This is a genomic window from Pseudomonas sp. SZ40 (assembly GCF_052958135.1).
This window is the reverse complement of record NZ_JBQWIF010000014.1, coordinates 57,672-115,224: the sequence shown is the minus strand read 5'-3', so window position 1 is coordinate 115,224 and position 57,553 is coordinate 57,672. Positions and strand designations below refer to the sequence as shown.

Here is a 57,553-nt window from a genome sequence, read left to right as displayed (position 1 = left end):
CTGCTGTTCGTGCGCAACGTCGGCCACCTGATGACCAACCCGGCGGTACTCGACGCCAGCGGTAACGAGCTGCCGGAAGGCATTCTCGATGCGCTGTGCACCAGCCTGGCCGCGCTGCACAACCTCAACGGCAACAGCAGCCGCGCCAACACCCGCACCGGCTCGGTGTACATCGTCAAACCGAAGATGCACGGTCCCGAGGAAGTGGCGTTCACCAGCGAGCTGTTCGCCCGTGTCGAACAGGTGCTGGGCCTGCCGCGCAACACCCTGAAGGTCGGCATCATGGACGAGGAGCGCCGCACCACCGTCAACCTCAAGGCTTGCATCGCCGCTGCCAGCGAACGCGTGGTGTTCATCAACACGGGTTTCCTCGACCGTACCGGCGACGAAATCCACACGTCGATGGAAGCCGGCGCCGTGGTGCGCAAGGCCGCCATGAAAAGCGAGAAGTGGATCAGCGCCTACGAGAACAACAACGTCGACGTGGGCCTGGCCACAGGCCTGCAGGGCCGCGCACAGATCGGCAAGGGCATGTGGGCCATGCCCGACCTGATGGCCGCGATGCTCGAACAGAAGATCGGCCATCCGCTGGCCGGCGCCAACACCGCCTGGGTGCCGTCACCAACCGCGGCCACCCTGCACGCCCTGCACTACCACAAGGTCGACGTATTCGCCCGTCAGGCCGAACTGGCCAAGCGCACACCGGCCTCGCTGGACGAAATCCTCAGCATCCCGCTGGCGCCCAGCACCGACTGGAGCGCCGAGGACATCCGCAACGAACTGGACAACAACGCCCAGGGCATTCTCGGCTACGTGGTGCGCTGGATCGACCAGGGCGTCGGTTGCTCCAAGGTGCCGGACATCAACGATGTCGGCCTGATGGAAGACCGTGCCACCCTGCGCATCTCCAGCCAGTTGCTGGCCAACTGGCTACGCCATGGCGTGGTCAGTGAACAGCAGGTGCTGGAGAGCCTCAAGCGCATGGCCCCGGTGGTCGACCGGCAGAACGCGGGCGACCCGCTGTATCGCCCGATGGCGCCGGATTTCGACGGTAACATCGCCTTCCAGGCGGCGCTGGAGCTGGTGTTGGAGGGCACGAAACAACCTAACGGTTATACCGAACCGGTGCTGCACCGCCGCCGCCGCGAGCTGAAAGCCAGCCAGGCGCGCTAAACGTCCGCGCAAAAGGAAACCGCCGAAAGGCGGTTTTCCTTTTCCAAACCGGAATCGTACAAGTGGCGGGTTACGGCGCCCTATGGAGCCGCGCAAGACCCGTAGGGTGGGTCGGGCCGCGCAGGTTAGCGACGCACTGCCTATAAATTTCAAACACCGAAAATCTCCAAGCGTCGCGTAACCCACCAAGCAATCGTCGGCATTGCGCCAATGCCGGGTATCCGCATCACCCAGCTGGCTGCACGGCAACCCGACGCTGCTGCCAGCGATAGGCGGAGAAACGCTTCGGTGCTTCGTACAACCAGTTGATGCCCAGCGCCTGGAGAATCTTCGCCGCGATGATCGGCAGCACTACGCCCGCCACGCAGCCGGCGACGATATGCAGGGTGTCGTCGTTGATGCCCAGAAACTTGCTCAGGATCACTCGCATGCCACTGCCGGCGAGGATATGCATGAGGAAGATCGGCATCGACAGCGCGCCCAGGGTCAGCACCCAGTCCAGCGGGCGACGCGCCAGCACCATGCACAGGCTGACGCTGAACAGAATGCCGATGAAGGCCACGACCAGCGATGCCGCACCACGATCCGCATAGGTCAGGCCAAGCGGACCGTGGAACAGATACTGCACCACGATGAACGCCAGGCCGCTACCCAGGGCGAATGCCGAGGCGCGTGCCTCGATGCCATCACGGATCTGGTTGAACCAGACCCCAAGGGCGAAGAACACGAAATTCTGCGCCAGGAACACCAGCGCGGCGACCCGCGGCGTCCACTGTTGCAGCAGGTAGAACAGCGCACTGAGCACCAGCAGCGGCAGGAACGCCCTTGTCGAGAAACTGCGATAGAGCAGGATGGCCAGGCAGAACGCGGCGAACAGCGCGTACAGGAACCAGAACTGCGCGCGCGGTGACCACAGCAGCGCCAGCACTTCGCCCATCCCGACGCCCCCATTGGTATAGCGGGCCAGCACCACTTCGATGCTGCCTTGCAGCAACGACCAGAGCACGAAGGGATAGAAGATGGTGTCGATCTTGTTGCAGAACAGGCCACCACTGCCGCGATTGTTCAGCGAGTGCCAGAAGAACAGCCCGGACAGAAAGAAGAACAGCGGCATGTGGAAGGTGTAGATGACGCTGTCCACCAGCCAGTGGAAATCCACGTTCTCGGTAATGATGCCGCCGTTGAGCAAACCGCGCACCACATGGCCATAGACCACCAGGAGGATGCCGATTGCCTTGGCATAATCCACCCACAGATTGCGGTTTGTCATGTTTGCATCCTTGAGATGAGGTCTTACGAGGGGAACGGTGACGGCAGCATTGAGTGCCGCCCCGCTAATCAGAGCGCGAACGGGAACCTCAGGTTCCCGGACCGATACTGGTGCAGTTGCCGCCCCCCAGGTACTTCTGCAATACCGCCCATTGCGGCCGGTCCACGCCCTTGACCGGTTCGATCGACAACTTGTGCTTGCCCCACGAGGGCCCCGCCGCCCAATAGGTGAACGGGATGCAGTGTTTCTGCAGGTAGGCAAGGGTCTGATCCAGGGCCTTGAGGCCGCTCTCGTCGTCGGCCGGCACGCCGAACTCGCCTATATGGCCCTTCTTGTTGTGCTTGATCAGCCAGTTGACGAAGGGTTCGATGCGCTTGACGCCAATCTGCGGATCCAGATTGGGCGCCAGGGCCTGCTTGTAACTGCCGCTGCTGTCGGGGTCGATGTACATGTGCGCCGAATAGACGATGTTGTTCGCCGGATCCTTCAGGTCCAGCAAGGCATCGTTGAGCTTCGGCCACTGCGTTGCCGACGAATATTGCGCACCCTCGACGTACACCGCGTTCTTCGAATCGTACTTGCGCACCCCGTCGATGCCGGCCTGGGCCACTTCCGGCCAGAACTTGTTGGCCGCGCCGTAGGGCTCGTTCATCAGGTCGTAGGAATACACCGCCGGGTTGTTGCCCCAACGTGCGGCGATGCGTTCCATCAGGTTCTTGTAGGCGGAGATCGGTACATCGTCGGTGCCGATCACCTTGTCGTAGTAACGCCCGTAGTTGTGCACGTCGAGCATCACCTCGATGCCGCTCTGGTGGGCTTCGGTAAGGGTCTTGTCGATCAGCTTGGCGTAGCTTTCGTCGAACTCGCCATTGGCCTTGGGCTGCAGGCGCTCCCACTGAATGGAGAAGCGCACCCAGCTGATGCCCTTCTGCTGCCATTTGGTGTAATAACCGGACGGCGGGAAGAAGAAGTTGGTGCCGTGCTTGCCGGGAATGTGCGAACTGGCGAATGCCGCGCCAGCCACGTTGATGCCGATAAGCTCGATGGGCTTCTGCTGCGCGCTGGCGCTGCAACTCAGGATGATGCCAAGGCCGAGGGCCAGGGTTCGGCCAAGATGGTTGCCGCTCATGGTGCTCTCCTCTGTCTCCGGAATTGAACGAAGCGCTCCGGATTAAAAATGCGTCTCAGACAAAATGCGTCCCAGACAAACAGGACGCCAAATGACCGCAGAGGTTCACGACCGGCCGCGCTAATCTCGTGACAATCGATAAAACGCAGGCCGCCGACAGACCCTAGACTTACGTCCTATGTCGAATCCGGGCCCAGGTCGCCACCATGTCGCCACAAGAACGAAAGGAACAGCGAGCGATGAAACCAGCGGACGATTTCGCCCTGGCCGGCAAGACCGCGGTGCAGCAGAACATCCACGGCACCATGGAGTTTCTGCAGAAGTTTCCACCGTTCAACCAGATGGATACCGCCCACCTCGCCTATCTGGTCGAACACTGCCAACTGCGCTTCTATGGCGAGGATGACACCATCATCCACCCGGACGATGGCCCGGTGCAGCACCTCTACATCGTCAAGCAGGGCCGCGTTCATGGCCAGCGCCCGCACTCGGCGCGGCGCGGCACGGAAACCACCTTCGAGATCACCAGCGGCGAGTGCTTTCCCATGGCCGCGCTGATCGGTGAACGGGCCACGCGCACCGCTCACCTGGCCGCCGAGGACACCTTCTGCCTGCTGCTCGACAAAACCGCCTTCGCCCGTCTGTTCGCGCAGTCCACGCCACTGCGCGATTTCGCCCTGCGCGGCGTCAGCAGCCTGCTCGATCAGGTCAACCAGCAGGTGCAGATGCGCGCGGTGGAAACCCTCGGCTCGCAGTATTCGCTGGATACCCGCCTGGGCGAGCTGGCCATGCGCCAACCGATCGCCTGCGCACCGGACCTGCCCTTGCGCGATGCTGTGCGGCTGATGCACGAAGGGCAGGTCGGCAGCATCGTCATCGTCGATCCCGGGCTGCGCCCACAGGGCATCTTCACCCTGCGTGACCTGCGCCGTGCGGTGGCGGACGGCAGTTCGCTGGAGCTGCCGATCGACAGCCTGATGACCCAGTCGCCCTTCCACCTGCCGCCGAGCGCCAGCGCCTTCGATGCCGCCATCGCCATGACCGAGCGGCATATCGCCCACGTCTGCCTGGTGGAACAGGGCAAACTCTGCGGCGTGGTTTCCGAGCGCGACCTGTTTTCCCTGCAGCGCGTCGACTTGGTGCACCTGGCCCGCACCATTCGCCACGCCGGGCGGGTGGAAACCCTCGCCGCCCTGCGTGAAGACATCCGCCAGCTGGTCGACCGCATGCTCGCCCACGGTGCCAGCGCCAGCCAGATCACCCATATCGTCACCCTGCTCAATGACCACACCGTGTGCCGGGTGATCGAGCTGACCATCGAAGACCTGGGCGACCCGGGCGTTGCGTTCACTTGGTTGTGTTTCGGCAGCGAGGGGCGTCGCGAACAGACCCTGCATACCGACCAGGACAACGGCATTCTCTTCGAGGCAGCGGACGGCGCGGAGGCCGCAGCGATCCGCGGCCGCCTGCTGCCACTGGCCATGGAGATCAATCAACGCCTGGCACGATGCGGCTTCAGCCTGTGCAAGGGCGACATCATGGCCGGCAACCCGCAACTGTGCCTGTCGCGCCAGGAGTGGTCGCGCCGCTTCGCTGGCTTCGTGCGCGATGCGTCCCCGGAAAACCTGCTGGCCTCGACCATCTACTTCGACCTGCGCACCGTGTGGGGCGACGCCAGCGGTTGCGAAAAACTGCGCGACGAGCTGCTCGGGCAGATCGCCGACAACCGCCTGTTCCAGCGCCTGATGGCCGAGAACGCCCTGCGACAACGGCCACCCGTTGGGCGCTTTCGGGATTTCGTGGTGGCCCGTCGCGGCGCCGAGAAAGACACCCTGGATCTCAAGTCCCAGGGCCTGACGCCCTTCGTCGACGGCGCCCGACTGCTGGCCCTGGCCAATGGCATCAAGGCCTGCAATACCCAGCAGCGCCTGCGCGAACTGATCGACCGAGCCATCATCGACCCACTGGATGGCGCGGCCTACGAAGAGGCCTATCACTTCATCCAGCAGACGCGCCTGCAGCAGCATCAACTGCAGGCGCGTCAGGCCCAGCCGTATTCCAACCGCCTCGACCCGGACAGTCTCAACCACCTGGATCGGCGCATCCTCCGTGAATCCTTTCGTCAGGCCCAGCGCCTGCAAAGCAGCCTGGCGCTACGCTACCAGTTATGAATGCACTTACCTGGCTGACCCGCCGCCATACGACCCTGCCCCCTGAACAGCAACGCCGTCGCGATGCATTGCCAGCCCCAGCCGTGCCGGATGAAACACCGCTGACGCAGCGACGCCTGGTGGTGCTCGACCTGGAAACCAGTGGGCTGGACATGAAGCGTGACCAGGTGCTGTCGATCGGTGCAGTGGTCATCGACAACGGTGCCATCCAGCTTGGCCAGCAATTCGAATGCACCCTGCACCGCGACGATCATCGGGTCAGCGCCAGTGTGCTGATCCACGGCCTGGCACCCAGCGCCATTGCCGCCGGCATCGAGCCGGGTGAAGCGCTGCTGGCATTCATGGAGTTTCTCGGCGACAGCCCGCTGCTGGCCTTTCACGCCGGTTTCGACCAGCGCATGCTCGCCCGCGCCCTGAAAGAGACCCTGAACCTGCGCCTGCGCCACCCCTTCTTCGACGTCGCCGAGCTGGCACCCCTGCTCTGCCCCGAGGCGGAAATCCGCAAGGGCGGTCTGGATGACTGGACACGGCATTTCGGCCTGCAGGTGCAGCAACGTCACCACGCCAGCGCCGATGCCCTGGTGACCGCCGAGTTGGCACTGATCCTGTTCAGCCGGGCCCGCAAGCAGCAGATCGCCAGCCTAAAGACTCTGGATCAGCGCCTCGCCGGCTGGCGCAGACGACAGCAGGCACCCTCGTTGTAATCGCTCCTCGCCACCTGTCGCCGCGGCTGCAGAGATTGAAGGCAGGCTCCTGCCAGGGACCGCGCGCCGGCTTCGCAAGAGCGGCAGATCAGCTGCCGCGGCGAGCATAAGCCGCGAGGATGGTGCGCTCGGATTGCACCAGATAGGCATCCAGCGCCTTGGCGGCTTCGTCTGGCCGCCCCGCTTCCAGTCGTTCGAGAATCGCGGCGTTCATGTCGATGTAGGGCGCGTGGAGAAATTCGGGGTCGTTGAGCAGGCCGAATACCAGCCGCAGCTCGGCGGACAGGTGCGCGTAAAAGGTGTTGAGCCGCTGGCTGTCGGCAAGCTCGACGATGGCCGCATGGAAGGCCATGTTGGCCGTGCCGACTGCGCCCCAGTCCGGCACCTCGGCGCTGCGCTGGGCGGCGCTTACCGCCTCGCGCATGCGTTTCACCGCCGGATGCTTGGGATACGCCTGCACCAGCGCCTGGCACTCGACGAATCGCCGTGCCCGGTAGATCTCGATGATCGAGGCCATATCGGGCACCGACACGAATACACCGCGGTTGGGCTCATGCTTGAGCAGCCCCTCCTGAGTCAGCACGCGAAAGGCCTCGCGCAGCGTATTGCGGGAAATATCCAGGCTTTCGCTCAGCGCCGCCTCGGAAAGCCGCTGCCCCGGTACCAGCTCACCATCGACCAGCTTGCGACGAATCTCCGCCGTCACGGTTTCCCCGAGGGTTCGCGGGTTGTCAGGCATGTCTTTGTTCATCACCGATCCACCGAGCAATAGCCGGGCCCTGCGCAAACGAACGAGAGCCGAAGAGGCTCGATGGTCTCCGAGCGAGGCGCTTCAGGCAAGGGGCAAGGTTGTCACCTCACGCACCATGCTGAATCATCACTGGGTAACGAGGTAACAAAACGGTGCAAATAGATCATCAATACAAATAAGATTGTTGAACAATAAATGCGTCTAGAATCAACAACGAGAACGCATTTCTGGTGATGTGGCATGGTGATTGCCTTACACCCTGCACACGTAACCCAGTCCTCAGGAGTGTTCCATGCAGGCCCAGACCACCGGCGACTTCGCCCGCTCACGTCGTTCCTCCCTGATAGCGGCCATCTTCCTGATGGCGACCTCGGCCATCGGCCCTGGCTTCATCACCCAGACTGCTACCTTCACGGCGAACATGGGTGCAGCGTTCGCGTTCGGCATCCTGGCCTCGATCCTCATCGACTTCGTGGTGCAGCTGAACGTCTGGCGCATCGTCACCCTGACCCGCATGCGCGCATCGGATATCGCCAACGCGGCGATTCCCGGCAGTGGTTACCTGCTGGCCGTGCTGGTGATCTTCGGCGGGCTGGTCTTCAATATCGGCAACATCGCGGGCTCGGGTCTGGGCCTCAACGCACTGATGGGCCTGGATACCAAATGGGGCGGCGCACTCAGTGCCCTGGTGGGCATCGGCATCTTCATGTCGCACCGCGCCGGCATCGCCGTGGACCGGATCATGGTGGTGCTGGGGGTGATGATGATCGCCCTGACCCTTTTCGTGACCTTCGCTTCCAACCCGCCGCTCGGTGAAGCACTGCGCCAGACGGTATGGCCGGACGAAATCAACTTCGCGACCATCACCACCATCGTCGGCGGCACGGTCGGCGGCTACATCACCTACGCAGGCGCCCACCGCCTGCTGGATCGCGGCACGGTCGGCGTGGAGAACATCAACGAGGTGTCCAAGGCAGCACTGAGCGGCATCATGGTCACCGGGGTGATGCGCTACATCCTGTTCCTGGCCATTCTCGGTGTCGTCGCCAGTGGCGTGGTCATCGACACCTCGGGCCAGGGTGCCAACCCGGCCGGGCAAGCCTTCCAGGCCGCGGCGGGCGAATTCGGGCTGCGTGCCTTCGGCCTGATCCTCTGGGCAGCGGGCATCACCAGCGTGATCGGTGCGGCCTACACCTCGATGTCCTTCATCACGGTCTTCAACAAATCCATCAGCGAGCGCGGCCGCAACCTGGCGACCGTGGTATTCATCGCCATTTCCCTGGGCGTTTACCTGCTGCTCGGCACACCACCGGCAGCCCTGCTGATCTTCGCGGGTGGTTTCAATGGCCTGATCCTGCCGATCGGCCTGACCATCTTCATCTACGTGGGCTGGTGCCGCTCCGACCTCATGGAGGGCTACCACTACCCCCGCTGGTTGCTGGTGCTCGGCGCGCTGACCTGCGCATTGACCTGGTACATGGCGGCCAAATCGGTCGTCCCGATCTTCGCTTTCCTCAATGTGGCCTGACTCAAGGAGACCCGACATGCCGAACATCGACCTCAACAGCGACTTGGGCGAAAGCTTTGGCCAGTGGCGCATGGGCGACGATGCCGCAATGCTCGACATCGTGACCAGCGCCAACGTCGCCTGCGGTTTTCACGCTGGCGACCCGGCCGGCATCCTGCACACCCTCAAAGCCGCCACGGCCAAGGGAGTGACCATCGGCGCCCACGTGGCCTATCCGGACCTGGTCGGCTTCGGCCGCCGCAACATGGACGTGGCCAGCGACGAACTGACCGCCGACGTGATCTACCAGATCGGCGCACTGCAGGCGCTGGCCCATGCCGCCGGCACGTCGGTACGCTACGTGAAGCCCCATGGTGCGCTGTACAACACCATTGCCCATGACCAGCGCCAGGCCCTGGCGGTGATCGAGGCGATACGCGTCGTCGACCCCAGCCTGGTGCTGGTCGCCCTGGCCGGTTCCAGCCTGGTCGATCTGGCTCGGGGCGAAGGCCTGACCTGCGTTGCCGAAGCTTTCGCCGACCGTGCCTACACCCCGCAAGGCACCCTGGTGTCACGCCGTGAGCCGGGCGCCGTGCTGCACGATGCCGAGAACGTCGCGCAGCGCATGCTGCGTCTGGTCGAAGACGGCACGGTAGAAGCCATCGACGGCAGCGTCACGCGGATCGAGGCCGATTCCATCTGCGTGCATGGCGACAGCCCCGGCGCCATTCAGATGGCCCTCGAGGTCCGCCAGTTGCTGGAGAAGTCCGGCGTGACCCTGCAATCCTTTGCCGGAGCCGCCCGATGAACGCCCTGCAACGCGCTCAACAGGCCGCCATCGCCGCCGCACGCGAAGCCCGCGCCGGGTATCGTAATGGCCTGATCGCGCCCTCCGCCGGTATCGCTCCCGGCATGACCCAGGCCAACCTGATCGCCCTGCCCCGCGACTGGGCCTACGACTTCCTGCTCTACGCCCAGCGCAACCCAAAGGCCTGCCCGGTGCTGGACGTCAGCGACGCCGGCAGCCCGCGCACCGTACTGGCCGAAGGCGCCGACCTGCGTACCGACATTCCGCTGTACCGCATCTGGCGCGACGGCAAGCTGGCCGAAGAGGTCAGCGATGCGAGCGCAGCCTGGGCGGAGCACCCGGACCTGGTGGCTTTTTTGATCGGCTGCAGCTTCACCTTCGAAACCGGCCTGCAGGAAGCCGGCATCGAAGTACGGCATATCGCCGATGGCTGCAACGTACCGATGTACCGCACCAACCGCGCCTGCCGCCCCGCAGGCCGTCTGCACGGTGAGATGGTGGTGTCGATGCGGCCGATCCCGGCGGATCGCGTCGCCGAAGCGGCCGGCATTTCCGGGCGCTACCCCTCGGTGCATGGCGCCCCGGTGCATATCGGCGAGCCACAACGCCTGGGTATCGCCGACCTGCAGAAACCGGATTTCGGCGACCCTGTGCGTATCGACGCAGGTGAGATACCCGTGTTCTGGGCCTGCGGCGTCACGCCCCAGGCGGCCGTCATGGCTTCCGGCGTGCCGTTCGCGATCACCCATTCGCCAGGCCATATGTTCATCACCGACGTGCCCGACAGCACGTACCACGTGTAGGAGCTTGCAGTGCGTTTTCTCCCCGTCAATCTGGATGCGTTGCTGGTGGAACTGGCCGATCTGGACGAAACCCTGGCGCTGTTCGACTCGCTGCAGGCCACGCCCATAGCCGGCATCGAAGAAATCGTTCCGGCAGCGCGCACCTTGCTGATCCAATACCGACCCAGTGCTGTCGACCGGCAGGTGCTGATCAACCACATCGCCCGCCGCGACCTGAGCCAGCGCAGCACGCGGGAAAGCCGCCGCGTGGAGATCCCCGTGCATTACAACGGCGAGGATCTCGACGAGGTCGCCAGCCTGTTGGGCATCAGCCGTGAAGAAGTAGTCAGCCGCCATACCAGCGCAGACTACGAGGTCGCCTTCTGCGGCTTCGCGCCGGGCTTCGGTTATCTCACCGGGGGCGCGGGCTTTCAGATACCGCGCCGACAAACCCCGCGCACGCGCATTCCGGCTGGTGCGGTGGCATTGGCCGGCAACTTCAGCGGTGTTTATCCCAAGGCCAGCCCCGGCGGCTGGCAGATCATCGGCGTCACGCCCTTGCAGATGTGGGACCTGGGGCGCGACGAACCGGCCCTGCTGCGCCCCGGCTACAAGGTGCGCTTCACGGATGCCGGGCCACTAACGCCCGGCGGCCTGCCAGCGCACGAACAGCCCGCGGCCAGCGAAACATGCAGCGGCGCCCACTTGGAAATTCTCACCCCCGGCCTGCAGAGCGTGCTGCAGGATCTCGGCCGCGCCGGTCACACCGATCAGGGCGTGTCGATGTCCGGCGCGCTGGATCGTGGCGCCCTGCGCGCGGCCAATCGCGCCGTGGGCAACGACTCCGCCAGCGCCTGCCTGGAAGTGGTGCTCGGCGGCCTGAGCTTCGTCTGCCATGGACGCACGATCATCGCCGTCACCGGCGCGCGCACGCCGCTGACCGTGACCACCGCCAGCGGCCTGCAGTGGCAGCCTGACAATTACCAGCCCATCGAACTGGAAGACGGCGACCGCGTCAGCCTGGGTGCCCCCAAGGCGGGCTTGCGCAGCTACCTGGCGATTCGCGGCGGCTTCGCTGTCGCGCCCGTGCTGGGCAGCCTGGCCACCGACACCCTGGCGCAGGTCGGCCCCCCGGCCCTGGCTGCCGGCGACCGGCTGGGCTTCAACGAAACCAGCGGTGGCTGCAGCGTATCGGTGCAGGAAGCGCCCGCCTTCGCGCTACCGACCGCCAACGACGTGGTCACCCTGGATGTGGTCATGGGCCCGCGCAGCGACTGGTTCACCCAAGCCGCCATCCAACGGCTGAGCAGCCAGCTGTGGCGCGTCACCCCGCAATCCAATCGGGTGGGCATTCGCCTGGCCGGTGAGGTGCCGCTGGAGCGTTGCAACCCTGACGAGCTGCCCAGCGAAGGCACCTCGCTCGGCGCCATTCAGGTGCCTGCCAGTGGCCAACCGGTGCTGTTCCTTGCCGACCATCCGCTGACCGGCGGCTACCCGGTGATCGCCGCCGTGGCCAGCCACCACCTGGACCTGGCCGGACAGATACCGATCAATGCGCAGATCCGCTTCAACCCGATCGATGCGTTCGCCGAGCTGCAGGCCGACGCCCTCCTTTCCACTGCCGACGTGAAAGAGATCCCATGAAAAAAGTACTGATCGCCAACCGTGGTGAAATCGCCGTGCGCATCGCCCGCGCCTGCCGCGACCAGGGTATTGGCTCGGTGGCCGTGTACGCCAACGCCGACATCGACGCCCTGCACGTCCGCCAGGCCGACGAAGCCTATGCCCTGGACGGCGAGCGCCCCGCCGACACCTACCTCGACATCGGCAAACTGCTGGCCATCGCCAAACGCGCCGGTGCCGATGCCGTGCACCCCGGCTACGGTTTTCTCTCCGAGCGTGCCGACTTCGCCCGTGCCGTGCAGGACGCCGGGCTGATCTGGATCGGTCCCAACCCGGAAACCATCGACGTGCTCGGCGACAAGGTCGAGGCCCGCAAGCTTGCCCAGCAGGTCGGCGCGCCCCTGGTCGCCGGTACGCCCGGCCCAGTGCAAAGTGCTGCCGAAGTGCTGGCCTTCGCCGAGCAGCATGGTCTGCCAATCGCCATCAAGGCCGCGTTCGGCGGCGGTGGGCGGGGCATGAAAGTCGCCTGGCGCATGGATGAAGTCGCCGAGCTGTACGCCTCGGCAGTACGCGAAGCCGAGGCGGCGTTCGGGCGTGGAGAGTGCTTCGTCGAGCAGTTTCTCGACCGCCCGCGGCATATCGAAGCGCAGGTGATCGCCGACACCCACGGCAACGTGGTGGTGGTCGGCACGCGGGACTGCTCGTTGCAGCGGCGTAACCAGAAACTGGTGGAAGAGGCACCTGCGCCCTTCATCAGTGACGAGCAGCGCCAGCGCATCCACCAGGCCGCTCACGACATCTGCGCCAAGGCTGGCTACGTCGGCGCCGGTACCGTGGAGTTTCTGCTCAGCGCCGATGGCACCCTGTCGTTCCTGGAAGTGAACACCCGTCTGCAGGTCGAACACCCGGTAACCGAAGAAACCACCGGCATCGATCTGGTGATCGAACAACTGCGTGTCGCCGACGGCCTGCCGCTGTCGTTCAGCGAAACGCCAACACCCCGTGGTCACAGCTTCGAATTCCGTATCAACGCCGAAGATGCCGGCAAGGGCTTCCTGCCCACCCCGGGGCAGATCGCTGCATTCCGCCCCCCGAGCGGTCCCGGCGTGCGCCTGGACAGCGGCGTGGAAAGCGGCTCGAAAGTGCCCGGCACCTTCGACTCGATGATGGCCAAACTGATCGTCACCGGCGCCACCCGCGAACAGGCCATCGCTCGCGCCCGCCGTGCGCTGGCCGAATTCCAGATCGAAGGGATCGCCTCGGTGCTGCCGTTCCACCAGGCCGTGATGGCCCACGACGACTTCACCGGCCCCGAGCGCTTCGCCGTGCACACGCGCTGGATCGAGACCGATTTCGCCGAACAGATCACCCTGGCCCCACGCACCCTGCCAGCCGCTGATGCCGCCGTGCTGCGCACCTTCATCGAGATCGACGGCAAACGCCATGAACTGGGTTTGCCCAGTGCATTGCTGCAAGGCCTGGCACCGCTGGCCGGTGGAACCCAAGCGGCTCCCCAGGCAGCGCCCCCCACAGCGGAAGAAGGCCTGGTGACAGCGCCGATTTCCGGCAACCTGCATGCCTGGCTGGTCGAGGATGGTGCCGAGGTGGCAGCCGGCGACGTGATTGCCGTGATGGAAGCCATGAAGATGGAAACCCAGATCACCGCCCCGGTGAGCGGCACATTGACCATCCGCGAACAGGCCGGCGCCTACCTCGACGCAGGCGTAGCGCTGGCCAAACTCGAAGGCTGATATCGCCCCAAACCAGCAGGGTGGATAAGGGCCGCCGTTTCCATTCACCATCACGATGGTGGACGGATGAAGCGACGTCCACCCTACTTCCGATCGTCAGAACGGCGAGCCGCGTGCGAGAACATCGCTGGCAAGCCAGCTCCTACAAGGAAGTTGCGGGTTGGCTGTCGGTGCGAGGGTGCACTCAGGACCTTTGTGGATATCGCTTCGAGCAAACCCATCCGGCTATCAATTACACGAACAGCCTCCTGTGTAGGAGCCAGCTTGCTGGCGATCGCGGCGCTGATGCAAAAAGCCCCATCCGGGTGGATGGGGCTTCTGTGTGCAGCCTGGAGACTCTGGTGCCGTCAAGGCACTCAGGAGCCGCTTTGTTCGGCGAGGGCAACGGCCTTGAACATGGCGCGGCGCTTGTTGAGGGTTTCTTCCCACTCCAAGGCGGGGACCGAGTCGGCGACGATGCCGGCGCCAGCCTGGACGTGCAGTTCGCCGTCCTTGATCACTGCGGTGCGGATGGCGATGGCGGTGTCCATGTTGCCGTTCCAGGCGTAGTAACCGACCGCACCGCCATAGACGCCACGCTTGACCGGTTCGAGCTCGTCGATGATCTCCATTGCGCGGATCTTCGGTGCGCCCGAGAGGGTACCGGCCGGCAGGATGGCGCGCAGGGCGTCCATGGAGGTAAGGCCTTTCTTCAGCTCGCCGGTGACGTTGGAAACGATGTGCATGACGTTGGAATAACGCTCGATGACCATCTTCTCGGTCAGCTTCACCGAGCCGATTTCCGAGACGCGGCCGGTGTCGTTACGGCCCAGGTCGATGAGCATCAGGTGCTCGGCGACTTCCTTGGCGTCGGAGAGCAGGTCCTGCTCCAGCGCCAGGTCGGCCTCTTCGGTGGCGCCGCGCGGACGGGTGCCGGCGATGGGGCGTACGGTGACCAGGTTGTCTTCCACGCGCACCAGCACTTCCGGCGACGAGCCGACGACGTGGAAGTCACCGAAGTTGAAGAAGTACATGTACGGCGTCGGATTGATGCAGCGCAGTGCCCGATACAGGTCGATGGGCGCGGCCTTGAACGGGATCGACATGCGCTGGGAGATCACCACCTGCATGCAGTCGCCGGCAAGGATGTAATCCTTGATGGCGTTGACCGAGCGTTCGTAGTCGTCGCGGCTGAAGCTGGAGCGGAAGGACGGCTCCTCACCCGACGCCTTGTTGAGGTCTACGCCGAGGCGCGGCGTGAAGGGCTGACGCAGCTTGTGCAGGATGGCCTGCAGCTGCTCCTGGCCACGGGCGAAGGCGTCGGGCTCGGCCGGGTCGACCAGCACGATGGCGTGCATCTTGCCGGCCAGGTTGTCGAACACCACCACGGCGTCGGAGACCATTAGCAGGATGTCCGGGGTGCCCAAGGTATCGGGGTTGACGCCCCCGGCCAGCTTCGGTTCCACATAGCGCACGCTGTCATAGGCGAAGTAGCCGACCAGGCCGCCGTTGAAGCGCGGCAGACCGGCAATGGTCGGTACGCTGTAACGAGCCTTGAAGGTCTCGACGAAGTCCAATGGGTCGGCACATTCGTGGCGTTCGACGTCGACGCCATCGGTGCTGATCACCACGCTGTGGTCGTGCACGCGCAGCACGGTACGCGCCGGCAGGCCGATGATCGAATAACGCCCCCATTTCTCGCCGCCCTGCACCGACTCGAGCAGGTAGGAGTTGGGCGCGTCGGCCAGCTTCAGGTAGATCGACAGTGGCGTGTCGAAGTCGGCGATGGTTTCGCAGGCGAGCGGAATGCGGTTGTAGCCTTCAGCGGCCAAACGCAGGAATTCTTCATGGATCATGATCAGCCTCGTGGCTTGGAAAATCGGTCAGTGCGAACGGGCCGCCTGTTGCGGCAGGTGAAAGTCAGGCGCGCCAGCGCCAACGGGCCAGGGCCTTGATGACTTTCATCCAGAGTTTGCAGGTGACCACCACGGGCGCATCTCGAAGAGGGGAAATAACGAGCGGCCAAGGTAGCGCAGCCGCTCGACTCAAGCAACCAAATGCCGTCAGAGCCCCTTCAGAGAAGTTCGGCCATGCTATCGACCACCAACTGCGGCTCTTCTTCGGCGATCGGTCGGCCATGGTTGTAACCGTAACTCACCGCCACACAAGGCACACCGGCGGCGCGAGCGGCAAGTACGTCGCTGCGCGAGTCGCCGATGAACAGCGATTGCGCGGCCGTCACTCCAGCCAGTCGCATCACCTGCAGCAACGCGGCCGGGTCGGGCTTCTGCTGGGGCAGGGTATCGCCCCCGATGATCCAGCGGAAATAACCACCCAGGCCAACCTGCTCAAGCAGCGGCGCGACGAAACGCTCCGGCTTGTTGGTGACCACGGCCAGCTCGACGGCGGCAGTGCTCAGGGCTTCGAGCAGTTCGTGCACGCCGGGGTACAGGCTGATCAGATCGTGGCAGTCGGCATAGATATCGAGAAAGCGCGCCAACGCCGCATCGGTTTCGGCCTCGCCTATCGACGAATGATCCATGCCGCCGGCCAGGGCACGGCGTACCAGCACGCGCGCGCCGTTACCGACCCACTGGCGCACGCACTCGACGCCGACGGGCTCACGATCCAGCTCGACCAGCATGCGGTCGACGGCGGAGGCCAGGTCCGGCACCGAATCGACCAGGGTACCGTCCAGGTCGAACATCACCAGACGTGGCAGCTCACCGGCGCACAGCGCGCGCAGCGGTTTCATCCACGCACCTGGGCCAGCTCGGCACGCATGGCGTCGATCACGGCCTTGTAGTCCGGCTGATTGAAGATCGCCGAGCCGGCGACGAAGGTGTCGGCGCCCGCTTCGGCGATCTCGCGGATGTTCTTGGCGCTGACGCCACCGTCGATTTCCAGGCGGATGTCACGGCCACTGGCGTCGATCAGGGCGCGGGCTTCACGCAACTTGTCGAGGGTGCCGGGGATGAATTTCTGGCCACCGAAACCGGGGTTGACGCTCATCAGCAGGATCATGTCGACCTTGTCCATCACGTACTTCAGTGACTCCAGCGAGGTCGCCGGATTGAACACCAGGCCGCACTTGGCGCCGCCATCCTTGATCAACTGCAGGGAGCGGTCGATGTGCAGGGTGGCTTCAGGGTGGAAGGTGATGTAGCTGGCACCGGCTTCGAGGAAGTCACCGATGATGCGATCCACCGGACTGACCATCAGGTGCACGTCGATGGGCGCGGTGACGCCGTACTTGCGCAGCGCCGTGCAGACCATCGGGCCGATGGTCAGGTTGGGCACGTAGTGGTTATCCATGACATCGAAATGGACGATGTCCGCCCCGGCGGCGAGTACGTTGTCCACTTCCTCACCCAGGCGAGCGAAGTCGGCGGAAAGGATCGACGGGGCGATGGCGAAGGGTTGCATGGCGCACCTCTGAGTGCTTGGTCACGGTGGCGCGCATTGTAACGACTGACAGGCCTTTGATCGACAGGCGCACGGCTTGGAGTCTGCACCGCTCGTAGCTTGGGTTGGGCGCAGCCCCCGGGTGGCGCTACGCTCGGACCGGGCTACATGCCGGAGCAGATGCCCACGCGCAAACGCGCTCACTGAAGATGGCGGCGGTAGTCGTAGGGTGGACGACGCTTCACCCGTCCACCGTGCATGCCGCTACGCATGCAAACCTCAAGCACGCTGATCGGCTTTTCTACCAACGCCTCGAAAGAGCCGCTCAGATACCCAGGCAGAGGTACTTGATCTCCAGATACTCGTCGAGGCCGTACCTGGAGCCCTCGCGGCCCAGGCCGGAGGCTTTCATGCCGCCGAACGGCGCCACTTCGTTGGAGATCAGCCCGGTATTGATACCGACCATACCGTACTCAAGCGCCTCGGCCACCCGGAAGGTGCGGCCCAGATCGCGGGTGTAGAAGTAACAGGCCAGGCCGAACTCGGTGTCGTTGGCCTGGCGTACCACCTCGGCTTCGTCGCTGAAGCGGAATAACGGTGCCAGCGGGCCGAAGGTTTCCTCGCGGGCGACACGCATCTCGGTGGTTACGTCTGCCAGCACGGTCGGCTCGAAAAAGTTGCCGCCCAGCGCCTTGCCGCCCTGCACGACCCTGGCGCCCTTCTCCAGCGCATCGGCCAGATGCGCCTGCACCTTGGCCACGGCGTTGCCGTCGATCAGCGGGCCGGTGGTCACGCCCGCCTCGGCGCCGTGTCCGACCTTGAGTTTGGCAACCGCTGCCGCGAGCTTCTCGGCAAAGGCGTCGTACACCGCATCGTGGACGTACAGGCGATTGGCGCAGACGCAGGTCTGCCCGGCGTTGCGGTACTTGGCGACCATGGCGCCCTCTACCGCGGCATCCAGATCGGCATCGGCGAAGACGATGAAGGGTGCATTGCCACCCAGCTCCAGGGACAGTTTCTTGAGCGTCGGCGCGCACTGCTTCATGAGCTTGATGCCGACACCGGTGGAGCCGGTGAACGACAGCTTGCGCACGATGGGGTTGGCGCACAGTTCGGCGCCCACCTCACGGGAGCGCTCGGCGTCTGCCGGCAATACGCTGAACAGCCCGGCTGGAATGCCGGCACGCTCGGCCAGTACGGCCAGAGCCAGAGCGCTGAAAGGCGTTTGCGGCGCAGGTTTGAGCACCATGGCGCAGCCAGCCGCCAGGGCCGGGCCAGCCTTGCGGGTGATCATCGCCGCGGGGAAATTCCAGGGCGTGATCGCAGCGGTCACGCCGACCGGCTCCTTGGTCACCAGCAGGCGCTTATCGGCCTGATGACCGGGGATGGTATCGCCATAGACGCGCTTGGCTTCCTCGGCGAACCACTCGATGAACGAGGCGGCATACAGCACTTCGCCGCGCGCTTCGCTCAGTGGCTTGCCCTGCTCGGCCGTCATGATCTGCGCCAGGTCTTCCTGATTGGCGAGCATCAACTCGTACCAGTTGCGCAGGCGCGCAGCGCGCTCCTTGGCGGTCAGCGCGCGCCAGGCCGGCGGGGCATCACGGGCAGCCTCGATGGCCGCGCGGGTCTGGGCGGCGCCCAGGTTCGGCACGCGGCCCAGGGATTCACCATTGGCCGGATTGAAGATTTCCGTGGTGGCGCCGTCGCTGGCGTCGCGCCACTGACCATTGATATAGGCCTGATGACGCAGCAGATCGGGATCGTTGAGTTTCATGATCTCTCCAGTGGCCGGGAGCCGTCGGTTCCCGGATTGATAGTTAGTCTTTGCCGACCGGTTCGGCGGGCGGCAGGTCCTTGCTGAAGGTCTGGTCGTTCTCGCCGCGGAAGAAGCGGGTGCCATAGATCAGCAGGCACAGGCCGAGACCGATGGCGAACGCCCAGCCGGCGCCCTTGATCGCCAGCACCGCGCCGATCACCCCGGCAATGCCCAGATCGCGCTGGCTGCGCGCTTCCATGATGCCCAGGCGTACGCTCACGTAGCCCTGAATGAGCAGGGTCAGCGCCAGCGCAACGCCGAGAATCGGCTGCACCAGAGTCACCACCGGCAACAGCAGCAAGCCGGTATTGGTGCCCCAGCGGAACGAACCGACACCGCCGTAGATGGATTTCATCGCCTTGGCGCCGCCTTTGAAGCGCTCGGTGATCACCACCTGCATGGCTGCCCACTGTGGGCCGCACATCGCCACATCGGGGCCGAGGATGCTCATCAGCGCATTACGCCCGCCAAACAGCAGGTGCGAGCGATTGGGATCGAAGTCGATCTTCTCGTCGCGGCGCACCTTGCCGCCCTCGTCGAGGATCGCCTGGTTGCTCAGTACGTCGCCGAACACCACCAGATAGGCGGCCAGCACAGTGGGGATGGCGGTGACGAACATCATCAGCGGCGGCATACCGAGGCCGAACACGGTGTATTCGTTCCACAGGGTGATGAAGTCGGGCTTGCTGATGCCCCACTCGATGCTCGGCCAGGGTGCTTCGCCGAAGATCGGCGCGACGATCACCGCCAGCAGGATGATCGGGAAGATGCCCAGCTTGGCGAAGTTCCACCAGAAGCGGTTGCACTTCTTCAGCTCCTGGAAGTGCATGGAGAACACCAAGTAGAAGGCCACGCCGATGGCGATGGAGATCGTCCAGGGGAAGGCGTCGAAGCGGCCGCCCTCCTTGAACACGGTGACCACCGCACTGAGCCCGGCGCCCATGATGATTCCGGCCTTGAGCGCCGAGGGCACCAGCGACACCACCCTGCGTGCCATCCCGGTCATGCCCAGGCCGATGGAGAATATCCCCAGCATCAACTGGAAGGCGATCAGCGCGTGCACCCGCTCGGCGCCCTCCGGGAACTGGCTGCAATAGGCCATGAGCATGGGAATGGCCGGCGTGATCCAGCCCGGCACCACCGGGTCGCCAAGCAGGTGGTGGATCAGGTACAGCAGACCGTTGAGCATGACCACTGCCAGCGCCACCTCGAAGGGCATGCCGAGGAATTCGGTCATCAGCGGGATCGCCGCCAGATCCACCGCGCACATCAGCAGACCCTGCATGTAGTCGGAGATTTCGAAGCGGTAATGGATGAAAGGCAGACGCAGCTTGAATGGCCCAAGGGGCGTGTAGGGCGCCTCCGGGCCTTGTTGGTGCAGTTCGGACATTTGGATTACCAATGTTATTAGTATGGACGTAAACCAGTACGCCCCGGCAGAACCGGGGCGCGTCATCAGCTGTTGCAGGTGCTCAATAGGCGGCGCGGTAGATCTGCTCGATGTCGCCGGCCGTCAGGCGACGCGGGTTGTTGCGCATCAGGCGGTCGATCTTGCTGGCCTCCTCGGCCATGGCCGGGATGGCATCCTCCGGCACGCCGAAGCTGCGCATGCCCTTGGGGATATCGACGCTGGCGCACAGCTCGGCCATGGCCTCGACGGCCAGGTCGGCAGCGGCCTTGTCGCTCAGGCCAAAGGTCTGCACGCCCATGGCGGTGGCGATCTCGGCCATGCGCTCGACGCAGGCCAACTTGTTCCAGGCCATCACGTAGGGCAGCAGCAGCGCGTTGCTGACCCCGTGGGCGATATTGAAACGCCCGCCCAACGGATAAGCCAGGGCATGCACCGCACCCACGCCGGCGTTGCCGAATGCCATGCCGGCCATCAGGCTGGCGGTGGCCATGTCTTCACGGGCGACGAGGTCGGCCGGGTTGGCGTAGGCCTTGGGCAGCGCCTTGCTGATCAGCTTGATGGCGCCAATGGCCAGCGCATCGGTGATCGGCGAGGCATTCACCGACAGGTACGACTCCACGGCATGCACCAGGGCATCGACGCCGCTGGCCGCCGTCACGCTGCGCGGACAGGTAAGGGTCATCAGCGGGCTGACGAGGGCGACGTCGGGCAACAGGTAATCGCTGACGATGCCTTTTTTCAGTTGCGCCTGCTTGTCGGAAAGAATGGACACGTTGGTCACTTCCGAACCGGTACCGGCCGTGGTCGGAATGGCGATCAGTGGCGGGCCTTTACGCTTGACCTGATCGACACCGAACAGCTCCTCCAACGCGCCGTCATGGCCGACGTAACCGGCCACCGCCTTGGCGATATCGATGGCGCTGCCGCCACCGACGCCGATCAGACCATCATGACCGCCCGTTCGGTACACCTTGGCGCAGGCCTCGACGATGGCGATCTCCGGCTCCGGCTCGACGCCATCGAAGATGCCATAGGCGCGCTCGCCCAGTTGCTTGAGAACGTGCTCGACGGTGCCCGACTTGATCAGGATGGCATCGGTGACGATCAGCGGGTTCTGTATGTTCAGACGGGGCAGTTCGTTCGCCAGTTGCTCGACGGCGCCTTGGCCGGTCAGCAGCTTATTGGCGATCTTGAATGCGGCAATACTCATCATCAGGCCCTTTTATGTGGTGTTCAGCTTTGCGGGTTCGGGCCTGTCATAGCGATTCCTGTGCCAGCCTGACGAAACCCTTGCCGTAGACGGGTTGCATCGATTTGCCACAGGCTATTGGGGTGCTGCAGCGATCAGCAAACGGATCAGAAAGACCTCGCCTGATCCATTTTCCGATCAGCCTTGCTCCCAGCGTTTCATCTTCTGCACCAGGGTGGCCTGGCTCAAGCCGAGCACGCGGGCGGCTTCGCGGGTGGTCTTGTGCTGCACCAGGGCGTTGCGGATCAGCCGTCGCTCGAGCTGTTCGACCTGCTTGCGCAACGGCAGCAGGCTGTCGTCACTGGCGTCCCGCTCACTGTTGCGCATCTCTTCGGGCAGGTCGAAGAGCTCGACGACCGCCCCGCTGCAGGTAACCACCAGGCGCTCGACCAGATTGATCAGTTCGCGGATGTTGCCCGGCCAGGAATAGTCGGTCAGCGCGTCCAGGGCCTCCAGCCCCCACTCGAGCTGGCGCCCGTAGCGCTGATTGAATTCGGTCAGGTAGAAGTCGAGCAGCGGCTGGATTTCCTCGCGCCGCTCACGCAGTGCCGGAATGTGGATCGGTACCACGTTGAGCCGGTAATAGAGATCGGCACGAAATCGCCCGTCGCCGACCATGGCGCGCAGATCATGGTGGGTAGCGGTGATGATGCGAACGTCCACTTCCTTGAGTTCCAGACCGCCGACCGGGATGAAACGACTTTCCTCGATGACCTTGAGCAACTTCACCTGCAGGGCCAGCGGCAGGTCGCCGATCTCGTCGAGAAACACCGTGCCGTGGTGCGCCAGCTCCAGCAGGCCGCGCTTGCCCTTGCTGCCGGCGCCGGTGAAAGCGCCGGGCACGTAGCCGAACAGCTCCGCTTCGATCAGGTTTTCCGGCAAGGCACCGCAGTTCAGCGCCAGGAACGGCTGCGCGGCCCGTGGGCTGCTCTTGTGGATGTACTGGGCGATCAGCGTCTTGCCGACCCCGGTCTCGCCTTGCAGCAGGACCTTCACGTCACTGGCAGCGACCTGGCGGGCCTGAGCGAAAACCCGCCCGGATGCCGGGTGGTCGGCCACCGGTGAAGCGTCGAGCAGATCGTCGCGCTGGCCGGCATGCAGGCGCGCGGTGCTGTTGCGCAGTTGCTTGAGCTGCTGCAATTCGTCGCGCTCGTGCTTCATGCGCAGTAATTCGGTCATGTCGCGCACGGTGCTGACCACGTAGCGAACCTGGCCTTCGGCGGTGAAGATCGGCGTGCCACTGACCAGCAGGCGCTTGCCCTGGCTGACGCTCTGCATCAGCGACAGCGCCCTGCCCTCCTTGAGCACCCGCAGCGACACCGACTGGGAAATCACCCCCTGCTCGACCAGCGCCTGCATGTGCTGGCCGACCACATCCTCGCTGCGCAGCCCGGTGAGCCGCTCGTAGGCGCTGTTGACCTTGAGGGTGATGCCATCGGCATCGGTGATGTACACGCCGTCGTGCAGCGCATCGAGCAGCTCGCGAAAACTGGGATCGTCGAAATCCATGGGGCTTTCCGGGAAACGCGGGAGAGCGCAGCAGTTTACTCCGCCCGATCCCCAGGCATAAAAAAACCGCCGCAACCGAGGGGTGTGCGGCGGTTACGAAACGTAGAGACTTATTCGACCTGGGTACGCAGCTTCTCGCTACGCCCGCGCAGCCACTCGAGGGTCAGCAACAGCAGCACCGAGAAGCCGATCAGCAGGGTCGCGGCAGCGGCGATGGTCGGGCTGAGGTTCTCGCGGATACCGCTGAACATCTGCCGCGGCAGGGTGACCTGCTCCGGGCCGGCGAGGAACAGGGTCACCACCACCTCATCGAAGGAGGTGGCGAAGGCGAACAGCGCGCCACTGATCACGCCTGGAGCGATCAGCGGCAGGGTCACCCGGCGGAACGCGGTGATCGGTGAGGCGCCAAGGCTGGCCGCGGCACGCACCAGGTTGTAGTTGAAGCCCTGCAGCGTGGCGGACACGGTGATGATCACGAAGGGCACGCCCAATACCGCGTGCACCACGATCAGCGACAGGTAGCCGTTGGCCAGGCCCAGCGGCGCGAAGAACAGGTAGCTGGCGACGCCAACGATCACCACGGGCACCACCATCGGCGAAATCAGCAGGCTCATCACCAGCGCCTTGCCGCGGAACTCCGAGCGGGTCAGGCCGATGGCGGCCAGGGTACCCAGCACCATGGCCAGCACGGTCGCCGCCGGGGCGATGATCATGCTGTTCTTCAGCGCGCGCATCCAGCCAGCCGAGCCGAAGAAATCCTCGTACCAGCGCATCGAGAACCCCTGCATCGGGTAGATCAGGAAGGTGCCGGAGTTGAACGACAGCGGCACGATCACCAGGATCGGCAGCACCAGGAACAGCAGCACCAGGCCGCAGAGCAGGCGCAGGCCGTAGTACCAGGCGCGCTCCACGGGAGACATGTAAGGGCTCAGCATTTTCTATTCTCCGCTCATTAACCCAGACGCAGGCGACCAGCGCCCACCAGCCAGCTGTACACCACGTAGAGCAGCAGCGTGGCGACCAGCAGCAAGCCGCCCAGCGCGGTGGCCATGCCCCAGTTGATGGTGGTGTTGGTGTAGAAGGCAACGAAGTAGCTGACCATCTGGTCGCTCGGGCTACCGAGCAGCGCCGGGGTGATGTAGTAGCCGATGGACAGGATGAACACCAGCAGACAGCCCGCACCGACGCCGGCCAGGGTCTGCGGGAAATACACCCGCCAGAAGCTGGCGAACGGATGACAGCCAAGGGAGATCGCCGCACGCATGTAGCTCGGCGATATGCCCTTCATCACGCTGTAGATCGGCAGGATCATGAACGGCAGCATGATGTGCACCATGGAGATGTACACGCCCGCCCGGTTGAACACCAGCTCCAGCGGTTGGTCGATCAATCCCAGCTTGATCAGCGCCGAGTTGATCAGACCGCCCGACTGCAACAGCACGATCCAGGCCGCGACGCGTACCAGAATCGAGGTCCAGAACGGCAGCAGCACCATGATCATCAGCAGGTTGCCCTGACGGGTCGGCAGGTTGGCCAGCAAGTAGGCCAGTGGATAGGCCAACGCCAGGCAGATGGCGGTGATCACCGCGCCCATCCAGAAGGTGCGGGCGAAAATGTCGAGGTAGATGGCCTGATCCGGCGTGGTCTTGACCACGGCGCCGGTGTCATCGACGCGATGGTCGAGCGAAGCCAGCAGGTAGTACGAGGTCCAGGAGCTGGTGTTGCGACGGATCACCTGCCAATAGGCGGGATCGCCCCAGCGCTCATCGAAAGACTCGAGCGCGTCCTTGTAGGATGCCGGTTCGGCCTCGAAGGGTAGCGAGCGCGCGGTCTTGGCCAGCAGGCTGCGGTAGCCGGCCAGCTCCATGTTCAGGCGCTTGGACAGGTCACCGATGCTCTGCTTCTCGCGCGCCTCGGCCAGATCCAGCGCCAGTGCCTGATAGACCGGCTCGGCGGGCAAGCCACGACCATCCCAGGTTTCGATGGCGGCCACGGTTCTCGGCATCGAACCGATCACGTCCGGGTTATCCACACTGCGGTTGAGCAGCGCCACGATCGGCACCAGAAAGGTGAAGACGAGAAACAGCACCAGCGGCAGGATCAACGCCTGCGACTTGAGGCGATTCATCCGCTCGGCGCGCGCCAGACGCTGCTTGAGCGAGGGGCCGGCGACCTCGGCATGGGGCACTGCTAGGGCCATGGGGCTAACTCCGGTGAAACAGATAAGGAATTCGGGGGTGAAGCCGGAGCGCCTGCATGCAGGCGCTCCTTGCAACGGGTGAAAGCAGCTGCGCTTTCACCTTTCGAGCGAGCCGTTACTTGGCAGCCCAGGAGTTGAAACGCTGCTCCAGGACTTCGCCGAAGTCGGCCCAGAAGGTCACGTCCATGGCCACCTGATTGGCGATGTTCTGCGGTGCGGTCGGCAGGTCGGCGGCGACCTTGGCGTCCAGCAGATCGACCGCTTTCGGGTTGACCGGCCCGTAGGCGATGTTTTCCGAATAGGTCTTCTGGTTTTCAGCCTGCAGGGTGTAGGCGATGAACTTCAGGGCTTGGTCCTTGTTCTTCGCGCCTTTCGGGATGGCCCAGGCATCGAAGTCGTAGATGCCACCGTCCCACACCACTTTCAGGCTGCTGCCTTCCTTCTGGGTGGCGGCGATACGGCCGTTGTAGGCCGAGCTCATGACCACGTCACCGGAAGCGAGATACTGCGGCGGCTGAGCGCCGGCTTCCCACCACTGGATGTAAGGCTTGAGCTCGTCCAGTTTCTTGAACGCGCGCTCCTGGCCGTCCTTGCTCGCCAGCACCTTGTAGACGTCCTTCGGCGCAACGCCGTCGGCCATCAAAGCGAACTCCAGGGTGTACTTGGCGCCCTTGCGCAGGCCACGCTTGCCCGGGAATTTCTTCACGTCCCAGAAATCGGCCCAGCTGGTCGGTGCGGTGGTCAGCTTGTCGGCGTTGTAGGCCATGACGGTCGACCAGACGAAGAAGCCGACGCCACAGAAGGAAGCGGCGCCCGGTACCAGAGCGTTCTTGTCACCGACCACCGAGTAGTCGATCTCTTCGAACAGGTCTTCGTCGCAACCACGGGCCAGTTCGGGCGATTCCACCTCGACCAGGTCCCACGACACGCTGTTGGTGTCGACCATGGCTTTGACCTTGGCCATTTCACCGTTGTACTCGCCCGCGATGATCTTGCCGTTACCCGCCGCTTCCCACGGCTGGTAGTAGGCCTTGACCTGAGCATCCTTGTTGGCGCCACCGAAGTTGATGACGGTGAGATCCGCGGCGTGAACCTGTGCAGCGCAGACCAGCCCCAGTGTCAGCGCGGAAAGGGAGAATAGCTTCGACATTTTTATGTTGGCTCCGAGTGCTGTGGTAAAGCGGAAAACGCCGATCATTCCGCCAACTGCGGATCAAGGGCGCGAACGTGCTCGACCTGCCAGCCGAGCGGGATCACGTCACCGACGGCGAGCGCAGGATCGAGCTCGGCAATCGGCTGTTTGACGAAGAAATCGGTCTTGCCGCACACCTCCAGACGCACCCGAACATGGTCGCCAAGGTAGATGAATTCGGACACACGACCGGAAAAACGGTTGTCGCAGGTCTGTGCGGCGGCATTCAGGCGAACGCGCTCCGGGCGGATCGACAGGCTCACCGCATCGCCAGGCTGGCCGACATTGACGGCCAGGGCCTGGACTTTCTCGCCGCGGCTCAACTGCACGGTGCAGTTGTCACCATTGCGTTCCACCAACTGGCCGGCAAAGCGGTTGTTCTCACCGATGAACTGGGCCACGAAGGTGTTGCAAGGTGCCTCGTAGAGTTCCCGCGGCGGGGCGATCTGCTGGATTTCGCCCTGATGGAACACCGCGACGCGGTCTGACATGGTCAGTGCTTCGCTCTGGTCGTGGGTCACGTACACCACGGTCACGCCCAGGCGCTGGTGGATGTGCTTGATCTCCATCTGCATGTGTTCACGCAACTGCTTGTCCAGCGCACCGAGGGGTTCATCCATCAGCACCAGTTGCGGCTCGAACACCAGCGCACGGGCCAGAGCCACACGTTGCTGCTGACCACCGGAAAGCTGTGCCGGATAGCGGCCGGAGAAGGCGTCGAGCTGCACCATCGACAGCGCACGTTTGACCCGCTCGCCGACGTCGGCCTTGCTCATGCCGCGCACGCTCAAGGGGAATGCCAGGTTTTCGGCGACGGTCATGTGCGGGAACAGTGCATAGTTCTGGAACACCATGCCGATGTCGCGCTTGTGCGGCGGCACGTTGTTCAGGCGCTTGCCGGCCAGGGTGATCTCGCCGGCCGTGGGCGTTTCGAAACCGGCCAGCATCATCAGGCTGGTGGTCTTGCCGGAGCCGGATGGCCCGAGCAGGGTCAGGAACTCGCCTTTGCGAATGTCCAGATTGAGATCTTTGACGATCAGGTTCTCGCCGTCGTAGCTTTTTTGCACGCCACGAAAGCTGACCAGGATGTCGCTCGAAGAAGTGTCGCCCATCACCGCACCTGCCTGTTGTTCTACCGTGGTTCAAGACTAGGACCGGCGTTAGAACCTGCAAATCGGGCGTACTGACACTTTGATATAAGGGAGTCGGAAAGGCGCTTGTAGGGCGAGCCCTACAGCCGTGTCGCAAATGGATACGTCCTCGGAGCGCACCCACGATTCGATCGACGATGGCCCGAGGCGAGCGCGTCGCGAATAGACAAGTCGGGCTGTCAGACCAGCTTGTGCTCGACCGCGTAACGCACCAGGTCGGCGACCGAATTGAGGTTGAGCTTCTGCATCAGACGCGCCTTGTGGGTACTGATGGTCTTGCTGCTGAGCGCCAGATGAGCGGCGATCTCGTTGACGCCCTCCCCCTGCACCAGACGCTCGAACACCGAGAATTCCCGCTCGGAAAGCCGCGCGTGGGGTGGCCGCGAATCGGTCAGGCCGACTTCGAAGACCATGCGATCGGCAAGATCGGGGTCAATGTAGCGCCCACCACCGGCGACCTTGCGGATCGCGGTGAGCAGCAGGGCCGGGTCGCTGTCCTTGGTGGCATAACCGGCAGCACCGATCTTCAGCGCGCGGGCGGCCATCTGCGCCTCGTCATGCATCGACAGCACCAGAATCGCCGGAGGCTGGGCCAGGGCGCGAATGCGCGGAATCGCCTCCAGGCCGTTGACACCAGGCATGGAGATGTCCAGCAACACCACTTCGCAGGGTATGTTGCGCAAGGTTTCCAGCAACTGTTCGCCGTTGCTCGCCTCACCGACCACCTGCAGATCACGCGCCATGCCGATCAGTTGCTTGATGCCCTCGCGGACGATGGTGTGGTCTTCGGCTACCAGTACTCGGATCACGCGTTTAGCCCCTGTTCAGTCGGTGGACACACACTCGCTCAGCGGTACCCTTACCCGTAACAGGGTACCCTCGCCGGGGCGGCTGTCGAGGGTCAATTGTCCGCCGAGCATCAGCACCCGCTCGCGCATGCCCACCAGACCGAAGGAGTCGGCACGTACCGCAGCGGGCTGAAAACCGCGGCCATCGTCGCTGATCGACAGGCGCAGGCTGTCACCGAGCAGTTCCAGGCGCACGCTCACCGTGTGCGCCTCGGCGTGGCGCATGACGTTGGTCAGCGATTCCTGAAGGATGCGAAACAGCCCGGTCGCCTTGGCATCGCTCAGTGGCGGTACGTTTTCGGGCACCTCGACCAGGCAGGGAATCTGCGTGCGCGCTTCGAAGCGCCGCGCCTGCCATTCGATGGCCGAGGCGATACCGGCGTCCAGAATCGGTGGGCGCAGCGCCGTTGCCACGTCGCGCACCAACTGGAACAACTGGGCGATCAGCTTCTTCATGTTGTCCAGTCGGTCACGCAGGCCCGGGTCGAGCTCGGCGAACCCCAGCTCGCACATCGAGGTTTCCAGCTTGAGTACGGTGAGCACCTGGCCCAGCTCGTCATGCACCTCCCGGGCGATGCGCGCCTTCTCTTCCTCGCGCACGCTCTCGAGGTGCGCCGACAGATCGCGCAGACGCATCTGCGATTCGGCCAGCGCCAGCTCGTTGCGTTTGTTCTCGCTGATGTCCCAGACCACGCCGTCCCAGATCAGCCGACCGTCGGCCATGCGCCTGGCCATGGCCTTGATGTCGACCCAGCGCGACTCGCCGGAATGGGTGAGCATGCGCCCCTGCCAATGCCAGTCGCTGTCACTGTCGAAGGCGCGATCCTGAACGCGGTGGTAATCGGCCTTGTCGTCCGGGTGCACCAGGCTGCGCAGACCGTGATCGGGCGCCAGCAGTGTCGATGCCCGATAGCCGACCAGGCTTTCGCTGCCCTCACCGATGAAGGCGAACAACGCCGGGTCCCCGGGCCGGGCCCGCTCCAGACGAAACACCACGCCAGGCACGTTGGAAGCGATGCCCTGCAGCCGCGCCTCGCTCTCCTGCAGCGCGGCCAGGGCACGGCGCCGCTCGGTGACATCGGTGATGAACACCACCAGATACTCGGTATCGCGGTATTGCAGAAAACTCAGCGATACATCCACCGGCAAGCGACTGCCATCGGCCCGCAGGCATTCGGTCTCGAAGCTCGGCGGCCGCTCGTCACCACTGCGCGCCAGCCGCCACAGGTTGAGCCAGCGGTCCATGTTCAGGCTCGGCTCGAAATCGCTCAACGGCCGATCGACCACAGCGCCGCTGCGACAGCCAAGCATCGCCTCCGCCGCGCGGTTGGCGTAGCGCACGTGGCTGTCCCAATTGACCCAGAGAATGCCCACCGTGCTGTTGTCGATGGAAAATTGCGACAGCCGCAGTGCATCGCGGGCGACTTCACGCAGCTCGATCTCGTGACGCGCGGCGAGCAGACGAAACTCCAGGGTGTCGCGCTGGCGACGCATCAACAACGCCAGCAGCAGGGCGAAGATCAACAGCAGACCGAGCAGCAGGCTGATTCCGCGCCAGAAGCTCGACGAGCTTTCCTGCTGCAGATAGCTCGGCGGCAGCCAGCGGTTGTGCAGATCATCCAGCTCGCGAGCGGAGACGCTGCGCAGCGCGACATCGACGATGGCCGACAGCTCCGGCCAGTCACGCCGGGTGGCGACACGCAGCAGTTGCGGAAAACCGATATCGCCGACTATCGCCAGGCCGAGAAATTCCGGCTCACGGGACAGACGCCCCAGTTGCGCTTCATCGAGCACCGCGTAGCTGGCCTGCTGATTGATTACCCGCTGCAGGGCCTGGCGCGGGGAACTGGCGGTATCCAGCCTGAGCCTCGGGTAACTGCTGCGCAGGTAGTCGAGGACGGCATCCGATACCTTCAAGGCAATCGGCGAACGACCGTCGAGTTGCTCGAGGTCCACCGAACCGTTGCTGTCGCGCTCGCCGACCAACAAATGCGACACCCGCAGGAAAGGGTCGGAAAACACCCAGCGACGCAGCCCGGCAGGCGTCTGGCCGAGGCCACTGGCGAGGTCGATCTGATCAGTGTGCAGCGCCTCTTCCAGTTCCTCCTGAGTCTGGAAGGTCCGCCAGCGCAATTGCACGCCCATCAAGGCAGCCAGGGTGTGCATCATCTCGACGTTGGCACCGGTCAGACGGTGCAAGCGCCGGTCGAGTTGCGCATAGGGCGCCTGCAAGACGACCCCGGCACGCAGTACGGGATGATCGGCCAGCCATTGCTGCTGCGCTGCATCGAAGATCGGCGCGGGGGCAAACGGCGACTCGTCCGCCCACGACAGGGTTGGCAGGCTCAGCAGCAGGAAAAACAGCCAGCGGTGGATCATGCTCGGGCACCGAAACGCGAGGAGATAGCAGGCAAGCGCCCGCCGTGAAAGGCCGCATTAAGCTACATCTGGATCTGACAAATCCACGACAAGTGATTAGGCTCTAGGGTCTATTGACGTTTCAGCATGACCTCGGGCCCTTCGATGATGCGCTTTCGCCATTCGCCACGCTACATGCTGTGCCTGATGCTGCTGACAGGCACCATGGCCGCGCATGGCGAGCAGAGCCCGCCAGCCGACGCTGGCGAAAAAGCCGAAACCAAGCCCGAGCAACGCGCGCCTCTGGCCGAGCGCAGTGAGCTCGAAGCCCTGGCCCTCGAACGTCAGTTGGCGGCCAATGAGCAACAGCGCCTCGACGCCGCCGGCACGCAGTTCCTCGCCCTATGGCTGCCAGCCAACGATCCGGCCCCCAAGGGTGCGGTGATTCTGCTGCCGGGCGACGAGGAGAGTGCCGATGCACCGAGGGTAATCGGCCCGCTGCGCCAGAAATTGCCGGATGCCGGCTGGCACAGCCTGAGCCTGAGCCTGCCGGATCCCCAGGGCGCCAACCTTCCGATACGCGTCGTCGAATCCGCCCCGGCGGCTGGGGAGGTGCCCGCGGAGAAACCTGCCGAGCCCGCCACGCCCGAACCCGCGCCAACATCGGCACCAGCCACCGAGCCGACCCAGAACGCAGAAGCCGCGCGCGCCGCGCATGTCGAGCGGGTGTTCGCCCGGATCGACGCAGGCATCGCCTTTGCCGGGCAACAACAGGCCAAGACACTGGTGCTGATGGGCCACGGCAGTGGCGCCTACTGGGCGGCCCGCTATATCGCCGAGCGCAAACCAGCCAACGTGGCGCATCTGCTGCTGGTGGATCTTCGTCAGCCAGAAGGCTTCGAATCGCCAATCAACGACCTGCTGGCGCAACTCAAGGCCAGTGTCGGTGACTTCTATTATCGCGACAGCCCTACCGCTCGACAGGCCGCGCTGCTACGCAAACAGCTCAGTCAGCGGCAGAAGCAACCGACCTTCGTGCAGGTCGGCCTGGACGCCTTGCCCGGCAACGCCGACGTGGCCGAGGAGCAACTGTTCCGCCGCTTGCGCGGCTGGCTCGACAAGCAGGCAGGCGGCAAGTAGGCGCATTGCCGCTAGTCCCCGCTCAGCGAAAACCCCGGCGCTGACGAATCAGCGCATAGGCGTTGTGCAGCTCGCGGGTCTTCTCGGTGGCCTCACGGACTTTCTCGGGCGCCGCACCACTGCCGGCCATCTTGTCCGGATGATGACGACTGAGCAGGCGCCGGTAGGCTTTCTTGATCTGCTGGGTGTCACTCTCGGCATTCACGCCCAGCAGCCGCAGTGCCTGCTGGTAACTGTCAGGAGCGGCAGTGGGTGGTCCACGGCGCGGTGAGTAGGCGGCACTCAGCGCCTCCTGAGCATCGGCGGAAACGCCCAGCCATTTGCCCCAGAGCAGGATCAGCTCACGTTCCGCCTGCCCCACTCGGCCATCTGCCCAGGCCATGCGCCAGCAGGCGCGCAACAGCGCATCCGCGTCGGCGCGACGGCGCTGCAGGGGCCCGCGCAGATTGTCCTGCCCCGTCTTGCCACGAGAAAAGGCGTCGATGGCGCTGGCCTTGGCTGCCTCGCCAACGGCCAGGCGCTGCATCTCGGCACGAGCCTGGCGGATATGCGCCTGCTGCACCACGCCATCGCTTTTCGCGAGGCGGCCGAGCATGACGAACAGCAAGTGCTCGTCGCCCACCGCCGAGGTGCTGCGCAGTCGCTCTCCCAGCGCCTTCCAGCCACGCAGCCCCAGGCGCCGGTCGAGCACCTGCCCCAGCAGCCCGCCAAGCAGCAGCCCGGGGATGCTCGCCAGCGCGTAGCCCGCCACGGCACCAACCAGCGTCAGCGGCCAGTACATATCAGCGCTCGCCCGTCAGCAGGCGTTCGACCTCGGCCAGCCGCTCGTGGGTACCGACATCGACCCAGCACCCGGAGAAACGCTCACCACTGACCTGCCCGGCCGCCATGGCATCGCGCAGCAAGGGCGCGAGCTTGAAGGCTCCCGGCTGGCTGCCGGCGAACAGCGCCGCGCTCAACACGGCAATACCGCTGTAGGTGAAGCTGTCGTGGCCCGCCACGCCATCTTCGACCTGGCCGTCGTGCAGCAGGAAGTCGCCGTTCGGGTGATGTCGCGGATTGTCCACCAGCACCAGATGCGCCTGCCCGCCCAGCGGGCGGCGCAGGTTGGCGAAATCGTAATCGGTGAAGATATCGCCGTTGACCACCACGAATGGCTCATCGCCCAGCAAAGGCAGGGCCTTGAAGATGCCACCGCCGGTTTCCAGAGGCTCGCCCTCGGGCGAGTAGCGGATGCTCACGCCATACCGTGCGCCGTCACCGAGATAATCCTCGATCTGCTGACCGAGCCAGGCGTGATTGACCACCAGCTCGGTAAAACCGGCGCGCGCCAGAGCCTGCACGTGGTACTCGATCAGCGGTACACCGGCGGCCTTGACCAGGGGCTTGGGCGTATGCAGCGTCAGCGGCCGCAGCCGCTCGCCCTTGCCGGCGGCGAGAATCATCGCCTTCATCGGGCAGCCCCCGCGGCGTGCTCGAGCTGGGCAATCAGCTCGCCAAGCTCTGCCAGTTCCGGCCGCCTGCCGAGTACCGCATCTATATAGGCGAAGAAACGCGGCACGTCAGCCAGATAGCGGGGCTTGCCGTCCCGGTGGCAAATACGCGCGAAAATGCCGATCACCTTGAGGTGGCGCTGCACACCCATCAGGTCGCTGGCCCGCAGGAAGTCCTGCACATCGCCCTGCACCGGTATGCCTGCGGCCCGAGCCTGCTGCCAGTAATCCTCGAGCCAGGCCTGCACGCGCGCCTCCGGCCAACTGAGGAAGGCATCCTTGAACAGGCTGGTGACATCGTAGGTGACGGGGCCATAGACGGCGTCCTGAAAGTCCAGCACACCGGGGTTCGGCTCGCTGATCATCAGATTACGCGGCATGTAGTCGCGGTGCACCAGCACCTTGGGCTGGGCCAGGGCGCTGTCGATCAATTGCGTGCAAATGCGCTCCCAGGCAGCCTGCTGCGCGGCATCGAAGGTGATGCCCAGCTCCCTGGCGACATACCAATCCGGAAACAATTGCAGTTCGCGGCGCAGCAGGGCGACGTCATAGTGCGGCAATGGCGTATCCATGGGCAGGCGCTGATAGGCGAGCAAGGCGTCAATGGCGGGCGCGAACAGGCTGTCGGCATTGTCGCTATCGATCACATCCAGGTAAGTCTGACGGCCCAGGTCGCTGAGCAGCAGGAAGCCCTGTTCGAGATCCGCGGCATGGATATGCGGCACGTTGAGATCCGCGCGCGCCAGCAAAGCGGCCACTTCGACGAACGGTCGGCAATTTTCCTGGGGAGGCGGTGCATCCATCACGATCAGGCTGCGCCCTGCTGCCTCCCAGCGGAAATATCGGCGAAAGCTGGCATCGCTGCTGGCCGGTAGCAACGGGGCTTGTGGCACCTCTCCCCACTGCTTGGAAACGAATAGCTGCTGCAGCTGCGGCTCGAGCCACTGTTGCAGGCGTTGCAGACGTACATCTTGATCAGGCATTACAAGGGTCTCCGACGGCGCTAGCCGTTGCGCGGGTCATGCTTTATTATCCAGCATCTTTTTCAGCCCATCGAGAGGCGTGCGGCCCCTGGGCCAAAAGCGCACAGGAAGCCCGGAAAACAAGATGGCAGTAAAATACCCCGCTTTTCGTAAGAAATTCCCGCTTCTGGTAACGGGCGGCCTGCTGGCCCTGCAACCCTTCGCCAGCCCATTCGCCACTGCTGCCGAACAGTTCGATTGCCAGGCTTCGCCTGCTGGCGGTTGGGCCTGTGCGCCGAAAACCAGCACGGCCAATCTGCCGACTCGGCCGACGCACAGCACCAATGCGGTAAGTGCCGGCACGACGACGGCGGCCACTGCCAAGCCTGGGACCAAGGCCGCACCAACGCAAGTCACCGAAAGTGGTGGCCGGGCGCTGGCATCGCGCAGTGCCGATTACAGCCACCTGGACTGGGTACCGCGCGAGCAGCTGACCAGCGCGCAGCTGGCCGAGATCGGCCCATCCTGCTCCGGCTCCTACATCGAGCCGAGCCGGCCGGGCATGAACGACACCACGCCGATGAGCGAAGCGCCGATGTTCGTTTCGGCTCGCGCCTCCCGCTATCAGCAGGAAGAGCAGGTCGCCACCCTCGCCGGTGATGTGGTCGTGCGCCAGGCAGGCATGCAGGTCGAGGCTGACGAAGCCAACCTGCACCAGGCGGAAAACCGCGGTGAACTGGTCGGCAATGTGCGTCTGCGCGACAAGGGCGCCCTGGTCGTCGGTGATCGTGCCGAGCTGCAACTGGACAACGGTGAAGCACGGATCGACAACGCCGAGTACGTGATGCACGCCGCTCATGTACGCGGCAGCGCGGCCTACGCCAAGCGCGAAGAAACCGCGATCATCCGCCTCAAGGATGGTACTTACACTAGCTGCGAACCTGGCAGCAACGCCTGGCACCTGACGGGTAACAACATCACCCTGAACCCGGCCACCGGTTTCGGTACCGCGACCAACGTCACCCTGCGGGTCAAGGATTTTCCGGTGTTCTACACACCGTACATCTACTTCCCGATCGATGACCGTCGCCAGTCCGGCTTCCTGCCTCCGAGCTTCGGCAGCTCGAGCGACAACGGCCTGACGCTGCAGACACCGTACTACTTCAACCTGGCGCCGAACTTCGACGCCACCCTGTACCCGACTTACATGGCCGATCGTGGCCTGCTGCTCGAAGGCGAGTTCCGTTACCTGACCCGCAACAGCGAAGGTCAGGTCGGTGCAGGCTATCTGGACGACAGCAATGACGACCGCAAGCTGCAGTCGGGTTACAAGGACCAGCGCTGGATGTACAGCTGGCAGCACAAGCAGGGCTTGAATGAGCGCCTGCTGGCCGAGGTCGACTACACCGATATCAGTGACCCTTACTACTTCCAGGATCTGAACACGGATCTGGGCATCGAAACGTCCACCTACGTGAACCAGCGTGGCACGCTGACCTGGCGGGGTGACAGCTATACCGCACAGCTCAACGCGCACGCCTACGAGCTGGCCACCATCACCGATGTGACCCCGTACGATCGCTTGCCTCAGATCACCCTGGACGGCAAGCTGCCATTCGAGCCGGGTGGCCTGAACTTCACCTACGGGACCGAGCTGGTACGCTTCGATCGCGATCTGCGTAGCGGCAACTACATCGACCAAAATGGGAACTCCGAAGGCCCCTGGAATGACGTAAATATCCAAGGTCTAGCACGCTCCAACGGCACCCGTATGCACGTAGAGCCAGCAGTCAGCCTGCCTCTGGACTGGAGCTGGGGCTTCATCAAGCCTCAGATCAAGTACCTCCAGACCAACTATGACCTGGATATCGATCAGCGCGGCAAGGACACGCTCCTGGCCGATGAGCAGTACAGCAGCAGCCAGAATCGTGGCGTTGGCATGTTCAGCGTCGACAGCGGCCTGTATTTCGACCGCCAGACCTCACTGTTCGGTCGCGAAGCTCGCCAGACCCTCGAGCCGCGCCTGTTCTATCTCTATGTGCCTGAGGAAGACCAGACCGATATTCCTGTATTCGACACTGGCGAGAGCAGTTTCAACTACGCATCGCTGTGGCGCGAAAACCGTTTCAGCGGCAAGGATCGCATCGGCGACGAAAACAAGATCTCCCTCGGCGTAACCAGCCGCTGGATCGAATCTAACGGTTTCGAGCGTCAGCGCTTCAGCATCGGCCAGGCCTTCTACTTCGAAGACCGCCAGGTGCAGATGCCGGGCATCGATTACCGCACCCGTGATGAGGCGCAGTCTTCGGTCTCCCCTTACGCGCTGGAATACATGTATCGCTACAACCAGGACTGGCGCTTCACCTCGGACTTCAACTGGGATCCGGATGCGCATCGCACTCGTTCGGGTAGCGCCATGTTCCACTACCAGCCAGCGGATAACCCACGCAAGATCGTCAACGTCGGGTATCGCTATCGCAATGACACCCTCAACTATGACCAGAGCACCGGTCGTTGGGGCTTCGGCAGTGACTATGGCACTGAAACTCTTGCGGATGGCTCGGCTAACCCGAACTTCATCAAGGACTATTACAAGATCAGCCAGCATGACTTCTCCGTCATCTGGCCTCTCGGTCCGCAGTGGAGCGTCATTTCCCGCTGGCAGTACGACTACGGTCGCAACCGTACCCTGGAAGCCTTCGGTGGCTTCGAGTACGACAGCTGCTGCTGGAAGCTGCGCGTCATCAACCGCTACTGGATCGACTACGACGAGGTCAGCCTCAACCCCTCGCGCAACGACGAGCCGGATAACGGCATCTTCCTGCAAATCGTCCTCAAAGGCCTGGGCGGCGTGACGGGTAGCAACGTTGAGACATTCCTCGACCAAGGCATTCAAGGTTATCGTAAACGTGAAGATGAAGCTTTCTGAGTGCGTGCGCCCGCTGCTGTTGGGCGCGCTGTTTCTGGGTACCGCGGCACACGCCGATGTACAGCCCCTCAACCGCGTGGTGGCGATCGTCGATAACGACGTGATCATGCAGACCCAGCTCGACGCCCGTGTCCGCGAGGTTCAACAGACCATCGCCAAACGCGGCACCGAGGTGCCACCGGCCAATGTGCTGACCCAGCAGGTGCTGGATCGCCTGATCATCGAGAACATTCAGTTGCAGATGGGCGAGCGCTCCGGCATTCGCATCAGCGACGAAGAACTCAACCAGGCGATCACCACCATTGCCCAGCGCAACGGCATGAGCGTCGAGCAGTTCCGTGCTGCACTGGCCCAGGACGGCCTGTCGTTCAACGAAGCCCGTGATCAGGTCTCCCGCGAGATGGTCATCAGCCGCGTGCGTCAGCGTCGAGTGGCCGAACGCATCCAGGTGACCGATCAGGAAGTGAAGAACTTCCTGGCCTCCGATCTGGGCAAGATGCAGCTTTCGGAAGAGTTCCGCCTGGCCAACATCGTCATCCCGGTGCAGGAAGATGCCTCCTCCGATGCTCTGCAGACCGCCGAACGGCGTGCTCAGGACATCTACCAGCAAGCACGTCAGGGCGCCGACTTCGGCCAGTTGGCCATCGCCAACTCGGCCAGTGAAACGGCGCTGGACGGCGGCGAGATGGGCTGGCGTAAAGCCGCTCAACTGCCACCGCCGTTCGACAGCATGCTGGGCGCCATGAGCGTCGGTGACGTGAGCGAACCGATCCGTACGCCGGGCGGCTTCATCCTGCTCAAGGTACTGGAGAAGCGTGGTGGCGAAGCAGCGACCGTCCGTGACGAAGTGAACGTACGCCATATCCTGATCAAGCCCAGCGAAATTCGCAGCGAGGCCGAAGCCCAGGTTCTGGCGGAGCGCCTCTACCAGCGCATCCAGTCCGGCGAAGACTTCGCCGAACTGGCGAAAAGCTTTTCCGAAGACCCGGGCTCGGCCCTCAATGGCGGTAGCCTGAACTGGATCGACCCCAACGCGCTGGTCCCCGAGTTCCGCGAAGTGATGAACAATACCGCCAGCGGTGAAGTTTCCAAGCCCTTCAAGAGCCAGTTCGGCTGGCACGTGCTGCAGGTCATGGGCCGTCGCGCCACTGACAGTAGCGAGCAGATGCGCGAACAGCAGGCGCTGAACCTGCTGCGCAACCGCAAGTACGAGGAAGAGCTGCAGACCTGGCTGCGCCAGATCCGCGACGAAGCCTATGTGGAGATCAAGCTGTAAATACGCGTTGATGCTGCACCGAAGAGCCCGGCCCAGCGCCGGGCTTTTTCATTTGCGCCTGCGCTAGAATCGCCAATGCCCTGCCCTCGAGAGCCGATCATGACCAACTGCCTGCGCTTCGCCCTCACCCCCGGAGAACCCGCCGGCATTGGCCCGGATCTATGCCTGCTGCTCGCCACCCAACGCCAGACCCATGCGCTGATCTGCATCGCCAGCAGCGCATTGCTGAAGGCGCGCGCGGTGGAGCTAGGGCTGACCATCAGCCTGATCGAAACCGCCCCCGGCAACTGGCCGCAGCAGCCGGCCCCAGCTGGCAGCCTGTATGTATGGGATACACCTCTGGGGCAGCCGGTAACAACCGGCAAACTGGACAAGGCCAATGCGGCCTACGTACTGCAGACCCTTACGCGCGCGGGCCAGGGTTGCCTGGACGGCGATTTCGCAGGGCTGATAACCGCACCGGTACACAAGGGCATCATCAACGATGCTGGCATCGCTTTTTCCGGCCACACCGAATTCCTCGCCGACCTGACGCATACCGAGCAGGTGGTGATGATGCTGGCAACCCATGGCCTGCGCGTTGCCCTGGTGACCACCCACCTGCCGCTCAAGGAGGTGGCTGACGCGATCACCGAAGAGCGCCTGCAACGCGTGACACGCATTCTGCATGCCGACCTGCGCGACAAGTTCGGCATTGCCGCACCCCGTATTCTGGTCTGCGGTCTCAACCCTCACGCTGGAGAAGGCGGCCACCTTGGTCGCGAGGAAATCGACATCATCGAACCGGCACTGCAGCGCTTGCGTGGCGAGGGCATCGACCTGATCGGCCCACTGCCGGCCGATACCCTGTTCACGCCAAAACACCTGGAACACTGCGACGCGGTGCTGGCCATGTACCACGATCAGGGGCTGCCGGTACTCAAGTACAAAGGCTTCGGGGCTGCCGTGAACGTGACCCTGGGCCTGCCGATCGTTCGCACTTCGGTCGATCACGGCACCGCTCTGGATCTGGCCGGCAGCGGCCGGATCGACTGCGGCAGCCTGCAGGTCGCTCTGGAAACTGCCTATGAAATGGCCCAGGGCAGCCGCAAGCTGCAAGCGACAAGCCACAAGTAGAAGCCCTTTCCCTGCTAAACTGAGCGTTTTCGCCTTACCGCTTTCTGCTGTCGCTTATGGCTTGCAGCTTGAAGCTTGGAGCTGCTCTTCGATGTCCGAGCCTTACCAACACCGTGCGCGCAAACGCTTTGGCCAGAACTTCCTTCACGATGCCGGCGTGATCCATCGCATCCTGCGCGCCATCCATGCCCGTGACAGCGAACACCTGCTGGAGATCGGCCCGGGCCAGGGCGCACTGACCGAGGGGCTGCTGAACAGTGGCGCCAGGCTCGACGTGATCGAGCTGGATCTCGACCTGATCCCCATTCTGGAAGCGAAGTTCGGCAATGAACCGCGTTTTCGCCTGAATCAGGGCGATGCCCTCAAATTCGACTTCGCCCGCCTGCAGGCCGAGCCTGGCAGCCTGCGCGTGGTCGGCAACCTGCCCTACAACATCTCCACGCCACTGATTTTTCACCTGCTTGCCAACGCCCACCTGATCCGCGACATGCACTTCATGCTGCAGAAGGAAGTGGTCGAACGCCTGGCTGCCGGCCCTGGTGGCGGCGATTGGGGTCGCCTGTCGATCATGGTCCAGTACCATTGTCAGGTTGAACATCTGTTCAACGTCGGCCCCGGCGCCTTCAACCCGCCCCCCAAGGTGGACTCGGCCATCGTCCGGCTGACGCCGCACAAGCAGCTGCCGCACCCGGCCAAAGACCATCATCTGCTCGAGCGGGTGGTGCGCGAAGCTTTCAACCAGCGTCGCAAGACCCTGCGCAACACCCTCAAGGCCCTGCTCCCAGCCAGCGAAATCGAGGCGGCTGGCGTCGACGGCAGCTTGCGCCCGGAACAGTTGGATCTGGCCGCCTTCGTGCGCCTGGCCGATCAGTTGGCGGAACAACCCGCCCCTTCGCTCACCTGACTTGCCGAGTGCCCATGTCCGACCCTCGTTACCAGATAGACGTCAGTATCGTCACCCGCTACCTGCCGGAGCAGTCGCAGCCGCAGCAGAACCGCTTCGCGTTCGCCTACGACGTGACCATCGCCAACACGGGCAGCCTGCCCGCGCAATTGCTGTCGCGCCACTGGCTGATCACCGATGGCAACGGTCAGGTTCAGGAGGTGCGTGGCGCCGGGGTGATTGGCGAGCAACCGTTGATCGAGCCAGGCACCAGTCACAGCTACAGCAGCGGCACGCTGATGGCGACTCAGGTTGGCACCATGCAGGGCAGTTACCAGATGATCGCCGATGACGGCAAACGCTTCGACGCGCCCATCGCGCCCTTCCGTCTTGCCGTACCTGGTGCCCTGCACTGATGGCGACCTATGCCGTTGGTGATCTGCAGGGCTGCCTCAAACCGCTGCAATGCCTGCTGCAGCGCGTCGCGTTCAATCCCGAGCATGATCGCCTGTGGCTGGTCGGCGACCTGATCAACCGCGGCCCCGACTCGCTGGAAACGCTGCGTTTCCTGTATCGCATGCGCCACGCACTGGTCTGCGTGCTGGGCAATCATGACCTGCACCTGCTGGCTGCCTCGCGCAACATCGAACGCTTGAAGCGCGGCGACACCCTGCGGGAAATCCTCGAGGCGGAGGATCGCGACGAGCTGCTCGACTGGCTGCGCAGGCAAAAACTGCTGCATTACGATGAGCAGCGTGACATGGCCCTGGTGCACGCAGGCATTCCCCCGCAATGGAACATGGCCAAGGCGCTCAGGCGTGCGGCTGAAGTCGAGGGCGCGCTGGCCGATGACGCCCTCTACCCGATGTTCCTCGACGGCATGTACGGCAACGAGCCTGCGCGCTGGGACAAGGAACTGCAGGGTGTGGCGCGACTGCGGGTGATCACCAACTATTTCACCCGCATGCGCTTCTGCAAGGCGGACGGCACCCTGGACCTGAAAAGCAAGGAAGGCTTGGGCACCGCACCCGCCGGCTACTTGCCCTGGTTCAGCCACAAACAACGCAAGACCCGTGGCCAGAAGATCGTTTTCGGCCACTGGGCCTCCCTGGAAGGGCATTGCGATGAGCCTGGGGTGTTCGCCCTGGATTCGGGCTGCGTGTGGGGCGGCAGCCTGACCCTGATGAATATCGACAGCGGCGAGTATCATCGCTGCGACTGCAATGAGGAAACAGCATGAGCGAGTTCAAACGCATCCCCCCGGAACAGGCCCACGCCCTGCGTGAGAATGGCGCGGTGGTGGTCGACATCCGTGACCCGCAGAGCTTCGCTGCCGGGCATATCAGCGGGTCACAGCACCTGGACAACTACTCGCTGCCTGACTTCATCGCCAAGGCCGATCTCGACGGGCCGGTGATCGTCGCCTGCTACCACGGCAACTCGAGCCAGAGCGCAGCCGCGTACCTGGTTGGCCAAGGCTTCTCCGACGTCTACAGCCTCGATGGTGGCTTCGAACTGTGGCGCAACACCTTCCCGCAGGAAACCGCGTCCAGCCAGCCGGAATAAAAAAATTCTCCCGCCAGGCCCGCGCCAGCACTGGGCTTGGCCCCCTCAAGGGCGCCGCGACGGGGCGACTATCGGCGATTGCGCCTTGACCCTGCCGATTCCGAACTATCCTTACCTCAGGCCATCCCAATTCAGGTAGCCGGCCAATCGGCCGAACGGGCCATCGGTAACCACCTTCAGCAGACAGTCAGGCCATGCAACGAATGGTCATGGCAGGAGAAGGCAGCCGATACGCCGCACGGGTAACACCCGGCGGCGGCTGTCCTCTAACCTGCCACGCCACGGACAGGCCGACCACGAGGTTCTGACTGGCTGCGGGGGTGCTCGGGGGATTCATCCCGGTTGCGCAAGCGCCGGGCCTGCATGCACCCGCTCGACCGATCCCGGCCGGCTCCAAGCATCGAGCGAGGTGAAGTCATGAGCATTTTCAGTCACTTCCAGCAACGATTCGAGGCGACCCGCCAGGAGGAGTACTCGCTGCAGGAGTACCTCGAACTGTGCAAACAGGATCGCAGCGCCTACGCCAGCGCCTCCGAAAGGTTGCTGATGGCGATCGGCGAACCGGAGCTGCTCGATACGTCGCATACCCCGCGGTTGTCGCGCATCTTTTCCAACAAGGTGATCCGTCGCTATCCCGCCTTCGCCGACTTCCACGGCATGGAAGAATGCATAGAGCAGATCGTTTCCTACTTCCGGCACGCCGCTCAGGGCCTGGAAGAGAAGAAACAGATCCTCTACTTGCTGGGCCCGGTCGGTGGCGGTAAATCGTCGCTGGCTGAAAAGCTCAAGCAACTGATGGAGAAGGTTCCCTTCTACGCCATCAAGGGCTCGCCGGTCTTCGAGTCCCCGCTGGGGCTGTTCAATGCCGCCGAGGACGCCGCGATTCTGGAGGAAGATTACGGTATCGAGCGGCGCTACCTGGGCAGCATCATGTCGCCCTGGGCCAGCAAGCGCCTGGCCGAGTTCGGCGGCGATATCAGCCAGTTCCGGGTGGTCAAGCTCTACCCTTCGATCCTCAACCAGATCGCCATCGCCAAGACCGAGCCTGGCGACGAGAACAACCAGGATATTTCCGCCCTGGTGGGCAAGGTGGACATCCGCAAGCTCGAGGAGTACCCGCAAAACGATGCCGACGCCTACAGCTACTCGGGCGCGCTGTGCCGGGCCAACCAGGGCCTGATGGAATTCGTCGAGATGTTCAAGGCGCCTATCAAGGTGCTGCACCCACTGCTCACCGCCACCCAGGAAGGCAACTACAACAGCACCGAAGGCCTTGGGGCGATTCCCTACAACGGCATTCTGCTGGCCCACTCCAACGAATCGGAATGGCATACCTTCCGCAACAACAAGAACAATGAAGCATTCATCGACCGTATCTACATCGTCAAGGTGCCCTACTGCCTGCGCGTCAACGACGAGATCAAGATCTACGACAAGCTGTTGATCAGCAGTTCGCTGGCCAACGCGCACTGCGCGCCGGATACGCTGAAGATGCTGGCCCAGTTCTCCACGCTGTCGCGCCTCAAGGAGCCGGACAACTCCAACATCTACTCGAAGATGCGCGTCTACGACGGGGAAAACCTCAAGGACACCGATCCAAAGGCCAAATCGATTCAGGAGTATCGCGATGCCGCTGGCGTGGACGAGGGCATGAATGGTCTGTCGACCCGCTTCGCCTTCAAGATTCTCTCCAAGGTGTTCAACTTCGACCCCCATGAGATCGCCGCCAACCCGGTGCATCTGCTCTACGTGCTGGAGCAGCAGATCGAGCAGGAGCAGTTCCCCGGCGAAGTACGCGAACGCTATCTGCGCTTCATCAAGGAATACCTGGCACCGCGCTACATCGAGTTCATCGGCAAGGAGATTCAGACCGCCTATCTCGAGTCCTACAGCGAGTATGGCCAGAACATCTTCGACCGTTACGTGCTGTATGCGGACTTCTGGATCCAGGACCAGGAATACCGCGATCCGGAGACCGGCGAGATCCTCAATCGCGTCGCCCTCAACGAGGAACTGGAGAAGATCGAGAAGCCCGCCGGCATCAGTAACCCGAAGGATTTCCGCAACGAAATCGTCAATTTCGTGCTGCGTGCCCGCGCCAACAACAACGGCAAGAATCCGACCTGGCTGAGCTACGAGAAGCTGCGTGTGGTGATCGAGAAGAAGATGTTCTCCAACACCGAAGACCTGCTGCCCGTCATCAGCTTCAACGCCAAGGCCAGCAAGGAGGACCAGCAGAAGCACAACGACTTCGTCAAACGAATGGTCGAGCGCGGTTACACCGAGAAGCAGGTGCGCCTGCTGTCCGAGTGGTATTTGCGCGTACGTAAATCGCAATAACAGCAGCCACAAGCGCCAGGCTTCAAGCTGCAAGAAAAGCACGGGCCAGATACGGCCGACCTGCAGCTTGTAGCTTGCCGCTTTAAGCTGGCCCGGAGGGCCTATGAGCTACGTGATCGACCGTCGCCTGAATGGCAAGAACAAGAGCACGGTGAACCGCCAGCGGTTCATCCGTCGTTACCGTGATCACATCAAGAAGGCTGTGGAAGAGGCGGTTAGCCGCCGCTCCATCACCGATATGGAACACGGCGAGCAGATCAGCATTCCAGGGCGCGATATCGACGAACCGGTGCTGCACCATGGCCGGGGCGGCAAGCAGACCGTCGTGCATCCGGGCAACAAGGACTTCATCGCCGGCGAACGCATCCCGCGGCCGCAGGGTGGCGGCGGTGGCCAGGGGGCAGGCAAGGCCAGCAACTCCGGCGACGGCATGGATGAGTTCGTCTTCCAGATCACCCAGGAAGAATTCCTCGACTTCATGTTCGAGGATCTGGAGCTACCCAATCTGGTCAAGCGCCACCTGACCGGTGCCGAAACCTTCAAGACCGTACGCGCCGGGATCAGCAGCGAAGGCAATCCGTCGCGGATCAACATCATCCGCACCTTGCGTTCGGCACACGCGCGGCGTATCGCACTATCCGGCAGCAGCCGGGCAAAGCTGCGGGAAACCAAAGCCGAGCTGGAACGCCTGCGTAGAGAAGAACCGGACAACTTCGGCGACATTCAGCTTCTCGAGGCTGAAATCGAACGGCTTAGCGCGCGCATTCACCGCGTGCCGTTTCTCGATACCTTCGACCTCAAGTACAACCTGCTGGTCAAACACCCCACGCCCAGCTCCAAGGCGGTGATGTTCTGCCTGATGGACGTGTCCGGCTCCATGACCCAGGCCACCAAGGATGTCGCCAAGCGCTTCTTCATCCTCCTGTACCTGTTCCTCAAGCGCAATTACGACAAGATCGATGTGGTCTTCATCCGCCACCACACCAGTGCCAAGGAAGTGGACGAGGAAGAGTTCTTCTACTCGCGGGAAACCGGCGGCACCATCGTATCCAGCGCCCTGAAAATGATGCAGGAGATCATGGCCGAGCGTTACCCGGTCAACGAATGGAACATCTACGGCGCCCAGGCTTCCGACGGTGACAACTGGAACGACGACTCACCGGTGTGCAGAGACATCCTGATCAAGCAGATCATGCCTTTCGTGCAGTACTTCACCTACGTGGAAATCACCCCGCGCGAGCACCAGGCTCTGTGGTTCGAATACGAACGGGTCGCCGAAGCCTTCGACGAGACCTTCGCCCAACAGCAACTGGTATCGGCGGGAGATATCTACCCGGTATTCCGCGAACTGTTCCAGCGGAGGCTTTCGACATGAGCAGCAGCGCCAGCAACAGGAAACGCCAGCCCCTGTCCACCGGCTCGGAATGGACCTTCGAGCTGATTCGCGACTACGACCGGGAAATCAGCCGGCTCGCCGAACGCTATGCGCTGGACACCTATCCGAACCAGATCGAGGTGATCACCGCCGAGCAGATGATGGATGCCTACGCATCGGTAGGTATGCCACTGGGTTATCACCACTGGTCGTACGGCAAACAGTTCCTCAGCACTGAAAAGTCCTACAGCCGCGGCCAGATGGGGCTGGCTTACGAAATCGTGATCAACTCCGACCCCTGCATCGCCTACCTGATGGAGGAAAACACCATCACCATGCAGGCGCTGGTGATCGCCCATGCCTGTTACGGTCACAACAGCTTCTTCAAGGGCAACTACCTGTTCCGCACCTGGACCGACGCCAGTTCGATCATCGATTACCTGGTGTTCGCCAAGCAGTACATCACCCAGTGCGAAGAGCGCCATGGCATCGACGCGGTCGAGGACCTGATCGACTCCTGCCATGCGCTGATGAACTACGGTGTGGATCGCTACAAGCGGCCCTACCCAATCTCCGCCGAAGAGGAGCGACGTCGCCAGAAGGACCGCGAAGAGCACCTGCAGCGCCAGATCAACGATCTGTGGCGCACCATCCCCAAGAGCGCCAGCAAGGCCGGTGACGGCGACAGCAAGCGCTTTCCAGCGGAGCCCCAGGAAAACATCCTGTATTTCCTGGAAAAGCACGCCCCGCTGCTGGAGCCCTGGCAGCGCGAAGTAATCCGCATCGTGCGCAAGATCGCCCAGTATTTCTATCCCCAGCGCCAGACCCAGGTCATGAACGAGGGCTGGGCGACCTTCTGGCATTACACCCTGATGAACGACCTCTACGACGAAGGCCTGGTTACCGAAGGTTTCATGATGGAGTTCTTGCAGTCGCACACCAGCGTGGTGCTGCAACCGTCTTTCGACAGCCCCTATTACAGCGGCATCAATCCCTACGCGCTGGGCTTCGCGATGTATCGCGACATCCGCCGCATTTGCGAAGAGCCGACGGAAGAAGATCGCCACTGGTTCCCGGACATTGCCGGCAGCGACTGGCTGAGCACACTGAAATTCGCCATGACCAGCTTCAAGGACGAGAGTTTCATCCTGCAGTACCTGTCGCCCAAGGTAATCCGTGACCTGAAGCTGTTCAGCATTCTCGATGATGACCAGAAGGACGAGTTGAGCGTGCCCGCCATCCATGACGAGCCAGGCTACCGCACCATCCGCGAAACCCTGGCGGCCCAGTACAACCTGGGCAATCGCGAACCCAACGTGCAGATCTGGAGCATCGACCGGCGCGGCGATCGCTCACTGACCCTGCGTCACTTCCAGCACGACCGCAAACCGCTGGGCAGCTCCACCGAGGAAGTACTCAAGCACCTGCACCGGCTGTGGGGCTTCGATATCCACCTGCAGACCCTGCAGGGCGAACAGATCGTCAACACCCAGCACGTGCCGCCCAAAAGCGACACGGCCGCGAACGGCGAGTTTCCGCGCCTGGATCTGCATATCCCTCCACTTTGATAGCGGGCCCTGATTGGGCCCGCGTCTTCGTGCGCAACGACAGACTCCGGCACAGCGGTTATCCTCTGCCGATGACGGAGAACCCTATGCTCATCTATAAAGTTGGCGGCGCCGTACGAGATCGCCTGCTCGGCCGCCCGGTCACCGAGATCGACTGGGTCGTGGTCGGCGCTACTGCCGAGGCCATGCTGGAAGCGGGCTATCGCCCGGTTGGCGCGGATTTCCCGGTGTTCCTGCACCCGCAAACAGGCGAGGAATACGCCCTGGCGCGTACCGAACGCAAGAGTGGCCGCGGCTACGGCGGCTTCACCTTCCATGCCAGCCCGGAAGTGACTCTCGAAGAGGATCTGATCCGCCGCGACCTGACCATCAACGCCATCGCCGAGGATCCAGATGGCGGGCTTATCGACCCCTATGGCGGGCAACGCGACCTGGCTGCCAAACAGCTGCGGCATGTCTCGCCGGCTTTCGCCGAGGACCCACTGCGTGTTTTGCGGGTAGCGCGCTTCGCAGCCCGTTATGCACCACTGGGCTTCAGCGTGGCCGCCGAGACCCAGGCGCTGATGCGCCAACTTGCGGAATCCGGCGAGCTGGACGCCCTGACGCCGGAACGCAGTTGGAAAGAGATCTCCCGTGCTCTGATGGAGCCACGACCTGACGTTTTCATTCAGGTATTGCACGACTGCGGAGCCCTGGCTGCCCTGCTACCCGAGGTGGATGCGCTGTTCGGCGTACCGCAGCCACCGGCTCATCACCCCGAGATAGACACCGGCATCCACGTACTGGCCGTGCTGCGCCAGTGCGCCGAACACGATCAACCGCTGCCGGTCCGCTGGGCCTGCCTGCTGCACGACGTGGGCAAGGGCCTCACCGAGCCCGCCGAATGGCCTAGGCATATCGCCCACGAACAGCACGGCATCCCGCTGATCCAGGCGATCAACAGCCGCTGCAAGGTACCCCGGGAATGCCAGGAGTTGGCCGAACTGGTCGGGGAGTTCCACACCCACGCCCACCGCGCCATGGAGCTGCGAGCCTCTACGCTGCTGGAGCTGATGCAGCGCTTCGACGTGTTCCGCCGCCCGCAGCGCTTCGAGGCTTTCGTGGCCGCCAGCGAAATGGATGCCCGGGGTCGTCATGGCCTGGAACAGCGTGAGTACCCGCAAGCCGGCTACCTGCTGGGCGCCATGCAGGCGGTTCGTGACGTCGCCGTGCAGCCCCTTCTTGAGCGCGGTTACAAGGGCGCCGAACTGGGCGACGCCCTCAGTCGCGAGCGCCTTGCAGCGCTCAAGGCTTTCAAGCAAATCCGCGGGGAGACTTAGCACCTCAAGGCGAAAGCGGACCTTCGATTTGGTGGGCTGAAGCCCACCCTACAGCCGCGCATCTAACCGGGTGGGCCGGGCGGCGATCCGCTTCAGCCCACCAACTGGCGCCCCACACAATGAACGGCGGCTTTCGCCAGGTTGTCGTTATCGCTTTGGAATGGTTGGAAAACTGCTTCCAAAGATCATGAACAGGTTCTCAGGGCGATGGCAGCAACTCGGCAGGCGTCAGCTCGCTGCCTCGCCACTGAAAGGACACCGGCCACAGTTGCTGCTCGATCCGCGCCTCGCGCCACAACTGGGCGAAGCTGCGCCGGACGCCCGGATGCTCGACGTCCGGTACCAGCAGGGCCAGTGGCCTGAGCACGAAAGCGTTCTTGAGGATTTCCGCACGGGGCAGCACCAGACCATCGAAGCTGCCGACCAGGGCGTCGTACATCAGCACGTCGATATCCAGCGGCAAGCCCTTGCGATCCGGGGCGTAACGGCCATTGTCGGCTTCGATGAATTTCAGCCGGCGATCAAGCTCGAGCAGCGGCAAGGTGGTCTGCCCGGCAATCACCAGATTGAAGAACGGCCCGCTCTTGATGCCCACCGCCAGGCTTTCGAAGACCGGCGAACAGCGCATGTCGGTAACGATCTCGGCCAGCGCATCGAGGCCGGCGCGCAGATGTTCCTCGCGCTGGATGTTGCTGCCCAGGCCCAGCAGTATCGGGGTTAGCGACATCCGCGCTCGATCTCCACGCCAACACCGCCACGGGCAGCAGGCACTGCGCCCGGCTTGGTCAGGCGCAAACGCACCCAGGGGATGCCGAATTCATTCATCAGCAGCTCGACCAGTCGCTCGGCGAAGGTTTCCACGAGGATGAACTGCGATTCGCTGGCGAACGCCTGAATACGCGTGGACACCGAGGCGTAATCCAGCGCCTTGGTCAAATCATCATCCTCGGCCGCCGGACGGTTGTCCCAGCCCAGCCAGAGATCCAACTGCAGGCATTGGCGGATGGTGCGTTCCCAGTCGTAGGCACCGATGACGGTATCGACTTCCAGACCCGCGATAAACACTGTGTCCAAGCATGCTCTCCACGGCACGACAAGCTCGCCGTACCTCGTTAGAATCGGGCATCCCCCGGCGCGGAATGGATACCATGTTTTGGTTGCTGGCGATCCTCGCCTACCTGCTCGGCTCGCTGTCCTTCGCTATCCTGCTCAGCCGCATGACCGGCCTGGCGGACCCGCGCGCCAGTGGTTCGGGTAATCCCGGCGCCACCAACATGCTCAGGGTAGCGGGCAAGCGCCTGGCCATTCTCACGCTGATTGGCGATCTGTTCAAAGGTTTGCTGCCGGTCGTGCTTGCCGCCCACCTTGGATTCGACCTGCAACAGCAGGCCTGGCTGGGGCTGGCGGCCGTGATCGGGCACCTTTACCCGGTCTACTTCCGTTTTCGCGGCGGCAAGGGCGTCGCCACCGCAGCGGGCATGCTGCTCGGCCTGTATCCGCCTGCGGCGCTGCTGGCGCTCTGTACCTGGCTGCTGACCTTCACCCTGACCCGTACCAGCTCCCTCGCCGCACTGACCGCGGCGCCGCTGACCCTGCCCCTGCTCGCCTGGCAACAGCCGGCTGCGCTGCTGCCGATGTGCGTGCTCAGCGGGCTGATCGTCTGGCGCCACCGCAGCAATCTACGCGATCTGTGGGCCGGCCGTGAGCGGCATTTCTGACCAGGCAGTTGCACGCTTCAAACTAAGAGCAAACATCCCGCTCTCGTTCAATGCCCTGCACGAGGCTCGCAGCCAGGCAGATCTTCCATCGGCCAGCGTGCCTGTACGCTGATCGCCAGGTCCTGATGCTGCCCGGCCAGCAGGCGCTGGCAACCGGCGTAGGCGATCATCGCGCCGTTGTCGGTACAGAATGCCGGACGGGCGTAGAAGACCTTGCCCTTCAGCGCTGCCAGCATGTCCTCCAGCGACACGCGCAGCGCCTGGTTGGCGCTTACGCCGCCGGCTATCACCAGGCTGTTGAGGCCGGTCTGCTTGAGCGCCCGGCGACATTTGATGGTCAGCGTCTCGACCACCGCCTGCTGGAATGCCAGGGCCACGTCGCAACGGGTCTGCTCGCTGTCGTCGCCACTGGCGCCGCATTGCTGCCAGGTATTGAGGGTGAAGGTCTTCAGACCGCTGAAGCTGAAATCCAGGCCAGGACGATCGGTCATCGGCCGCGGAAACACGAAGCGCCCTGGCGTGCCACGCTCGGCGAGCCGGGCGATTTCCGGGCCACCGGGATAACGCAGGCCCATCAGCTTGGCGGTCTTGTCGAACGCTTCGCCGGCAGCATCGTCCAGCGACTCGCCGAGCAACTGGTATTCGCCGATTCCATCGACCCGAACCAGTTGAGTGTGCCCACCCGATACCAACAAGGCGACGAACGGAAAAGCCGGTGGAGTCGGCTCGAGCATGGGTGCCAGCAGATGGCCTTCCATATGGTGCACGCCGATGGCCGGGATATCCCAGGCGAACGCCAGGGCCTGGGCGCAGGAGGCGCCGACCAGCAAGGCGCCGACCAGGCCCGGCCCAGCGGTGTAGGCGATGGCGTCGATGTCGGTGGCCACGCAGCCGGCCTCCTCCAGAACCTGGCGGATCAGCGGCAGCATGCGTTTGACGTGGTCACGCGAGGCCAGCTCGGGCACCACACCGCCGTATGCACGGTGCAGGTCGATCTGACTGAACAGTGCATCGGCCAGCAGGCCGCGCTCGCTGTCGTAGAGCGCGACACCCGTCTCGTCGCACGAAGTTTCCAATCCCAGAACAAGCATGGTTTCGCCTTGAGGTTAGACAGACCGGCAGCCCGCCGGGCGTGAAAGGCCGGCATAATAATCGTCGCCAAGTGGCACAGACCAGTGCTTTTCGATCAGAGGCTTTGCATTCCGGTTGACGAGGCGGTAACATCCGCAACCCTTAAAAACCTGTGATCTTTCCGTGCCGTTGCCGGAAGACACAAACCTCCGGTAATAAAGAAGGTAGCTCTGGATGCCAGCCGTCAAAGTTAAAGAGAACGAACCCTTCGACGTAGCTCTGCGTCGTTTCAAGCGCTCCTGCGAAAAAGCCGGTGTTCTGGCCGAAGTTCGTAGCCGCGAATTCTACGAGAAGCCGACCGCCGAGCGTAAGCGCAAAGCAGCTGCCGCTGTTAAGCGTCACGCCAAGAAAGTGCAGCGCGAACAGCGCCGCAGCGTTCGCCTGTACTAATACCGTACAAGCAACGTTCTATGCCTGGCCCACGCCAGGCATTATCGTCAAAGACTCCGCTTCGCCTCCTGGCGAATGATCGGAGTTTTTGCGTTTTTGCCGCTGCCGTTTCCCCGCGCATTGCGGCACTATTGAGCACCTATGGCCGGACTGATCCCGCAATCCTTCATCGATGATTTGCTCAACCGCACCGACATCGTCGATGTGGTGAGTTCGCGCATCCAGTTGAAGAAGACCGGCAAGAACTACAGCGCCTGCTGCCCGTTCCACAAGGAAAAGTCCCCGTCCTTCACCGTCAGCCCCGACAAGCAGTTCTATTACTGCTTCGGCTGCGGCGCCGGTGGCAACGCCCTCGGCTTCGTGATGGATCACGACCAGATGGAGTTCCCCCAGGCGGTAGAGGAACTGGCCAAACGTGCCGGCATGGACGTCCCACGCGAAGACGGCGGACGCGGCGGCAAGCCGCGCCAACCGAGCGACTCGCCACTCTATGCGTTGCTCAAGGCCGCCGCGGACTTCTATCGCCAGGCACTGAAGAGCCACCCGCAGCGCCGCGCCGCGGTCGACTACCTGAAAGGTCGTGGGCTGTCCGGCGAGATCGCCCGGGACTTCGGCCTTGGCTTCGCACCACCCGGCTGGGACAACCTGCTCAAACACCTGGCCGGCGACAGCCTGCAGCACAAGGCGATGATCGATGCCGGCCTGCTGGTGGAGAATCCCGACAGCGGCAAACGCTACGACCGCTTCCGTGATCGAGTGATCTTCCCCATCCACGACAGCCGCGGCCGCGTCATCGCCTTTGGTGGCCGGGTACTGGGCGACGACAAACCCAAGTACCTTAACTCGCCGGAAACTCCGGTGTTCCACAAAGGCCAGGAGCTCTATGGCCTGTACGAGGCGCGCAAGCACAACCGCAATCTCGACGAGATCATGGTGGTCGAGGGCTACATGGACGTCATCGCCCTCGCCCAGCAAGGCCTGCGCAATGCCGTGGCGACCTTGGGCACGGCGACCAGCGAGGAACACCTCAAGCGCCTGTTTCGCCTGGTGCCGAGCGTCTTGTTCTGTTTCGATGGCGACCAGGCCGGCCGCAACGCCGCCTGGCGCGCACTGGAGGCCGCCCTGCCGAACCTGCAGGATGGCCGCCGCGCACGCTTCCTGTTCCTGCCTGAAGGCGAAGACCCGGACACTCTGGTGCGCAGCGAAGGCACCGACGCTTTCCGCGCACGCATCCATCAACATGCCCAGCCACTGGCGGACTACTTCTTTCAGCAGTTGAGCGAAGAGGCGGACCCCCGCTCTCTGGAGGGCAAGGCACACCTGGTGACCCTGGCCGCGCCGCTGATCGAAAAGATCCCCGGCAATACCCTGCGCGCCCTGATGCGCCAACGCCTGACCCAGATCACCGGCCTCGATACCGACACCCTGAGCCAGATGTCGGCGCCGCCAGCCCGCCAGACACAGGCTCCCGCCCAGCAGAGCAGCGATCACCACGCGCCGCCGTTCGAAGCCATCCCCGATAGCGCTTACTACGACGCGGCGCCGAGTTACGAGGAGCAGCAACCGGTACAGGCTTTCGAGCGCCCCGCCAGAAAACAGGGCAAGGGCGAATGGAAAAAGGACGGCGGCGGCAAGTGGAACAAGAAAGGCCGCGACGACTATCACCCGCCACGCACGGCGGTGAGCGTCGAGTCACCCCACCTGAGCGCCTTGCGCAGCTTGCTGCACCACCCGGAACTGGCACAAAGGGTCGACGATGTCAGCAATTTCGCTGCCGAAGGCGACACTTACGCCCAGTTACTGGTAGCGCTGGTGGGCACCCTGCAAAAGCAGCCGGCCCTGCGTTCGCTGCAACTGATCGCCCGCTGGCACGGCACCGAACAGGGCCGCCTGCTCAAGGTACTGGCAGAAAAAGAATGGTTAATCGATCAGGACAACCTTGAACGGCAGTTTTTCGACACCATAACTACACTTGTCCATAGCCAGTCGCTAAGACGGCGCGAAACCGCTCTGCGCAGCATCATGCAGAAAAGCCCGAGCGAACTCACCGACGAGGAAAAGGCGCTGCTGCGAGAGCATTACAGCAACCTCACCTCGCCCAGCAAGACCCCAACTGGCGCCTGAGCGCCGAGCTGAGGTATAATCCTCGGCTTGTTTTCAGCCCGCCAAGACCTTCAGTGGATAGGGTGTTATGTCCGGAAAAGCGCAACAGCAATCTCGTATCAAAGAGTTGATCACCCTGGGTCGTGAGCAGAAGTATCTGACTTACGCAGAGGTCAACGACCACCTGCCCGAGGATATTTCAGATCCTGAGCAGGTGGAAGACATCATCCGCATGATCAATGACATGGGGATCCCGGTACACGAGAGTGCTCCGGATGCAGACGCCCTGATGCTGGCCGATGCCGACACCGACGAAGCTGCCGCTGAAGAAGCGGCTGCTGCGTTGGCTGCGGTTGAAACCGATATCGGTCGCACCACGGACCCAGTGCGCATGTACATGCGTGAAATGGGTACCGTGGAACTGCTGACCCGTGAAGGCGAAATCGAAATCGCCAAGCGCATTGAAGAAGGCATCCGTGAAGTAATGGGCGCAGTGGCTCACTTCCCGGGTACCGTCGACAGCATTCTCGCCGAGTACACTCGCGTCACCACCGAGGGCGGCCGTCTGGTCGAAGTGCTCAGTGGCTACATCGACCCGGACGACGGCATCGTTCCTGCTGAAGCTGCGGCCCCCGTGCCCGCTGCGGCCGGCGATGCAGCCGAAGAAAAGGACGATGAAGAAGAAGACGGCGACAGCGACGACGAGGAAGAAGAAGGCGACGGCGGCCCTGATCCGGAAGAGGCTCTGCGCCGCTTCACGGCAGTCTCCGACCAGCTGGAAATCGCCAAGAAAGCGCTGAAGAAGCATGGCCGCAGCAGCAAGCAGGCCATCGCCGAACTCAAGGCGCTGGCCGAGCTGTTCATGCCGATCAAACTGGTGCCCAAGCAGTACGACGCACTGGTAGTGCGCGTGCGTGAAGCGCTGGATCGTCTGCGTGGCCAGGAACGCGCCATCATGCAGCTGTGCGTACGTGATGCACGTATGCCGCGCGCCGACTTCCTGCGCCTGTTCCCGGGCAACGAAGTGGATCTGGACTGGGCCGCGAGCCTGGCCAAGGGCAAGTCCAAGTATGCGGAAGCCATTGGCAACCTGCAGGCAGACATTCAGCGCTGCCAGCAGAAGCTGATCGCCCTGCAGACCGAAAGCGACCTGACCCTGGCCGAAATCAAGGACATCAACCGTCGCATGTCGATCGGCGAGGCGAAAGCCCGCCGCGCGAAGAAAGAGATGGTCGAAGCCAACCTGCGCCTGGTGATCTCGATCGCCAAGAAGTACACCAACCGTGGCCTGCAATTCCTCGATCTGATCCAGGAAGGCAACATCGGCTTGATGAAGGCGGTGGACAAGTTCGAATACCGTCGTGGCTACAAGTTCTCGACCTATGCCACCTGGTGGATCCGTCAGGCGATCACTCGCTCGATCGCCGACCAGGCCCGCACCATCCGTATTCCGGTGCACATGATCGAGACGATCAACAAACTCAACCGCATCTCCCGTCAGATGCTTCAGGAAATGGGCCGCGAGCCTACTCCGGAAGAGCTGGGTGAGCGCATGGAAATGCCCGAGGACAAGATCCGCAAGGTATTGAAGATCGCCAAAGAGCCGATCTCCATGGAAACCCCGATCGGCGACGACGAAGATTCGCACCTGGGCGACTTCATCGAGGACTCCACCATGCAATCGCCGATCGACGTGGCGACCGTGGAAAGCCTCAAGGAAGCCACCCGCGAAGTCCTGGCCGGCCTCACTGCACGTGAAGCCAAGGTACTGCGCATGCGCTTCGGTATCGACATGAACACTGACCACACCCTCGAGGAAGTGGGCAAACAGTTCGACGTTACCCGCGAGCGTATTCGCCAGATCGAAGCCAAGGCGCTGCGCAAGCTGCGTCACCCGACCCGTAGCGAACACCTGCGCTCGTTCCTCGACGAGTAACGGTTCACGGGAATGAAAAATGCCGGACAGCGCGAGCTGCCCGGCATTTTTTATGCCTGGGAAAACTAGGCGCTCAGCGCGGCGAAGCCCTGGCGAATCGCCTCTTCAGGCAGGTTGTCGCCGATGAAGACGATCACGCTCTCACGCTTCTCGTCAGCCCCCCACCCGCTGTCCCAATCGAACCCATAGAGCCGCAGCACGCCCTGGAACACCATGCGACGGTCCTCCCCGGCAATGCTCAGCACGCCCTTGTAGCGCAACAGTGAATTGCCGTGCTCCTCCAACAGCTCTTCCATGAAGCCGGAAAGCCGATCCAGATCCAGTGGCGTATCGCTGGTGAGCACCAGCGTGGAGATACGGTCGCTGTTCTTGCCAGGTGCAACCGGGCGCAGGCTCGGTGCGATATCGGCGTCGAGGTTGAAACCACGCACATCGAGTAGCTCGCCCAGGTCGATACGGCCGTGCTCGACCACCCGGATAGGCGCCCGTCGGTTGATGCGCTGCAAGCGCGCGATCAAGGCTTCACGGCTGGTTTCGTCGACCAGATCGGTCTTGCTCAACAGAATGCGGTCAGCGAAACCGACCTGAGCCTGGGCGATGGTTTCCTGCAGGTGGCGCTCGGCGTTGGCGGCATCCACCAGGGTGATGATGCCGTCCAGCACGTAACGCTCGCACAACTCCTCCGTCGCGAAGAAGGTCTGCGCTACCGGCGCCGGGTCGGCGAGGCCGGTGCATTCGATCACCAGACGATCGAATGCCAGCTCGCCGCTGTCGAGCTTCTCCAGCAGCAGGAACAACGCCTTCTCTAGCTCCACGTGGATGGAACAGCATACGCAGCCATTGGCCAGAGTCATCACCTGCACCGGCTCGCTGCCAAGCAACTGGCTGTCGATCGGTACTTCACTGAATTCGTTTTCGATGACCGCGATTTTCAGGCCATGCTCGGCCTTCAGCACATAACGCAACAGGGTGGTCTTGCCAGCCCCGAGAAAGCCGCTGAGCACGGTGACCGGAATGGGGGAAAAGGACATAAAACACGTTCCTCTGAATGACACACGCCACGACTAGGCGTGGCGTGTGGTTCTTGAACCAGGCGGTTAGCCCGGAGAGATCAACAGCAGCGGATAGGCCGCCCCTTGCCGCCACCATAACGCGCTTCCTGGCGCTCGCGGAAGAAGGCTTCGTAGCTCATCACCGGCTTTTCCGGATGCTTCTTGGCCATGTGCTCGACATAGGTGTCGTAGTCGGGCATCCCCACCAGCATCCGCGCGGCCTGACCGAGGTACTTGCCCATGCGGCTGAGATCATTGAACACGGGCGACCTCCGGTGCGTCGGCAGGAATGGCCTGATAAGGCGCCTCATTGTCGCTGCGCGAATCCTTTTGCCAGGCGGCACGACCGACCTTGACGGCATAGAACAGCACACTGACCACCACGAACAGGAACAGCACGGTCAGGGTAGCGTTGGTGTAAGCGTTGAGGATCACGTGCTGCATCTGGCCGAGGTCCTTGGCCGGA

The 57,553-nt window shown here is 63.3% G+C and carries 49 protein-coding genes (2 of these 49 only partly in view); 24 read left to right on the top strand and 25 right to left on the bottom strand.

Annotated features, from left to right (window positions below; all coding sequences use genetic code 11):
• Nucleotides 1-1,173: the 3' portion of a malate synthase G gene (locus tag ACT9T4_RS13480; protein WP_042556617.1), read on the top strand. It extends 1,005 nt beyond the left edge of the window; the window shows 1,173 of its 2,178 coding nt (coding positions 1,006-2,178); its start codon lies off the left edge, out of view; the stop codon is at nt 1,171-1,173.
• A 226-nt stretch (nt 1,174-1,399) separates the two neighbouring features.
• On the opposite strand, the gene ACT9T4_RS13475 is transcribed toward ACT9T4_RS13480, so the two are convergent.
• Both ACT9T4_RS13475 and ACT9T4_RS13470 read right to left on the bottom strand, forming a co-directional pair.
• The gene (locus tag ACT9T4_RS13475) at nt 1,400-2,443 is read right to left on the bottom strand and encodes an acyltransferase family protein (RefSeq protein WP_499117438.1); all 1,044 of its coding nucleotides are present in this window, start codon (nt 2,441-2,443) and stop codon (nt 1,400-1,402) included.
• A gap of 88 nt (nt 2,444-2,531) precedes the next feature.
• On the bottom strand, nt 2,532-3,572 hold the full coding sequence (locus ACT9T4_RS13470; RefSeq protein WP_042556615.1) for a glycoside hydrolase family 5 protein: 1,041 nt from the start codon (nt 3,570-3,572) through the stop codon (nt 2,532-2,534).
• 239 nt (nt 3,573-3,811) lie between these two features.
• Between ACT9T4_RS13470 and ACT9T4_RS13465 the strand changes: the two genes are divergently transcribed.
• Both ACT9T4_RS13465 and ACT9T4_RS13460 read left to right on the top strand, forming a co-directional pair.
• Nucleotides 3,812-5,743, top strand: a complete 1,932-nt coding sequence (locus ACT9T4_RS13465; RefSeq protein WP_499117436.1) for a DUF294 nucleotidyltransferase-like domain-containing protein — start codon at nt 3,812-3,814, stop codon at nt 5,741-5,743.
• Nucleotides 5,740-6,447 (top strand): 3'-5' exonuclease, encoded by a 708-nt coding sequence (locus ACT9T4_RS13460; protein WP_499117434.1) that lies wholly within the window; start codon nt 5,740-5,742, stop codon nt 6,445-6,447. The genes ACT9T4_RS13465 and ACT9T4_RS13460 overlap by 4 nt, the downstream gene beginning before the upstream one ends.
• Nucleotides 6,448-6,535: 88 nt before the next feature.
• Here the strand turns inward: ACT9T4_RS13460 and ACT9T4_RS13455 are convergent, their stop codons facing one another.
• Nucleotides 6,536-7,198, bottom strand: a complete 663-nt coding sequence (locus ACT9T4_RS13455) for a GntR family transcriptional regulator (protein WP_499117432.1) — start codon at nt 7,196-7,198, stop codon at nt 6,536-6,538.
• 292 nt (nt 7,199-7,490) lie between these two features.
• Between ACT9T4_RS13455 and ACT9T4_RS13450 the strand changes: the two genes are divergently transcribed.
• From ACT9T4_RS13450 to ACT9T4_RS13430, 5 genes are read left to right on the top strand one after another with little or no spacing between them, the layout of a single operon-like run.
• The gene (locus tag ACT9T4_RS13450; protein WP_042556611.1) at nt 7,491-8,726 is read left to right on the top strand and encodes an NRAMP family divalent metal transporter; all 1,236 of its coding nucleotides are present in this window, start codon (nt 7,491-7,493) and stop codon (nt 8,724-8,726) included.
• Nucleotides 8,727-8,742: 16 nt separating this feature from the next.
• Nucleotides 8,743-9,513, top strand: a complete 771-nt coding sequence (locus ACT9T4_RS13445; protein ID WP_499117430.1) for a LamB/YcsF family protein — start codon at nt 8,743-8,745, stop codon at nt 9,511-9,513.
• Entirely contained in the window at nt 9,510-10,316 is an 807-nt protein-coding gene (locus tag ACT9T4_RS13440; protein WP_042556609.1) for a putative hydro-lyase, read from the top strand. Before ACT9T4_RS13445 ends, ACT9T4_RS13440 begins: the two co-directional genes overlap by 4 nt.
• A 9-nt stretch (nt 10,317-10,325) precedes the next feature.
• Complete coding sequence (locus ACT9T4_RS13435) at nt 10,326-11,939, top strand: 5-oxoprolinase subunit B/C family protein (protein ID WP_499117428.1); 1,614 nt, start codon at nt 10,326-10,328, stop codon at nt 11,937-11,939.
• A complete protein-coding gene (locus ACT9T4_RS13430; RefSeq protein ID WP_499117426.1) occupies nt 11,936-13,669 on the top strand; it encodes an acetyl/propionyl/methylcrotonyl-CoA carboxylase subunit alpha in 1,734 nt (577 codons plus the stop codon). Before ACT9T4_RS13435 ends, ACT9T4_RS13430 begins: the two co-directional genes overlap by 4 nt.
• 356 nt (nt 13,670-14,025) lie before the next feature.
• Here the strand turns inward: ACT9T4_RS13430 and trpE are convergent, their stop codons facing one another.
• From trpE to ACT9T4_RS13365, 13 genes are all read right to left on the bottom strand, one after another.
• Nucleotides 14,026-15,504 carry an anthranilate synthase component I gene (gene trpE, locus ACT9T4_RS13425; protein WP_179539810.1) on the bottom strand — a complete coding sequence of 493 codons (1,479 nt, stop codon included), beginning with the start codon at nt 15,502-15,504 and terminating at the stop codon, nt 14,026-14,028.
• Between the two features lie 218 nt (nt 15,505-15,722).
• The gene (locus ACT9T4_RS13420) at nt 15,723-16,403 is read right to left on the bottom strand and encodes a phosphoglycolate phosphatase (protein ID WP_499117424.1); all 681 of its coding nucleotides are present in this window, start codon (nt 16,401-16,403) and stop codon (nt 15,723-15,725) included.
• Nucleotides 16,400-17,074: a ribulose-phosphate 3-epimerase gene (gene rpe, locus ACT9T4_RS13415; RefSeq protein ID WP_042556604.1), complete on the bottom strand. Its 675-nt coding sequence runs from the start codon at nt 17,072-17,074 to the stop codon at nt 16,400-16,402. Before rpe ends, ACT9T4_RS13420 begins: the two co-directional genes overlap by 4 nt.
• 304 nt (nt 17,075-17,378) lie before the next feature.
• Nucleotides 17,379-18,830 carry an NADP-dependent succinate-semialdehyde dehydrogenase gene (gabD, locus tag ACT9T4_RS13410; protein ID WP_499117421.1) on the bottom strand — a complete coding sequence of 484 codons (1,452 nt, stop codon included), beginning with the start codon at nt 18,828-18,830 and terminating at the stop codon, nt 17,379-17,381.
• A gap of 43 nt (nt 18,831-18,873) precedes the next feature.
• Nucleotides 18,874-20,262, bottom strand: a complete 1,389-nt coding sequence (locus ACT9T4_RS13405) for a hypothetical protein (protein WP_179539807.1) — start codon at nt 20,260-20,262, stop codon at nt 18,874-18,876.
• A gap of 82 nt (nt 20,263-20,344) precedes the next feature.
• Entirely contained in the window at nt 20,345-21,493 is a 1,149-nt protein-coding gene (locus ACT9T4_RS13400) for an iron-containing alcohol dehydrogenase (RefSeq protein WP_499117419.1), read from the bottom strand.
• Nucleotides 21,494-21,670: 177 nt separating this feature from the next.
• A complete protein-coding gene (locus ACT9T4_RS13395; protein ID WP_042556601.1) occupies nt 21,671-23,041 on the bottom strand; it encodes a sigma-54 interaction domain-containing protein in 1,371 nt (456 codons plus the stop codon).
• A gap of 110 nt (nt 23,042-23,151) precedes the next feature.
• Complete coding sequence (locus ACT9T4_RS13390) at nt 23,152-23,976, bottom strand: ABC transporter permease (protein WP_042556600.1); 825 nt, start codon at nt 23,974-23,976, stop codon at nt 23,152-23,154.
• Between the two features lie 17 nt (nt 23,977-23,993).
• The gene (locus tag ACT9T4_RS13385; protein ID WP_042556599.1) at nt 23,994-25,241 is read right to left on the bottom strand and encodes an ABC transporter permease; all 1,248 of its coding nucleotides are present in this window, start codon (nt 25,239-25,241) and stop codon (nt 23,994-23,996) included.
• Between the two features lie 115 nt (nt 25,242-25,356).
• Nucleotides 25,357-26,391, bottom strand: a complete 1,035-nt coding sequence (locus ACT9T4_RS13380; RefSeq protein WP_042556598.1) for an ABC transporter substrate-binding protein — start codon at nt 26,389-26,391, stop codon at nt 25,357-25,359.
• 44 nt (nt 26,392-26,435) lie between these two features.
• Nucleotides 26,436-27,545, bottom strand: a complete 1,110-nt coding sequence (locus ACT9T4_RS13375; RefSeq protein ID WP_179539803.1) for an ABC transporter ATP-binding protein — start codon at nt 27,543-27,545, stop codon at nt 26,436-26,438.
• A gap of 218 nt (nt 27,546-27,763) precedes the next feature.
• Complete coding sequence (locus tag ACT9T4_RS13370; RefSeq protein WP_499117415.1) at nt 27,764-28,393, bottom strand: response regulator; 630 nt, start codon at nt 28,391-28,393, stop codon at nt 27,764-27,766.
• 15 nt (nt 28,394-28,408) lie between these two features.
• Complete coding sequence (locus ACT9T4_RS13365; protein ID WP_499117413.1) at nt 28,409-30,811, bottom strand: PAS domain-containing sensor histidine kinase; 2,403 nt, start codon at nt 30,809-30,811, stop codon at nt 28,409-28,411.
• 126 nt (nt 30,812-30,937) lie between these two features.
• On the opposite strand from ACT9T4_RS13365, the gene ACT9T4_RS13360 reads away from it, so the two are divergent.
• On the top strand, nt 30,938-31,930 hold the full coding sequence (locus ACT9T4_RS13360; RefSeq protein ID WP_499117411.1) for an alpha/beta hydrolase family protein: 993 nt from the start codon (nt 30,938-30,940) through the stop codon (nt 31,928-31,930).
• 22 nt (nt 31,931-31,952) lie between these two features.
• Here the strand turns inward: ACT9T4_RS13360 and ACT9T4_RS13355 are convergent, their stop codons facing one another.
• The 3 genes from ACT9T4_RS13355 to ACT9T4_RS13345 are packed head-to-tail and all read right to left on the bottom strand — an operon-like array spanning nt 31,953 to nt 34,406.
• Nucleotides 31,953-32,711, bottom strand: a complete 759-nt coding sequence (locus tag ACT9T4_RS13355; protein ID WP_499117409.1) for a DnaJ domain-containing protein — start codon at nt 32,709-32,711, stop codon at nt 31,953-31,955.
• Between the two features lies 1 nt (nt 32,712).
• Nucleotides 32,713-33,384: an N-acetylmuramate alpha-1-phosphate uridylyltransferase MurU gene (gene murU, locus ACT9T4_RS13350; protein WP_499117407.1), complete on the bottom strand. Its 672-nt coding sequence runs from the start codon at nt 33,382-33,384 to the stop codon at nt 32,713-32,715.
• Nucleotides 33,381-34,406 (bottom strand): aminoglycoside phosphotransferase family protein, encoded by a 1,026-nt coding sequence (locus tag ACT9T4_RS13345; RefSeq protein WP_499117405.1) that lies wholly within the window; start codon nt 34,404-34,406, stop codon nt 33,381-33,383. Before ACT9T4_RS13345 ends, murU begins: the two co-directional genes overlap by 4 nt.
• 124 nt (nt 34,407-34,530) lie before the next feature.
• Between ACT9T4_RS13345 and ACT9T4_RS13340 the strand changes: the two genes are divergently transcribed.
• The 11 genes from ACT9T4_RS13340 (at nt 34,531) to ACT9T4_RS13290 (ending at nt 48,757) form a co-directional block, all read left to right on the top strand.
• On the top strand, nt 34,531-37,314 hold the full coding sequence (locus tag ACT9T4_RS13340; RefSeq protein WP_499117403.1) for an LPS-assembly protein LptD: 2,784 nt from the start codon (nt 34,531-34,533) through the stop codon (nt 37,312-37,314).
• The gene (locus ACT9T4_RS13335) at nt 37,301-38,590 is read left to right on the top strand and encodes a peptidylprolyl isomerase (protein WP_042556590.1); all 1,290 of its coding nucleotides are present in this window, start codon (nt 37,301-37,303) and stop codon (nt 38,588-38,590) included. The genes ACT9T4_RS13340 and ACT9T4_RS13335 overlap by 14 nt, the downstream gene beginning before the upstream one ends.
• Before the next feature lie 99 nt (nt 38,591-38,689).
• On the top strand, nt 38,690-39,706 hold the full coding sequence (pdxA, locus tag ACT9T4_RS13330) for a 4-hydroxythreonine-4-phosphate dehydrogenase PdxA (protein WP_499117401.1): 1,017 nt from the start codon (nt 38,690-38,692) through the stop codon (nt 39,704-39,706).
• Nucleotides 39,707-39,797: 91 nt separating this feature from the next.
• A complete protein-coding gene (gene rsmA / locus ACT9T4_RS13325; protein WP_179539795.1) occupies nt 39,798-40,610 on the top strand; it encodes a 16S rRNA (adenine(1518)-N(6)/adenine(1519)-N(6))-dimethyltransferase RsmA in 813 nt (270 codons plus the stop codon).
• A gap of 14 nt (nt 40,611-40,624) precedes the next feature.
• Nucleotides 40,625-41,005, top strand: coding sequence for a Co2+/Mg2+ efflux facilitator ApaG/CorD (gene apaG, locus ACT9T4_RS13320; protein ID WP_042556587.1), 381 nt, complete (start codon nt 40,625-40,627; stop codon nt 41,003-41,005).
• Nucleotides 41,005-41,829 (top strand): symmetrical bis(5'-nucleosyl)-tetraphosphatase, encoded by an 825-nt coding sequence (locus ACT9T4_RS13315; protein ID WP_499117398.1) that lies wholly within the window; start codon nt 41,005-41,007, stop codon nt 41,827-41,829. The genes apaG and ACT9T4_RS13315 overlap by 1 nt, the downstream gene beginning before the upstream one ends.
• Nucleotides 41,826-42,155, top strand: a complete 330-nt coding sequence (glpE, locus tag ACT9T4_RS13310) for a thiosulfate sulfurtransferase GlpE (protein ID WP_042556585.1) — start codon at nt 41,826-41,828, stop codon at nt 42,153-42,155. Before ACT9T4_RS13315 ends, glpE begins: the two co-directional genes overlap by 4 nt.
• Before the next feature lie 417 nt (nt 42,156-42,572).
• Nucleotides 42,573-44,495 (top strand): PrkA family serine protein kinase, encoded by a 1,923-nt coding sequence (locus tag ACT9T4_RS13305; protein WP_042556584.1) that lies wholly within the window; start codon nt 42,573-42,575, stop codon nt 44,493-44,495.
• A gap of 103 nt (nt 44,496-44,598) precedes the next feature.
• Nucleotides 44,599-45,870 carry a YeaH/YhbH family protein gene (locus ACT9T4_RS13300; protein WP_042556583.1) on the top strand — a complete coding sequence of 424 codons (1,272 nt, stop codon included), beginning with the start codon at nt 44,599-44,601 and terminating at the stop codon, nt 45,868-45,870.
• The gene (locus ACT9T4_RS13295; protein WP_042556582.1) at nt 45,867-47,438 is read left to right on the top strand and encodes a SpoVR family protein; all 1,572 of its coding nucleotides are present in this window, start codon (nt 45,867-45,869) and stop codon (nt 47,436-47,438) included. Before ACT9T4_RS13300 ends, ACT9T4_RS13295 begins: the two co-directional genes overlap by 4 nt.
• An 86-nt stretch (nt 47,439-47,524) precedes the next feature.
• Nucleotides 47,525-48,757, top strand: coding sequence for a multifunctional CCA addition/repair protein (locus tag ACT9T4_RS13290; protein ID WP_499117395.1), 1,233 nt, complete (start codon nt 47,525-47,527; stop codon nt 48,755-48,757).
• Between the two features lie 199 nt (nt 48,758-48,956).
• Here ACT9T4_RS13290 and folK read toward each other — a convergent pair whose 3' ends face one another.
• Both folK and folB read right to left on the bottom strand, forming a co-directional pair.
• Nucleotides 48,957-49,484: a 2-amino-4-hydroxy-6-hydroxymethyldihydropteridine diphosphokinase gene (gene folK, locus ACT9T4_RS13285; RefSeq protein ID WP_499117393.1), complete on the bottom strand. Its 528-nt coding sequence runs from the start codon at nt 49,482-49,484 to the stop codon at nt 48,957-48,959.
• On the bottom strand, nt 49,475-49,831 hold the full coding sequence (gene folB, locus ACT9T4_RS13280) for a dihydroneopterin aldolase (RefSeq protein WP_042556579.1): 357 nt from the start codon (nt 49,829-49,831) through the stop codon (nt 49,475-49,477). Before folB ends, folK begins: the two co-directional genes overlap by 10 nt.
• A 74-nt stretch (nt 49,832-49,905) precedes the next feature.
• Between folB and plsY the strand changes: the two genes are divergently transcribed.
• Entirely contained in the window at nt 49,906-50,475 is a 570-nt protein-coding gene (plsY, locus tag ACT9T4_RS13275; RefSeq protein ID WP_042556628.1) for a glycerol-3-phosphate 1-O-acyltransferase PlsY, read from the top strand.
• Between the two features lie 47 nt (nt 50,476-50,522).
• Here the strand turns inward: plsY and tsaD are convergent, their stop codons facing one another.
• Nucleotides 50,523-51,566 carry a tRNA (adenosine(37)-N6)-threonylcarbamoyltransferase complex transferase subunit TsaD gene (gene tsaD, locus ACT9T4_RS13270; protein ID WP_499117391.1) on the bottom strand — a complete coding sequence of 348 codons (1,044 nt, stop codon included), beginning with the start codon at nt 51,564-51,566 and terminating at the stop codon, nt 50,523-50,525.
• A 214-nt stretch (nt 51,567-51,780) separates the two neighbouring features.
• Between tsaD and rpsU the strand changes: the two genes are divergently transcribed.
• The 3 genes from rpsU to rpoD all read left to right on the top strand — a co-directional run bounded on the left by rpsU (nt 51,781) and on the right by rpoD (nt 56,035).
• The gene (gene rpsU / locus ACT9T4_RS13265) at nt 51,781-51,996 is read left to right on the top strand and encodes a 30S ribosomal protein S21 (protein WP_003290642.1); all 216 of its coding nucleotides are present in this window, start codon (nt 51,781-51,783) and stop codon (nt 51,994-51,996) included.
• A gap of 141 nt (nt 51,997-52,137) precedes the next feature.
• Nucleotides 52,138-54,120: a DNA primase gene (dnaG, locus tag ACT9T4_RS13260; protein WP_499117388.1), complete on the top strand. Its 1,983-nt coding sequence runs from the start codon at nt 52,138-52,140 to the stop codon at nt 54,118-54,120.
• A gap of 67 nt (nt 54,121-54,187) precedes the next feature.
• Nucleotides 54,188-56,035 (top strand): RNA polymerase sigma factor RpoD, encoded by a 1,848-nt coding sequence (gene rpoD / locus ACT9T4_RS13255; RefSeq protein WP_042556576.1) that lies wholly within the window; start codon nt 54,188-54,190, stop codon nt 56,033-56,035.
• 65 nt (nt 56,036-56,100) lie between these two features.
• Here rpoD and yjiA read toward each other — a convergent pair whose 3' ends face one another.
• The 3 genes from yjiA to ACT9T4_RS13240 all read right to left on the bottom strand — a co-directional run.
• Nucleotides 56,101-57,066, bottom strand: a complete 966-nt coding sequence (gene yjiA / locus ACT9T4_RS13250; protein WP_499117385.1) for a GTPase — start codon at nt 57,064-57,066, stop codon at nt 56,101-56,103.
• Nucleotides 57,067-57,146: 80 nt separating this feature from the next.
• Nucleotides 57,147-57,350, bottom strand: coding sequence for a YbdD/YjiX family protein (locus ACT9T4_RS13245; protein ID WP_179539789.1), 204 nt, complete (start codon nt 57,348-57,350; stop codon nt 57,147-57,149).
• Nucleotides 57,340-57,553: the end of a carbon starvation CstA family protein gene (locus tag ACT9T4_RS13240; RefSeq protein ID WP_042556573.1), read on the bottom strand. It continues 1,868 nt past the right edge of the window; only the last 214 of its 2,082 coding nucleotides appear in the window; the start codon falls outside the window, past its right edge; it ends in the stop codon at nt 57,340-57,342. The genes ACT9T4_RS13245 and ACT9T4_RS13240 overlap by 11 nt, the downstream gene beginning before the upstream one ends.

Excerpts from the sequence above, each read along its gene's own strand:
- ACT9T4_RS13475 (WP_499117438.1), bottom strand. The coding sequence starts at position 2,443 with ATGACAAACCGCAATCTGTGGGTGGATTATGCCAAGGCAATCGGCATC.
- ACT9T4_RS13470 (WP_042556615.1), bottom strand. The coding sequence starts at position 3,572 with ATGAGCGGCAACCATCTTGGCCGAACCCTGGCCCTCGGCCTTGGCATC.
- ACT9T4_RS13465 (WP_499117436.1), top strand. The coding sequence starts at position 3,812 with ATGAAACCAGCGGACGATTTCGCCCTGGCCGGCAAGACCGCGGTGCAG.
- ACT9T4_RS13460 (WP_499117434.1), top strand. The coding sequence starts at position 5,740 with ATGAATGCACTTACCTGGCTGACCCGCCGCCATACGACCCTGCCCCCT.
- ACT9T4_RS13455 (WP_499117432.1), bottom strand. The coding sequence starts at position 7,198 with ATGAACAAAGACATGCCTGACAACCCGCGAACCCTCGGGGAAACCGTG.
- ACT9T4_RS13450 (WP_042556611.1), top strand. The coding sequence starts at position 7,491 with ATGCAGGCCCAGACCACCGGCGACTTCGCCCGCTCACGTCGTTCCTCC.
- ACT9T4_RS13445 (WP_499117430.1), top strand. The coding sequence starts at position 8,743 with ATGCCGAACATCGACCTCAACAGCGACTTGGGCGAAAGCTTTGGCCAG.
- ACT9T4_RS13440 (WP_042556609.1), top strand. The coding sequence starts at position 9,510 with ATGAACGCCCTGCAACGCGCTCAACAGGCCGCCATCGCCGCCGCACGC.
- ACT9T4_RS13430 (WP_499117426.1), top strand. The coding sequence starts at position 11,936 with ATGAAAAAAGTACTGATCGCCAACCGTGGTGAAATCGCCGTGCGCATC.
- trpE (WP_179539810.1), bottom strand. The coding sequence starts at position 15,504 with ATGATCCATGAAGAATTCCTGCGTTTGGCCGCTGAAGGCTACAACCGC.
- ACT9T4_RS13420 (WP_499117424.1), bottom strand. The coding sequence starts at position 16,403 with ATGAAACCGCTGCGCGCGCTGTGCGCCGGTGAGCTGCCACGTCTGGTG.
- rpe (WP_042556604.1), bottom strand. The coding sequence starts at position 17,074 with ATGCAACCCTTCGCCATCGCCCCGTCGATCCTTTCCGCCGACTTCGCT.
- gabD (WP_499117421.1), bottom strand. The coding sequence starts at position 18,830 with ATGAAACTCAACGATCCCGATCTGCTGCGTCATCAGGCCTATATCAAT.
- ACT9T4_RS13405 (WP_179539807.1), bottom strand. The coding sequence starts at position 20,262 with ATGTCCGAACTGCACCAACAAGGCCCGGAGGCGCCCTACACGCCCCTT.
- ACT9T4_RS13400 (WP_499117419.1), bottom strand. The coding sequence starts at position 21,493 with ATGAGTATTGCCGCATTCAAGATCGCCAATAAGCTGCTGACCGGCCAA.
- ACT9T4_RS13395 (WP_042556601.1), bottom strand. The coding sequence starts at position 23,041 with ATGGATTTCGACGATCCCAGTTTTCGCGAGCTGCTCGATGCGCTGCAC.
- ACT9T4_RS13390 (WP_042556600.1), bottom strand. The coding sequence starts at position 23,976 with ATGCTGAGCCCTTACATGTCTCCCGTGGAGCGCGCCTGGTACTACGGC.
- ACT9T4_RS13385 (WP_042556599.1), bottom strand. The coding sequence starts at position 25,241 with ATGGCCCTAGCAGTGCCCCATGCCGAGGTCGCCGGCCCCTCGCTCAAG.
- ACT9T4_RS13380 (WP_042556598.1), bottom strand. The coding sequence starts at position 26,391 with ATGTCGAAGCTATTCTCCCTTTCCGCGCTGACACTGGGGCTGGTCTGC.
- ACT9T4_RS13375 (WP_179539803.1), bottom strand. The coding sequence starts at position 27,545 with ATGGGCGACACTTCTTCGAGCGACATCCTGGTCAGCTTTCGTGGCGTG.
- ACT9T4_RS13365 (WP_499117413.1), bottom strand. The coding sequence starts at position 30,811 with ATGATCCACCGCTGGCTGTTTTTCCTGCTGCTGAGCCTGCCAACCCTG.
- ACT9T4_RS13360 (WP_499117411.1), top strand. The coding sequence starts at position 30,938 with ATGACCTCGGGCCCTTCGATGATGCGCTTTCGCCATTCGCCACGCTAC.
- ACT9T4_RS13355 (WP_499117409.1), bottom strand. The coding sequence starts at position 32,711 with ATGTACTGGCCGCTGACGCTGGTTGGTGCCGTGGCGGGCTACGCGCTG.
- murU (WP_499117407.1), bottom strand. The coding sequence starts at position 33,384 with ATGAAGGCGATGATTCTCGCCGCCGGCAAGGGCGAGCGGCTGCGGCCG.
- ACT9T4_RS13345 (WP_499117405.1), bottom strand. The coding sequence starts at position 34,406 with ATGCCTGATCAAGATGTACGTCTGCAACGCCTGCAACAGTGGCTCGAG.
- ACT9T4_RS13340 (WP_499117403.1), top strand. The coding sequence starts at position 34,531 with ATGGCAGTAAAATACCCCGCTTTTCGTAAGAAATTCCCGCTTCTGGTA.
- ACT9T4_RS13335 (WP_042556590.1), top strand. The coding sequence starts at position 37,301 with ATGAAGCTTTCTGAGTGCGTGCGCCCGCTGCTGTTGGGCGCGCTGTTT.
- pdxA (WP_499117401.1), top strand. The coding sequence starts at position 38,690 with ATGACCAACTGCCTGCGCTTCGCCCTCACCCCCGGAGAACCCGCCGGC.
- rsmA (WP_179539795.1), top strand. The coding sequence starts at position 39,798 with ATGTCCGAGCCTTACCAACACCGTGCGCGCAAACGCTTTGGCCAGAAC.
- apaG (WP_042556587.1), top strand. The coding sequence starts at position 40,625 with ATGTCCGACCCTCGTTACCAGATAGACGTCAGTATCGTCACCCGCTAC.
- ACT9T4_RS13315 (WP_499117398.1), top strand. The coding sequence starts at position 41,005 with ATGGCGACCTATGCCGTTGGTGATCTGCAGGGCTGCCTCAAACCGCTG.
- glpE (WP_042556585.1), top strand. The coding sequence starts at position 41,826 with ATGAGCGAGTTCAAACGCATCCCCCCGGAACAGGCCCACGCCCTGCGT.
- ACT9T4_RS13305 (WP_042556584.1), top strand. The coding sequence starts at position 42,573 with ATGAGCATTTTCAGTCACTTCCAGCAACGATTCGAGGCGACCCGCCAG.
- ACT9T4_RS13300 (WP_042556583.1), top strand. The coding sequence starts at position 44,599 with ATGAGCTACGTGATCGACCGTCGCCTGAATGGCAAGAACAAGAGCACG.
- ACT9T4_RS13295 (WP_042556582.1), top strand. The coding sequence starts at position 45,867 with ATGAGCAGCAGCGCCAGCAACAGGAAACGCCAGCCCCTGTCCACCGGC.
- ACT9T4_RS13290 (WP_499117395.1), top strand. The coding sequence starts at position 47,525 with ATGCTCATCTATAAAGTTGGCGGCGCCGTACGAGATCGCCTGCTCGGC.
- folK (WP_499117393.1), bottom strand. The coding sequence starts at position 49,484 with ATGTCGCTAACCCCGATACTGCTGGGCCTGGGCAGCAACATCCAGCGC.
- plsY (WP_042556628.1), top strand. The coding sequence starts at position 49,906 with ATGTTTTGGTTGCTGGCGATCCTCGCCTACCTGCTCGGCTCGCTGTCC.
- tsaD (WP_499117391.1), bottom strand. The coding sequence starts at position 51,566 with ATGCTTGTTCTGGGATTGGAAACTTCGTGCGACGAGACGGGTGTCGCG.
- rpsU (WP_003290642.1), top strand. The coding sequence starts at position 51,781 with ATGCCAGCCGTCAAAGTTAAAGAGAACGAACCCTTCGACGTAGCTCTG.
- dnaG (WP_499117388.1), top strand. The coding sequence starts at position 52,138 with ATGGCCGGACTGATCCCGCAATCCTTCATCGATGATTTGCTCAACCGC.
- rpoD (WP_042556576.1), top strand. The coding sequence starts at position 54,188 with ATGTCCGGAAAAGCGCAACAGCAATCTCGTATCAAAGAGTTGATCACC.
- yjiA (WP_499117385.1), bottom strand. The coding sequence starts at position 57,066 with ATGTCCTTTTCCCCCATTCCGGTCACCGTGCTCAGCGGCTTTCTCGGG.